Consider the following 57,671-nt stretch of genomic DNA (forward strand, 5'->3'; position numbering starts at 1 on the left):
TCTTTGTCCATTTTTCATCTGCGGCACTCGTTCCGTCACTCTCGTTACAAATCAGGAATATGCCTTCGCTTTTTAGCACACGGTTGATCTCGGAAAAGCATTTTACTAATCCTGGCCAAAAGTAAACTGTTTCGAAGGCAGAAACATAATCAAAAGTCGCGTCAGAAAAGGGTATAGCAGATACATCTCCTTGAACTACATTACATTTCCCTTGTTTAATGGCGAGGGCGTTCAATTTTTGAGATTCTGCCACACTAACCTCAGAATAATCCATTCCTGTCACGTGGCCATTTCCACATCTATCAAGCCAGACCGCAATATTTGCTCCGCCGCCACAGCCGACGTCCAGAACTTCAGCATCAGACTTCGCGGAGATATTTGAGAATCCCCATTGCGATAATTTGGCGTGACCGCTGTTCATCATCTTCGTCATCAATTTTCCGCCGAAGCCTTGTGGCTTACGGGTATTTTCAAAAAATTTCATTACAGAATTCCTCTTCCACAAATACCGGTTTTCTTAATTCGACAAACCGGTATTGCTCAATCGTTTTTCTCCGTTAGGAGAATATACAATCCATAAATAAAAAGAACAAGGAATAAAACCGTAGGAATCAATAATCCATTTTCTAAAATACTTACAATCATTCTTCCAGGTGGCGTTACCCATTCAGTTGCTGGATTTTGCATTGCCACTATTATCATTCCCACAATACCAACAACACCACTTAATGTTAAAAAACCACCTTTTATATTTCTACTCATAATCATTACCTCCTCGTTAAATACCGATTAGTATAACAGTAGTCTAACACATGTTGTTTAAAAATACTACAGCCAAGCTAATGTCTGTAATTTGCCCTAAAATTTCATTTTATGGAATTTGGACTACTTGATTTTCTAATCGCATACGCAATTTGTGAAATGTATCATTATACTGTTGATACATCAGACACACAAATGTAAATTGGGACTTTTATTTTTATAACAAATCATATTCTTTCATTTTCCCTCAAACCGTCTCATACACTGTACTAAACGAATTCCGGGGATTTTTTATGAGCTCAAAAACAAAAATTGTCGTACTCCGCATGAAAGAGATTATTTATACTGCTATCTTTATCGGACTGGGGCTTCTTCTCATCGCACTTCTCCTCATCATGTTCCGACCGGGCAGGAAGACGCAGAGTGCCTCCGCTCCCGCTGCGGCCGGCATTTCCTATCTGCCTGGTATGTACAGTTCTACCCTGACACTCGGCAGCCAGGCAGTCAACGTCGAAGTCACGGTTGATTCCACCCAGATCACCTCTGTTACCTGCCGTCCTTTAAGTGATTCCATCGAAACTATGTACCCGCTGCTCTCCTCTTCCGCTTCGCATCTCTCGGAGCAGATCGTGAGCACGCAGTCGCTTGAAAATCTCTCCTTTGAAAGTGGCAGCCAGTATACCTCACAGGCATTATTAAATGTGATACATACTGCATTAGCAAAAGCAATCCTTTAAATTTCGTATAGCATAACATCAAAAATTTCAAAGAACACCTTCATCGGATGCTTTAGAAAAGCACCTTATCTTTTAACCAAAAAAATCCGGCTGAACCATCTTTTCAAACGGTTCAACCGGACTTTTTATTTCCGTATTCTTTTACGTTATTTACTGAATAACCTTAACCGGGCACTTCGCTGCACAAGCTCCGCAGTTTACGCACTTCTCATAATCGATAACAGCTACGTTGTTATCCATATGGATTGCGTCAAACTTACACTGCTTGGTACACAGCGTACAGCCGATACAGCCAACCTGGCAGGCTGCCTTGACAGCCGGTCCACGATCGTGGGAGCTGCACTGTACCAGATGTTTTGCCTTGTACGGTACCAGGTCGATCAGGTGTTTCGGGCAGGCTGCCACGCAGGCACCACACGCTACACACTTCTCTTTGTCTACAACCGCTACGCCGTCTACCACGTGGATTGCATCGAATTTACATGCCTTCACACAGGTTCCGAAACCGGTACAGCCGTAAGAACATGCCTTTGCACCGCCACCCGGTACAACGGATGCCTTCGCACAGTCCTCGATACCATGGTACTCGTACTGTACTTTTGTCTTGTCGCAGGTACCTTTACATTTAACGAAAGCTACCTTCTTCTCAGAGGAACCAGCCTCTACGCCCATGATAGCAGCGATCTTCTCGCCAACCGGAGCACCGCCGACCGGGCAGGCATTAACCGGAGCTTTGCCCTCTGCGATGGCCTTTGCAAGACCATCACAGCCCGGGTAACCACAGCCACCGCAGTTGTTGCCTGGCAGCTCTTCACGAACAGCTGCCTCTTTTTCATCTACTTCAACTTTAAATTTCGCGCCGAACAGACCCAGACCGACACCAACGATGATGCCGACTGCCGCGATCACGACAGCAGCGATAATGATTGAATTCATATCCATTTTCGTCTCCTCCTTCTACAGTAATCCGGAAAATCCGAGAAATGCAATCGCCATCAGACCAGCCGTTACAAGTACGATAGGAGATCCCTGGAAGTTATACGGGATATCATTTCCCTCGATGTGCTCACGGATACCTGCCAGAAGCACGATGGAGATGGTATAACCAACGGCTGTACCAACACCATTTACCACGCTCTGTAAAAATCCATATCCGTTCTGGACGTTTGTCAGGGCAACACCAAGAACGGCACAGTTTGTTGTAATCAGCGGAAGGAATACACCCAGCGCGTTATACAGGGAAACCATGCACTTCTTTAAGAACATCTCAACGATCTGAACCAGTGCTGCGATAACGAGAATGAAAACGATGGTTTTCAGGTAATCGATACCAAGCGGTGCCAGAACGAACTGATAAATCAGGTTTGCAACGATGGATGCGATGGTAATAACGAAGATAACCGCACCACCCATACCAGCTGCTGTTTCAACTTTTTTGGATACGCCGACGAAGGAGCAGATACCGAGGAACTGGCTCAGTACGACGTTGCTGACCAGCGCCGAGCTTATCGCAATAATAAGTAATTCTTTCATCACTTCTCCTCCTGTTCCTTCTTAACTTCTGCATCATGACCAGCACAGCTTAAGCAGTCGCCGCTGCAGCAGCCACCCTTCTTCTTCTCTTTTACGGAACCGTTTGTTGCACACGGCATCTTCAGACGATTCTGAAGAGCAGTCAGGCAAGCCAGTACGAAGAATGCACCCGGCGCCAGGATGAAGATTGAGATCGGCTGATAGGAAGCCGGCATAATCTGGATACCAAAGATAGTACCTGCACCCAGAAGCTCACGGAAAGAACCGATGAGTGCCAGAGCAACTGTAAATCCAAGTCCCATACCGATACCGTCAAATGCAGACAGGATCGGACCGTTCTTCATAGCATATGCCTCGGCACGGCCAAGGATGATACAGTTAACTACGATCAGCGGAATGTAAAGTCCCAGGGAAGCATATAAGCTTGGAACGAAACCTTCCATCAACATATCTACGATGGTTACGAAGGATGCTACGACTACGATCTCTGCCGGCAGACGTACGCCGTCCGGAATGATCTTACGAAGCAATGCAATCAGAAAGTTCGCCGCAATCAGTACGGCGGTTGTCGAAAGTCCCATGCCGACACCGTTGATGGCGGAAGTGGTTACCGCCAGGGTCGGACACAGACCCAGCATCTGAACGAAAATCGGGTTTTCTTTCCAGATACCGTTATATAAGCGCTCTACATATTTATTCATAATCTTTCCACCTCCTACTGTGCCAGGCAGTTAGCCACGAAATAGATAGCTGCATCTGTCGCGTTGGTGACTGCCTTGGAAGTGATCGTTGCACCACTGATGGCTTCAATCTGATTATCTGCAGACGCGCCTGTCTTTGTAACTTCCAGGTTCTCAGCTTTCTTGCCGATAAACTGATCCTTGAAATCCGGTTCTTTGGCTCTCATACCAAGACCTGGCGTATCGCTGATGCTTAAGAAACCGATACCGGTCAGCTCGCCCTCGTTGCTGATACCAACTGCGATCTGCACGTTGCCGCCGTAGCTCTCTGCGGAGGTAGAGGTAATCAGGTAACCGATCTGGTTGCCGCTTGCATCCAGCGCTTCTTTTGCATCATTGATGGTAACTTTTCCAAATCCCCACTCAGAGATGCTGTCCGCTGCAGCAGTTACTGCGTCAGCCAGCTCCTGCGGTTCATCAAAGCTTGCCGCATCCGGGTAAACTTCCTGATAAGTTTTAGTAGCTGCTGCCTCCTGTGCCTGTGCAATCGGATCCAGCGTAATATCATGTACTGTTCCCAGACAGATACCAGCTACCAGAGTAATAACGAAAAGGATGATTGTATTTTTGATAATCTGGTTCATTATTTCTTCTGACCTCCTTTTCCAAATGCTGTCGGAAGCGTATAGCGCTCAATCAGCGGTACCAGCAGGTTGCTGAAGATGATCGCATAGGAAACGCCCTCCGGAGAAGCACCCCAGAGACGGAAGATTCCGGTTACGATTCCGAGGATCAGTCCGTATACGATCTGTCCCTTCGGAGTCAGAGGACTCGTTACATAATCGGTTGCCATAAAGAATGCACCGAAGATAAGACCACCTGCACAGATCTCACTGAGAGAATAGGTCAGGTTGAATCCACCAAACAGGAATGTAAATACAAATACGGTTCCAATGTAAATCAGCGGGATAACCGGGCTGATAACTTTGCGGACTACCATGTAAATAGCACCAATCAGCAGGGCAATTACAGATACCTCACCGATAGTTCCCGGGATACGTCCGATTACCAGGGATGCCAGATCCACTGTCTCACCGGCTCTTAACTGTGCCAGCGGAGTTGCACCTGTCAGACTGTCAAATCCAAGCTTTGCGGATGAGAAGTTATTCATAAACAGAGCGAAGGAAGTCAGAAGGAAACATCTGGCTGCCAGTGCCGGGTTCATGAAGTTCTGTCCCAGACCACCGTAAAGCTGTTTTACAACGATGATTGCAAAGAATGCACCAAGAACCGGGATCCAAACCGGGATTTCCGGCGGCATATTCAGTGCAAGAATCATGCCGGTAACAACTGCACTGCCGTCCGAAATCGTAATCGGCTTGTGCATTAATTTCTCATAAAGATACTCGGCTGCCACACTGGCGATCACGGTAGCGATCAGAACCAGAAGTGCATTCATGCCGAACTGCCATACACCATAAACACTGGCAGGAATCATGGCGATCACAACGTCAAACATCAGGCGCTGTGTCGTAACTCCGTCACGAACGTGAGGTGATGACGATACTTTTAATAATTTTTCCATTTCTTCCCACCTCCTACTTTCTGCGGCTGGCTGCTACTGCCTTACGCATCTCTTTGAATGCCTGGGTCAGCGGCCGTCTTGCCGGACAAGCATATGCACAGCATCCGCACTCAACGCATTCCATGCCGTTTAAGCTCTGGAATTTCTCAAGGTCGTGAGCCGTAGATGCCTTCATCATCAGCGGAGGTACAAGATGCTCCGGACAAACGCCTACGCAGCGTCCGCAGCGGATACATGCTGACGGCTCCATCGCTGCTACCTGATCCTTGGTAAAGGTGGTCAGAGCAGATGAAGTCTTCGCTACCGGGAAGTCAAGGCTGAAAAGAGCCTGTCCCATCATAGGACCACCGGAAATCATCTTCTCCGGTTCCTGTTTAAAGCCGCCTGCTGCCTCTACCAGTCTCTGATAGTTGGTACCAAGGCGTACCTCAAAGTTCTGCGGCTCTGCAATGGCATCACCGGTTACCGTAATGATCTTGCGGATCAGCGGAGTTGTCTTGCATACTGCATTATAAATAGAAGCAACGGTATCAATATTGTCTACGATACAGCCTGCATCTGCCGGCAGCATGGAAGAATTGATCTCACGTCCTGTCACTGCATAGATAAGTGTACGCTCACCACCCTGCGGGTACTTGGTAAGCAGCGGACATACTTCGATTCTCGGCTCGTCCTTTACCATCTCCGTCAGCTTCTTGATAGCCTCCGGCTTGTTGTTCTCGATACCGATAACACCCTTCGCATTGTCAAACAGCTGAAGCATAACCTTCAGGCCGCCGATAATCTGCTCCGGACGCTCCATCATGGTACGATAGTCACTGGTTAAGTACGGCTCGCACTCTGCACCGTTGACGATAACGTAATCAATTGCGTTCTCATCTTTCGGAGTAAGCTTTACATGTGTCGGGAAACCAGCGCCGCCCAGGCCGACGATACCGGCATCCTTAACGATCTTACGGATCTCTTCTTTCGACAGCTTTGTTGCATCTCTGTCTGTTCCGAAGCCCTCAATCGCCTCTTCTTCACCGTCATTCTCCACCAGGATTGACTGAACCATTGCACCATTGGCAACCAGCTTGGACTCGATTCCCTTTACCGTACCGGAAACAGAACTGAGTACGTTTGCGGAAATAAATCCGCCTGCCTCTGCAATGATCTGGCCTTTCAGCACGTGATCGCCCTTCGCTACCAGTGGTTTCGCAGGTGCGCCAATGTGCTGGGACAGCGGATAAACCATGATCTCGCCCTGTAACGGTTCGAGAACCTTGATCGGCTTATCCTCAGACAGTTCTTTACCCTCATATGGATGAATGCCGCCTATAAATGTAGCCAAACCCATCAATTAAACCCTCTTTCTCTTACTAAATTTTCCTTCATCCTCCACCCATTCACCTCCCGTCAGATGCCTTTTCTGCCGAAATTGTGAAAATATTATCGGGCGTAGGAGCTAGAATCTACCGCGTATAGTATAACACAGGTAAAAAAAATTCACAATTGAAAAATGAATCTTCTGCCCCCTTCACTCTGTATAAAAATTAATACAAATGGTTATAATATAGCTTTTGTTTATACAGAATCAACAAAACTGTGTAAAAATCCCGTAAAACTTTCCCTTAAATACTATGTCAATAGCCTTGGCGAAAAAAGGAAAGTCCGGCGGAGTTTGCCTCTGCCGGACTTTCCTTTTTTCTCGTTACCTAAAGAGCTGCACAGTCTACTGGAAAAACTTACTCCAGTACCCCTGCACAAAAATAAACAGCACAATCAGCGGAATGACATATGTCACATACGCTCGCACCTGGCGCGGGAACTTCACGCCTTTTCCCTCATTTGCCTCCTTGAGAAAATTCTCAAATCCCCATCCATACCGGCTGGTACAGAACATCAGGTAAACGAGACTTCCGAGTGGAAGCAGGTTGTTGCTGACGATGAAATCCTCGAGATCCAACACGTTGCTGCCCTCTCCGAACGGCATGAAACCACTCCAGAGATTGAAACCCAGCACGCACGGAAGCGACAGGACCGCAATCACCACCAGATTGACGCAGACTGCCTTTTTGATCGAACAGCCAGTCAGATCCGTTGCAAAGGATACGATATTCTGGAATACCGCTGTGACCGTTGATGCCGCCGCAAAGGTCATAAAGACAAAGAACAGCGTGCCCCAGAAACGTCCGCCTGCCATGTGGTTAAATACATTCGGCAGCGTGATGAAGATCAGGCTTGGTCCCTGTCCTGCCTCGATGCCGTAAGCCGCACATGCCGGAAAAATGATAAGTCCTGCCATAAACGCTACCAGCGTGTCAAGGACCAGTACATTGATTGCCTCGCCGGTCAGGCTGCGCTCTTTATCGATATAACTTCCAAAAATCGCCATCGCACCGATACCGATACTCAACGTGAAGAACGACTGTCCCAGCGCCGCAAATACGACTTTGCCGACACCAACCTCCTGAATCTTGCCAAAATCCGGCTTTAAGTAAAATTCAAGTCCCGGACGTCCGCCTTCCATCCGCACCGAATTGATTGCCAGCACAACCATCAGGAATAATAGGCAGACCATCATCATCTTTGTGATCTTCTCAACGCCGTTCTGGAGTCCCATCGCACAGATGGAAAAACAGAATACGACACAGAGCAGCATAAATACCGTCATCAGTCCCGGATTTGCCAGTACAGAGCCAAATTCCCCTGCTACACCGTCCGCATCCAGACCCACGAAATCGCCTTTCGCCATCTTGAACACATACAGCAGAAGCCATCCGGCTACCGTCGTATAAAACATCATCAGGACATAGTTGCCCGCCATCGCGAACCATTTTTCAAAATGCCACTTAGTACCCTTTGGCTCCAGCACATCAAATGAAAGCGCCGCACTCTTCTGGCTCGCTCTGCCGACCGAGTATTCCATAACGATGATCGGAAGACCTAAAAGCACCAGAAATGCCGCATAAATCAGTACAAACGCCGCGCCGCCATACTGACCGACGATGTACGGGAATCTCCACACATTTCCCAGACCGATCGCACAACCCGCGGAAATCAGGATAAATCCCAGCCGAGAGGAAAAACGTTCTCTTCCCATTTCTACTTACCTTCTCCTTTTTTATTTCTACAGGCCCACACTGACAAGAGTCAGACGGGCGCAAAAAAGAGGCGCCTCCGCAAATCCCGGTACCAGCCCGAATTTCGGAAACGCCACCAAATGGTATTTTACTATATTCTGTTTTAAAAGACAAGTTTTCAGGTGCTTTTTATCCTTCAAACGTCTCGACTTCCTCCCGGTTCGGCACCGACGGAGCTGCTCCTGGGCGGGAAACGGCGATCGCTGCCGCTTTTGCCGCATGTTCCAGCGCCGTCTTCGGGTCTTCACCGAGCTGTAAGCCGCCGATAAAATAACCGGTAAATGTATCGCCTGCCGCCGTCGTGTCCACAACCGGCACTTTATAGATTCCCTGACGAAGGACTGTGTCACCATCGCGGTACACGGAACCATCGCCGCCGAGTGTCAGGACAATCTTCGCCTCCGGGAACTGTTTTACCAGTCCGTTCATCAGCGCCTGCGGATCTTTGGTTGCCTCAATGCCGCAGATATCCGACGCCTCCACCTCATTTAATAAGAAGTAATCCACATATTCCAGCGGATAGGACAGGATCTTCGCATTCATCGGGGACGGATTCAGAACGATCTTCATGCCTTTTTCATGGGCTTTCTCCATGATATAGCCGATCTCGCTGATCTCATTCTGTAAAATCAGGAAATCGTCCGCCTCAAACTGTGTCAGGACGCGATCCACCATTTCCCTCGTGATCCGCTGGTTGGCACCGCCATACAGCAGAATGCAGTTCTGCCCTGCCGGATCTTTCTGGATGATCGCGTGTCCTGTCTGCCCGTCGAGATGCTCGATCAACTCCGTGTGGACGCCCGCCTTCTTCATCTGCTCGATAAGGAAATCTCCATCCCCGGCTCCGACAGCTCCGGCGTGCCATACGTCTGCGCCCGCCTTGCTCAGCGCGATCGACTGATTCAGCCCTTTGCCGCCGCTGAATACCTGCAGCGACTCGGAGGACATCGTCTCTCCCGCTCTTACAAAATGATCCACCTGATACGTATAATCAATATTCAGTGAACCAAAATTCAATACCTTCACTCTGCTCCCCTCCTTGACCAATTCCTTCAAAATCTGCCGCCGGCATCTTTGATGTATCGCTTAAGACGGCTGTATTCGCGCCGTACTCTCCCGTACTACCAGTTCCGGCGCAAAGATCACCTTGCTCTCCGGTCTTTTATGTTCCCGTATCTGTTTCAGAAGCAGCCTTACCGCCTCTCTTCCCATCTCCCGTACCTGCTGCCGTATCGTTGTCAGCGGCACCTCCAGCATCCGGGCATAGAAAACGTCATCGTATCCGACGACCGAAACATCTTCCGGCACTTTCTTTCTATATTCCTTGAGTTTTCTGCATACGCCATACGCTGAAGCGTCGTTGCAGGCGAAAATCGCCGTAAAATCCTGTGAAATGAGCTTTTCGACCGCCGCCGCGCCGCCCTCCTGCGTATACTCGCCGGCACAGACGAGACGTTCATCCACTGGAATTCCCGCCTCCTCCATCGCCCGGCAGTAGCCATGGTAACGGGCCTCCGAATCCATCTGGGTCGCATGCGGTCCCACAACGCAGGCAATCCGCCGGTGTCCAAGGCTTAACAGATGGCGCGCCGCCAGATAACCGCCGATCTCATGGTCGGTACCGACCGCCGGACAGTTCCGAAGCTCCGGGATCCGGTCAACTACCACATAGGGTATGTGGATCGATTCCAGATAATCAATCTCCTCCGCCGCCATCTCCCGCGTATTATCTTTAGCCATGATAAACACAATGCCGTCCGCGCCTTTATCCGCCAGAAGATCGATATACTCGCGATCCCGGTCATAATTATCATTCGTGTTGCAGAGAATCACACTCCAACCATTTTCGCGGCACGCCTCATCGATCGCGCGCGCCATATTGGCAAAATATACATTGGAAATATCCGGGACGATAAATCCTATGGTCTTGCTCTGCCGCTTTACCAGACTGACCGCGAGCTGGTTCGGACGATAATTCAGTTCCCGCGCCTTCGCTAGGATCTGATTCTTTGTCTCATCCGAGATCTTATATCCTTTCCCATTGAGAACCAGTGAGATTGTCGTCACGGAAAAACCAGTCTCAGCGGCAATATCCTTGATGGTTGCCCTCACTCATCCACCTCCGATGCGATCAGATCCATGAGAACCTGAATGGATTTCTGATATTTTTCTATCTCGACCCGCTCATTTGGCTTATGCGCCATACCTGCCTCGCCCGGACCAAATAAGAGAACGGCTGCATCCAGCTTGTGTTCCACCAGGATCGAAGCATCTGTAAAGAAATTAATCCCAGTCGTCTCCACCGGAAGCCCTTTTTTCTCCAGTTCCTTCGAGAGCTGTTTCACAAGCGGATGGGATTCTCCAATCTCGATCGCCCGCCGGTCATTGACAATCCGGCAGCTGACGCGGAATTTTTCTTCCGATGTAACGGAACGCGCCGCCGCAAACGCCTCCGCCTGACCGACTACCATCTGGCTTGTCAGTCCTGGTGTCATACGGATATCCATGAGAATCCGGCAGGTGTCCGGCGTCATATTTGGCGCCACGCCGCCGGAAATCTGCGTTACCTGCGCGGTCGATGCGCCGAGAACCGGGTGTGTGAAGCTTTTCACATATGTTTCAATCTCACCTGTCAGCGCCATCGCCTGTTCCACGGCATTGCAGCCCTCATGCGGGTATGCCCCGTGGCTCGTCTTTCCGTGTGCTTCTATCTCCAGCCACAGGCAGCCTTTCTGCGCCACGCCCAGCCTGCATCCCGTCGGTTCTCCTATCAGAAGCGTTCCAATCGACGTCTCCGGGACTTCCTTTAAGATCTCCCTGGCGCCGATGCCGCCCTTTTCCTCATCACAGGTTCCGAGGAAATGGATCGTACGCGGCACCGGACGACCGGATTTTTTATATTCACAGAGCGCGTACACCATCGCGGCAAGCCCACTCTTCATATCGCTGGCACCGCGGCCATAGAGAAAACCGTCCCGTTCCACCGGAACCGCCGGGTCAGTCTTCCATTCTCCGGTATCTCCGTAAGGAACCGTGTCCAGATGCCCGTTCCAGAAGATCGGAGCGTCATCCGACTCCCCCTCAAGCTCCGCCAGCACATTGGCATGTGTCGCGTCAATCCGCTGTATATGTGCAGAAATTCCCGATTGTTCGAAATACTTGCACAAATATTCTGCCACTGCTCCCTCGTCATCCCGTCCATTGACACTCCGAATGGTCAGAAGCTCTTTTAAAAGTTTCACCGCTCCGTCCATACGCGCTCTCCTTTTTCCTGCTATCTTATTTCTGAATCAGCCAGTCTGCGATATTCTGCCACAATTTATTGTAGTATTCCCACTCGCAGAATTCCGGCGGTGCCCAGTGCGGTGCACAGTCGGTTGTGACAACACCACTGCGCCCTTTTCCATAAGAAGCAAATGCGATAAACGGATCGCCCTCTACAGTAACCGGAACCTCTGCCTCCGGTTTTGCGATTACCTTATTGTAACCGAGAACCTCCGGCCAGTCGGTCGGAATGCCCTTTAAAGCTTCATGCTCGCCCACGGTTACCGGTTTTACACCCTCGCAGTGTTCCATACGGTCATCGACCGTCAGAACCTCGACTGGAAGAACCTCCTGTACGGCTGTGTCATGCCATTTGCCCTTTGCATCCACGCCGGAGAAGGTCAGATAACCGCCGACCATCAGAAGAGCGCCGCCATCGTTGACATAGTCGCGGATCAGATTGCAGCGGTTCGGCATTTTTTCACTGCGGTTAAACGTAGCGCCCGGCAGAAGCAGGGTGTTTGCTCCGATATCGGACAGAATTACCAGATCATACTGTTTCAGTTCTTCCATTGTAAATGGAAATTCCTCATTTGCCAGATGGTTCGGAAGGAAGGTTACTTCGTAGCCGCCTGCCTCCAATGCAGCTTTCAGCCATTTCTCTCCTGTCTCATAGGTAGAGGTATAAAACGCGTCAAAGCCCTTTACATGGGTGGTATAGCTCATCCAGGACTCGCCTGCCAGTAAAACTTTCTTGCTCATATTTTTATCTCCTTATATATTTATCAATTCCTTATTTCTTCTCTCCCCAGGAAAGAATCAGTTTCGCATACACCAGAATCGCTTCCAGATAGGAATCGAGCTTCAGCCACTCATCCACGGTATGGCACTGTGCGCCCTCGCCCGGTCCGTACTGGATCGTCGGGCATCCGGCAATGTTGCGCCACAGGCGGGAATCACAGCCAAAATGGGATCCTTCCACCTTCACGCTGCGCGAAAGTGCCTCACTGTACGCCTCCTTAAAGGTGTCTACCAGCGGATGATCCTCCTCCATCTCAAACCCATGTCCGGTCTGGTAAATGGAAATCTTCGGCGGGTGTGCCTCCATCCACGCGTCGGAACGGCTGATCCGCTCAACGACCTCTGTAAATTCCTTTACAACCATATCCTGATTCATCAGGGTAGGAACATAGTGGACGCAGGTAGAAAAACTGCACTCGCCCGGCACGGTAGAACCGGCGGTTCCACCCTCGATCACGCCGATATTTAAGCTCGGCGGCGGAAGCAGGCGGTGGCGGATCGTCAGAAGCCAGCGGTGCTCCATCTCATTTAACCCCTGAATTACTTTGATCGCCTTCTCGATCGCGCTGACGCCCTCGGCTTTTGCACCGGAATGGCACGCTTTTCCTTCAAAATCAACCTTAAAGAATACCCAGCCCATATGCGCCAGAATCAGGGTATCGTCGGTCGGCTCGCAGTTGACAACGCCGTCGGCTTTCAGACCGCGCATTACCGCCTGGATCGAGCCATTGCCTCCGCCTTCCTCGTCACACACGGAGGTAATTGTCACATCGCCCGGCAGCTCATACCCGGCATCCTGCAAAAGCTTTACCGCCATCACCGATGCCATCAGACCGCCCTTCATATCCGTGCAGCCGCGTCCGTACATCTTGCCATCCCGAATTACCGGCTCAAACGGCGGGTTCGTCCAGCCGTCTTCCATATCCGCCGGCATAACGTCAATATGACCGTTAAATAACAGGCTTTTTCCGCCCTGTTTTCCTTTAAATGTCGCATAGACATTGGCACGGTCGGTCTGGTTGTGCCCCAGGTTTCCTTCCTGGTGCTTTTTGTAGCTTTCCTGAATCACAGCCTCATCCATCGGATCCACCGTGATCTCGTCGGCTCCCATCGATTCAAACAGGTTTACCATATACTCCTGTCCCTGTTTCTCCAGACCACCATCGATTCCGTGCCCTAAGTCATGGGTATCAATTCCCACCAGATTCTTGAGTTCTTCGATATATTTCTCTTTGTTCTGCTCTAAAACTTCTTTCAGGTCTCTCATCTATATCTGCCTCCGAACACAAGTATTATAAACTATGCCTCGCTGTATCTTCTCAGCCCTGCCTCAACGATATCCCAGAACTTCGCCGCATCGATATCGATCGCTACGTTTGCAGTCGGCTCCTGTCCGCCGTAACCGAAGAAATCGCAGTTAGTACGTCCGTAGGACTGGACGCTGCGGATGTCAATGTCCACATGCATCGGTTTCAGGGTCACAACGCTCGGATCAATCAGCCATGCGATCGTAACCGGATCGTGCAGAGGTCCGCCTTCCCAGCCAAATACCTCTTTCTGGGTCTTGCAGAAGAAGCGCATCAGATCCGCAAAGAGCTTGGATGCCTTATTGCCTATCTTCTCCATCCGGTCAACGATCTCCGGATAGCACAGTACCTTGCGGGTAACATCCAGACCCATCATCGTGATTGGGCGTCCGCTGGTAAAGCATACATACGCTGCATCCGCATCGGCGATGATATTGAACTCTGCCGCCGGAGTTACGTTACCATTGGTATACGCGCCTCCCATCAGGACGATCTGTTTGATCTTCGGAATAATCGCCGGTTCCATCCGCATCGCCATCGCCAGATTGGTCATCGGACCGGTTGTCACCATCGTGATATCGCCATCGGACTCCATCAGGGTTTTAACGATGAAATCGACTGCATGCTCTTTCTCTAATTCTTTTGTCAGCGGCGGGAAAACCGGACCATCCAGCCCTGTTTCACCGTGGATATCGCCCGCTATCATTTTTTCACGCACCATCGGCTGTCCGCAGCCCGCATACACTGGCACATCCACACCGAGCCACTGGCACACATTTCTCGCATTAATCTGCGTTTTCTCCAGCGTCTGGTTGCCTGCTACGACTGTAATACCTAACAGATCGATCTTGTCACTGTTCGCCGCCAGCGTGATCGCGACCGCGTCATCATGTCCCGGATCGCAGTCAAGAATAATTTTTGTCTTTTCCATCTGATTATGTCCTCCTTATAGTGTTTTATCTTTCTTCATCATCAGCTTCCCACATGCAGGGATGATTCTCTCTTCTTGTTGGCTGAAATCTTCGCAATCATGGAAATTGCCAGTACCGCGATGGTCACGATATACGGCATCATCAGAACGAACTGGGATGGAATGCCATATGCCTGGAGACGGGCACCGACGGAATCTGAAAATCCAAACAGCAGACAGCCCAGTGTGGTCAGAACCGGGTTGGCACCGCCGAAATACATGGCTGCAACGCCCATAAAACCACGGTTGTTGGTCATGTTCTCGATAAACTGGGTACTGTAACCCAGGGAAAGATGAGCACCTGCCAGACCTCCGATGAGACCGGAAAGCAGCATTGCCTGATATTTCACAGCATTTACTTTGATACCTGCCGTCTTCGCCGCTTCCGGAAACTGACCTACTGCACGCAGACGCAGTCCCCATACAGTTTTATAGAAGAAAAACTGAAGCAGGATAATCAGAACGATGGCAAACCACTCGGTCACGCACCAGTTGTTAAACAGAGCCCCCACTACCGGAAGATTGTCTAAAAATGCAACGTTCACACGGGGAATCGCCTTGATATCCGGGCTTGAAAAACTTCCGGTACTGTGGAAAATCGCATTTACCATGAATTTAGTAATAGCCAGTGCCAGCATATTAATACCCATACCGATGGCGCAGATCTCCGAATTGTACCGGATATGTCCCACTGCCATGATCATAGCAATGACAGCACCGGCGATCATCGCTGCCAGAATGCCTAATAACCAGCTTCCGGTAAAGAAGCTGACTGCAACTGCAGTAAAAGCACCTACCAGCATGATACCCTCTGTACCGATATTTAAGATATTGGCCTGCTGAGTGATAGCCGCACAAAGAGCGGCAAAGATGATCGGAGTCGCTGAACGAAACGTTGCATAAATCAGCGACGCATTAAAGATTTTATCAAAATTCTGCATTATCGCATTCATGCCTTATCCTCCTTCTTCTCCTCCGTTTTCTTTTTACGTTTCTTTGCAAACTGGAACGCAGTCTCCATGGTCGCTATGATAATGAACACAGCTGTAATGGTATCAACCAGTGATTTCGGCACACCGGTTGACTGCTGCATTCCCATAGCGCCCGATTTTAAAACTGCCAGGAAAAATGCCATAAATGGAGTCGAAACCATGTTGTTCTTTACAATCAGAGCTGCCAGCATACCATTGCTTCCAAGTCCGGTTGCAAAGTTGTTCAGGAAATATCCATGAACACCCAGAACCTCGATGCATCCTGCCATGCCGCCCAACATACCAGAAAGCATCATGGCACCGATAAACACCTTCTTAGAATCAATTCCCACATAATCCGCATGGGTCGGATTCAGGCCAACGGTACGAATCTTATAGCCCCAGCTGCTCTTCTGAAGCATAAAAATAATCACAATCACGGTGATGGCCGCGATGAAAATACCTACATTGACACTGCTGGGTTTCATAAACTGATACAGCCTTACCGTAACCGGCAGGGACTGAGCATTGGCAGTACCTGCGCTCATTGGTCCGCTGACCAGATAGGATGTAATATAAAGTGCTACCGTGTTCATCAAAATGGTGGTACATACTTCATTTACATTATAATAGGCACGCAGAACCGCCGGAATAAAGGCCCAGGCAGCTGCTACCACCATAGCACCTACGAAACAGGCCACATACAGAGCCGGCTTCGGAAGGAAGGTCCAGTTAATGCCAATATAAGCAGCTGTGATACCGCCCAAGAAAACCTCGCCCTCAACACCTACGTTAAAAGCACCTGCTTTTGCTGCAACTGCAAAGGCAATGGATGTCAGCAGCAGCGGAGTAAATCCTGCCAAGGTTGTACCAAGACGAAGCTCTCCGTCAAAAGCACCTCGGAACAGCGCCGCATATGCATCAATCGGATTCTCCCCGATCGCTACGATAAACAGCGCACCGACACCCATCGCAACGAGTATCGTAATAAGAATCCTTCGAATACCATTTAATGTCTGATTCATACTGCTGCTTCACCGTCCTTCCCTGTGTCTGTACCGCCCATCATAAGCAGACCCAGATTGTTCTCATTCGCCTCATCCGCACGCATCTCGCCGGTGATCTTGCCCTCATGGATAACAACGATACGATCCGAAAGGGAGATAATCTCCTCCAGCTCTGCCGATACCAGCAGGACACCGGCGCCTGCCTTTTTCGCCTTTTCCAGGGTATTTCGAATCAGCTCGATGGCACCGATATCTACACCTCTGGTAGGCTGGGATGCTACCAGAAGCTTATTGCCAAGAGATACCTCCCGGGCTACTACGACCTTCTGTGCATTGCCGCCGGATAAGGAAGATGTAGGAAGATTATAATCCGCCGGGCGGATATCAAACTGTTCTACCATTTCTTTTGCATAGGTATCCTGTCCTGATTTATTCATCATGATGCCCCTGGTAAATGGAGGCTGATCCAGGCGGACTGCGATCAGATTTTCCTCGATGGTCATGGCACGGTTCAGACCTCTTGTATTTCGATCCTCCGGAATATGGGAAAGACCGCTCTCTCTCACTTTTCTCGGACTCTGATTCGTAATATCCTTGCCGCAAAGAAGGATCTTGCCTTTCTCTACCTTGCGAAGTCCGGTGATCGCCTCAACCAGCTCACTCTGTCCATTTCCATCGATACCTGCCACGCCGACAATCTCGCCGGTCTTGACATGCAGGGACATACCCCGGATCTTCGATGTCTCCTTCTGACTGGGAATCCACACGTCCTGAACCTCCAGAATCGTATCTCCCGCCTCAGAATAAGCCTTATCAATGTTTAAGAATACTTCACGTCCGATCATTCGTTTGGTCAGATCCAGCGGAGAGGTTTCCTCTTTATTAACAGTGCCCATATATTGTCCCTGACGCATCACAGAGATGCGGTCTGATATTGCCATAACCTCATTCAGCTTATGAGAAATAAAGACAAGGGATTTTCCATCCTGTTTCAGATTATTCAGGATTTCAAACAGACGTTCCGCCTCCTGAGGGGTCAGAACCGCTGTAGGCTCATCCAGAATGATGATATCAGCACCTCGCATCAATGTCTTGATAATCTCCACACGCTGCGCCTCGCCTACTGAAATCTGGCTTACCTTCTTATCCAGCTGCACGTCCATATGATACTGTTCAATATACTTTTTAACTTCTTTTCTTGCCTTGTCAAAGTCAATTGTCAATCCCTTTTTCGGTTCAAATCCCAGAATAATATTCTCCAGAACCGTCAGCTCATTCACCAGCATAAATTCCTGATGGACCATGCCGACACCGTGCTCAATTGCAAGCTTCGGTGTGATGGTTCCCATCGGTTCACCTTTGACGATAATCTCGCCCTCGTCAATGGGATACATGCCGTACAGAAGCTTCATCATGGTGGATTTACCAGCTCCATTTTCACCAATCAGAGAATGAATCTCGCCCTTTTTCAGAGTAAATTCACCATGCTTTACCGCCTGAACCTGCCCGAAATTTTTGACAATTCCTTTCATCTCCACTACGTATTCGTTCATTCGATCACCCTCTCGTCCGGAAATGCCTGACGGCTCTTTCCAAGAAAAAACATTTTGTTGAAAATGAAGGGGAACCTGAAAGAATTCAGATCCCCCTTCGCCGCCAGGTTTCACTCGCTCCCGGCCTTGTCTTTATCAATTATGCCTGTGGGCCAAATCCTTCATAGTTTTCAACTACGATCTCGCCGGATTTGATCTTCTCGGCAAGCTCATCACACTTATCAACGATATCCTGCGGGAATTTGTCGCCCAGAGATTCTTTGATAACAGAGAAATCGGTCAGGCTGACACCGCCGTCCTTCAATGCCAGATATTTGGTTGTGCCGCCCTCAAAAGTTCCCTCTACTGCAGACTGGATAACCAGATAGCAAGCATTATCAACTCTCTTAACCATGGAAGTAAGAACATGTCCAGGCTGATCGGAATCCTGGTTTAAGTCAACGCCGATTGCGTATTTGTCAGCTTCTTTTGCACCTTCCAGAATACCAACACCGGTACCGGATGCTACGTTCATGACAATATCAGCACCCTGCTCATACTGTGCTAACGTCAGCTCTTTACCCTTTAACGGATCCGTCCAGCTTCCTGCAAAAGCCTGAAGAATCTTGATATCCGGATCGATATACTTCGCGCCCTGCTCATAACCTGTATAGAAGTCATGAAGTACCGGAATATCCATACCGCCTACCCAGCCGATGATATGATCTTCATTGACATTCGGGATATCGGTCTTGGTGGTGAACATAGCTGCTGCCGCACCTGCCAGGAAGGAGCCCTCATTCTGAGCAAAGCTGATGGACTCAACGTTCGGCAGATCAACGGTTGTATCGATAACTGCAAACTTGGTATCCGGATAACTGGATGCATTCTCAGTGATATAATCTGCGATGTTGGAAGAAGCACCGATGATTAAATCGTAGCCGTCATCACAAGCCTGAAGTAGGTTTGCTTTCCACTCTTCAGCAGTGGTACCCTCAAGGCTCTTAAGCTCGATGCCGAAATCCTCAACTGCTTTCTGTGCACCCATGTTGCAGGAGTCATTGTAGCTCTTATCACCTAAGTTGCCGGTGTAGACAACACACACACGAAGCGGTTTGTCAGATTTCTCTGAAGCGTCGGCTGCCTTTGTCTCGGTATTGCTGCTGTCAGCTGCCGTTGTCTCAGCGGTACTTCCGCCACCGCCGCAGGCTGTTAAGCTGGCACACATTGCTGCTGCAAGTACAATGCTTAATGTTCTCTTTCTCATTCTTTCATCCTCCTTTTTATGTGAAATACGTTATCCGCCGGACCATTCCTTTAGTAAAACGTTTTTCCATTCGTTCAAAAAAAATAAATCCTTTTTTCATATTTGCTTTACAGTTATTTTACAATCATTCCCACTGTTTTGTCAATAAATTTCGTATAAAAACGATTATTTTTTAAAATATTGTCAAACTTTTAGCAATATTCCTTTTTTCGGTCTTATGCAAAACAAAAAGGAATACGTTTCTCTCCGTCCTGGTTGTACGGTAAAACGCATTCCTTTTCAAAGTTGTATTCTATTTTCCTTTGTTTCGACGCCATCCGGCATTTCCCCAGATGATTTTGGTCTGTTTCTGAGGAAATGCATTCGTTTTCGGAACAATTCACACATTTCATGCAATGTAACAGATTGCTTGTCTGCACGATATCTCGCAAAAAAGACAACTTAATTTTTATTAAATGCCGCCTTCCCCGGATACTGTGCGCCGGTTCCCAGCTCTTCCTCAATCCGCAGAAGCTGGTTGTATTTTGCCACGCGCTCACTCCGGCTCGGTGCGCCCGTCTTGATCTGGCAGGTATTCAATGCGACCGCCAGATCTGCGATCGTCGTATCCTCGGTTTCGCCGGAACGGTGGGATACAATCGCCGTGTAACCTGCCTTATGTGCCATCTTGATTGCCTCCAGTGTCTCGGAGACGGATCCAATCTGGTTCAGCTTAATCAGGATCGAATTGCCGCAGCCGAGACGGATACCTTTTTCCAGGCGTTCGGTATTTGTTACAAACAGATCGTCGCCGACCAGCTGCACCTGTCCGCCGAGTTCTGCGGTCATCTTCTGCCAGCCTTCCCAATCCTCCTCGTCCAGACCATCCTCGATCGAGGCGATCGGGTATTTCCCGCAGAGCTGTTTCCAGTGTGCGATCAGCTCCTCGGAGGTGAAGTGTTTGCCACTCTTCGGAAGCAGATATTCGCCCTTCCTGCCGCTCTTCCACTCACTGGATGCCGCATCCATCGCCAGGACAAAACTCTCGCCCGGCTTATATCCGGCTCTCTCCACTGCCTCTAAGATGCACTGGATTGCTTCTTCGTCACTTCCCAGATCCGGTGCAAAACCGCCCTCATCACCGACAGAGGTTGCCAGTCCGCGCTCTTTAAGCAATGCTGCCAGTGCATGGAACACCTCGGTACACCAGCGGAGTCCCTCACAAAAGCTCTCTGCTCCAACCGACATAATCATGAACTCCTGTACATCGATGGTGTTTGCCGCATGCGCGCCGCCGTTTAAAATGTTCATCATCGGAACCGGGAGACGGTTTCCAGACACACCGCCGAGGAAACGGTACAGCGGGAGACCATACGCATTGGCTGCTGCCCGTGCGTTCGCGATCGAAACCGCCAGGATCGCATTCGCGCCCAGCTTGGATTTATCCTTGGTTCCGTCCGCCTCGATCATCGCTTTATCAACCGCATAGACGTCCGCCGGATCCATGCCCCTTAACACCTCTGCAATCACGGTATTCACATTCTGGACTGCTTTCTGTACGCCCTTTCCGCCGAAACGCGACTTGTCGCCGTCTCGCAGCTCCAGAGCCTCAAATTCACCTGTCGATGCACCGCTCGGTGCCGCGCCGCGTCCTATGCTTCCGTCTGATAGATAAACCTCCGCCTCCACGGTTGGATTTCCTCTCGAATCAACAATCTCCCGTCCAATCACCTTTTCAATTTCCAGATGTTTCATAGCTTGTCCCTTTCCGCCGCGTGGGCTTATGTGATTTCTATTTTTGTCTAACCCGAAATCAGGAAACTTTCTGCTTTTTATTATCGGCGTTTTTCTGTTTTCTATTCATAGTCTCCACGGGGCTTCTCTGCCCCACGTCCGGCAGGGCAACCGTGTCCACGCTTCTTTCTTTCACATTCATAATCAGCATCTGCAGGCGGTTTTCCAGATTGGCAAAGCTCACATCCGGATCGTAGTCAAGCGGCAGGATCTGGGCGTCCGGGTACATTTCCCGCATTTTTTTTACGATGCCGCGTCCTACCACATGGTTTGGCAGACAGCCAAATGGCTGTAAAATCACAAATGCCCGGCAGCCGTGCGCCGCATGGTGCAGGATCTCACCCGGAATCAGCACGCCCTCGCCCGCATCAAAGGTGTGCGGGATGATCGGGTCACTTTCCTTTACCAGTTCCGGCAGGCGGCAGACAGGCGTATAGAGCGGATGCTGTTTCGCTATCCGATCCGCTGCCGCGTGCGCAGCGTCAAATACCCGGTTCGCCACATGGTACCAGTTTTTCTTGACAAACGGCTTTTTCAGATGATACGTCCGAATCTGCTCATCCTGGCAGAAATACGTTTTCCGGATAACATCCGTCATCCGCGCCTCAATAATCTCAAATCCATTTTTCTCCAGGTAGCGCTCAATCTCATGATTCGCGCCCGGATGGAAATTGAGGAGATACTCGCCGATGATCAGGACGCGCGGGCGCGGCTGGCTCCGGTCATATTCGATCGCATTCATCCGCTGGATCGCCTTTTTAAAGCCTCGCAGAGCGCCTGAAAGCCCATGCTGCTCCAGACCATCCACGACGAAATCCATCGCCTCGCCAAATGCCTGATCACTGCTTCCGGAAACTTTCTCATACGGGCGGATCTTGCGAAGCAGCTCTTCCAGAATATCGATCATCGGAAGCGCTCCCGCCAGACGGATCGCCGACACAAGGTTCATCCGGAAGCCCGGATGCAGATCATGATAATCGACGTCATCGTTCGTCAGAATCGCCACCTCCGGGTAGCCGGCGTCGTCAAGCGCCTTGCGAAGCAGCGCACTGTAATGGGTCAGGCGGCAGTCACCGATGTATTTTCCCATACCGATCGCCGTCTCAGATGGCACATACTGACCACTCCGAAGTGCTGCCAGCGCCTCGCCGATGACAATCTGCGCCGGGAAACAGATATCGTTGTGGACATACTGCTTTCCGAGGCGGATCGCCTCTTCCCTGCCGACCGCCAGCGGAACTGCCCGGATTCCCTGTGTCTTCAACGCCGCCGACATAATCCGGCAGAACGCGTGGGAGGTGTTCGGGACCAGAACCGTGCGCTTCTTGCGGTCTTCCACCTCAAATTTAACCGGATATGGATCCGAAAGTTCGTGAACCTGCCAGGATTTTTGAATGTCTGGTCCCAGCGCAGCCGTCCCGCATTCATTTCCGCCGCCCGCATTCTCCTGTCGGCTTGTTCCAGGCTGGTTTTGCAGCCTCTCCGCCATCTCCCGCTTCTTCCGCCGCATGTTGATCGTCTCCAGGAAGGAACGCACCCTGATCCGCAGCGGTCCCTGTACCTCGCTCTCGTCAAGTTTCAGGATCAGCGGTGATTTTCCGGAGATTCCCCGCATCATACGCTGGATCTCATCCGACAAATATGCATCATGCCCGCATCCAAAGCTTACAAACTGGACATATTCCAGATTCTGGCTCTGTGCCGCCAGAACCGCGGACGCCAGTATCCGCGCGTGGTAATTGTTTACGACATCCAGACGGCTGTGGCTTAAATCCACATTTTCAATGCCCGGAACAGAATCTGCCGTCAGAACCGGAACGCCAAACTCGGTCAAAAGCTCCGGCAGGCTGTGGTTGACAAGCGCATCATTCTGATACGGTCTTGACGCCAGCACCACCGCATAGCGCCCCTCTTTTTCCACCTCTTCCAGAACCTTCGCTCCCGCCTCTTTCAGGCGGCTCCCAAACTGCCGCATCGCATCATTTCCTGCAAGAACCGCCTTTTTCGTTTCCGACGGCTGGATGGAAAATGTCTGTTCCATATATGTAATAAGCTGACGTTCTTTATCTTCCTCCCTGTACCAGTAAAATAACGGTGCATCAAACGGAATGCCCCACTGTTTCTCCGGAGAATCCGAGTTGCGGATCACAAGCGGATATCCCTTCACGACTGCACACATGGACTCGCTCGTTGATTCCGTATTTTCCGATCCGATCGCCGCAATCGACGGCATAAAAATACGATCCACTTTCTTCTTTACCAGATCGCGGATATGCCCGTGCACCAGTTTTGCCGGAAAGCAGACGGTATCTGAAGTTACCGCGCTTAAGCCTTCCTCAAACATCTTGTGCGTGCTCGGGGATGAAATCTGAATCTCAAAGCCCAGCGAACGCCAGAACGTCGTCCAGAACGGCATCGTATCCCAGAAAGCAAGGACGCACGGCAGACCGATGGTTATATTTCGCCGCACAGTATCAGACACAGCATTCGGCACAAAACCAGTCTTAGCGGATGCCCGCTCTGAATGACTTTTTGCAGACGATGCATCCCCCTCTTCCGCTTGATCCAGATAATCTGCAAACAGGAGTTCTTCCCGCAATTTATAGAGATTTGGCACTTTATTCCGGTTTTCGGACGCTATTTTCAGTCGCTCGCGCACTTTCACATCCTTCGGATCGCCAAGAATCTCGCCCCGCTCACAACGGTTGTTCGTGATCCATGAGGTTCCATTCGAAAACCGCACCACCGCACGCTGACAATGGTTCATACAGAACGGACACGGCACGTTCGCCTCCTGCTGCCAGGTCAGGGACTCCATTTGATCCAAACTGGTAAAATGCGGCTGTTTCCGGCTCCTTGCCTCTTCCTTCGCTAAAAGCGCCGCACCGATCGCCCCCATAATGCCCGGATACGGCGCCCGGATCACCGGGCGGCCGACATACTGTTCCAGCGCACAGAGAACCGCATCATTTTCAAACGTTCCGCCCTGTACCACAATCCTCTTTCCCAGGGAATCCAGATTCGACACACGGATAACCTTTGTAAATACATTTTCAATGATCGAACGGCACAGCCCCGCCATGATGTCCTCCGGCAGCTTTCCATTTCTCTGCTCCGTCACGATACTGCTCGTCATAAAGACGGTACAGCGGCTTCCGAGCGCAGCCGGATGCTGCGAAGAAAATGCCTTTTCAGCAATCTCCCGCGCCGGAATATGCAGGGAGGATGCAAAATTTTCCAAAAAAGACCCACAGCCGGATGAGCAGGCTTCATTCACGACAATATTTGTGATAACGCCATTATCCAGCCAGATTGCCTTCATATCTTGACCGCCGATGTCCAGAAGAAACGTCGCATCCGGCGTGTATTTTGCCGCCGCACGCGCATGTGCCACCGTCTCAACCGCGTGTGTCTCGGCCGAAAATGCGCGTGAAAACAGCATTTCTCCATAACCGGTCGTCCCGGCTGCCAAAATCTCCAGCCGCACGCCGTGGGACGCATACTTTTCCCGCATCGCAATCAGTGCTTTTTTTGCCACCGTCAGCGGATCGCCTTGATTCGGCGCATAAAAGGAATCCAGAAGTTCCTCATTCTCATCTAACAGGACAAATTTTGTCGTCGTACTGCCCGAATCAATACCCAGATATGCCCGCAGCGTACTGCCTGGCTGCGGATATACTGTTTTTCGTTCCGGGCGTCTGTGTCTCTCCTGAAATTCCGTCTGCGCCGCCTGGTCGGCAAAAAATGGACGGGAACGGAACGTGCCCTCCGCCATCTCATCGCCATTTCCGGCTTCACTTTGTTTCTTTGCTTCCTCGCGCGCCGCACGCACCTTCTCGATCCGATCTAACAGTCCGTCTGCCGTGGCGAGCGCCTCTTCCTTCGAAAAAAGCTTCACTGCCGCACGCGCCGCACCGCAGGCAATCAGAAGTTCCGGCCGGTCCGGACTTAAAATTTCCTCCGGCCGAAGGTCCAGACGTTCAGCAAACACGCGCACCAGCGTCCGGTTAAAGGTCAGCGGACCGCCCTCAAAGACGACCGGCTTCTCGATCGAAAGTCCCTGTGCCAGACCGCCGATCGTCTGTTTGGCAATCGCATGGAAGGAGGAAAGCGCCAAATCTGATTTTTTAACCCCCTGATTTAAAAGAGGCTGGATGTCGGTCTTGGCGTACACGCCGCACCGTCCGGATATATCATATACGGTTGTTCCCTGTGCCGCCAGCGCGTCAAATTCCTCAACCGGTGTCTTAAGAAGAGAAGCAATCTCATCCACAAACGCACCTGTACCGCCAGCACAGCTTCCGTTCATCCGCATATCTGCGACCTGCAGCTCGCCCGTCCGTTTATCCCTCTGGAAAAAGATAATCTTCGCATCCTGTCCACCCAGCTCGATCGCCGTTCCGATTTCCTCGTACATGGCTTTCAAGGCGATCGAGTTCGCCACTACCTCCTGTACATAAGGGATCCCCAGCTCTTCCGAGAGGTGCTTTGCGCCCGAACCGGTCATCGCCGTCAGAAATGACCGCCCCGCAAGCGTCTCTTTCACCAATTTTACAGCTCTCGACACACTCTGAAGCTGATCCGAGTGATGGCGTGTATAGTCCGAAAACAGGACTTTCCCCGTTGCCACCTCCATCACTGCCACCTTCGTCGTCGTTGAGCCAACGTCAATTCCGACGAGAATCTGTTCCTGTCTGTTTTGTCCCTTCTGTTCCATTCTGTATATTCTAACTCCTTTATCCCAGATGTCTGCAAACTTGTGCGGTCATTCTATCCGACACAAGCAGCCTGCGCCCTGTCATCTCTTTTCTCTTCATCTTAACAACTTCTTAGCATCCGCCAAAACATGAAGAAGAGGCATACGGTTTTTCCCCGCACACCTCTTTACCGTATGGATCTGTACGCATCTGCCTTCCAGCATTCTGTACAGCCATAAATATGCTACATTCTAACAAATTTAAAATAAAAAGTCAATTCCCGGGAATTTCAAAGGTGCCGTAAGAAAACGTGGTGGCAGCAGGAATTTGCCGTATTTAAATGCGAAGCCACGGCAAATTCCGTTACTGGGCACGTATACGTGAACCGTAACACGGTAACCTATCATCTGCCTGTTAGCGCATCAGCCCTGCGTAGAGCTCCGTCGGCACATACGCCTCCACGTAAATGCCATCCTCCCGGTACTCTTCTTTTAAAAGCTGACCGTATTTGCGGATCGTCTGGATGCGTCCGGCTTCCTGGTAGGAAAATACCTTTTCCAGATAAATCTTGCGGTTTCGCAGAATCATTTCCAGAATATCCTTCAGCTCATCCAGCCCCGCGCCCGTCTTCGCAGAAATCTGCACCTGATAATCAGAATGCAGATCTTTCAGCGTCTCCGGATGCTCCACCTGATCCATCTTGTTAAAGACTGTTACCACCGTCTTATCGCCGATCTCCAGCTGACGCAACGTATCATATACGACATACATCTGCGTGTCCATCTGCGGATTCGACGCATCGACCACATGGAGGACAATATCGCTATAACGTGCCTCCTCCAGCGTACTCTTGAACGCCTCGATCAGATGGTGCGGCAGTTTGCGGATGAATCCGACCGTATCTGTCAGCAGGATCTCCTGTCCGCTCGCCAGCTTTAATCCACGCGTCGTCGGATCCAGCGTCGCAAACAGTTTATCCTGTGCCAGGATTCCTGCACCCGTCAGGGTGTTTAAAAGCGTTGACTTACCGGCATTCGTGTAGCCGACGATCGCCGCCGACAGCGTATATTTCCGGTCGCGCTGTTTTCTCGTCACCTCGCGGTGGCGTTTGACATCTTCCAGTTCCGACTTTAGCTGCCCGATCCGCTCATGAATCAGACGGCGGTCCATCTCCAGCTTCTTTTCACCCGGTCCTCTCGTACCGATACCGCCGCCCAAACGGGACAGGGAACTGCGCAGACCGACCAGGCGCGCTGCGCGGTAACGCAGCTGTGCCAGCTCAACCTGGATTTTTCCCTCGCTCGTCGTCGCATGCGCCGCGAAAATATCGAGAATGACCATCGTCCGGTCCATTACCTTCGTATCCAGCGCCGATTCCAGATTGCGAAGCTGTGCCGGGGACAGTTCATCGTCGCAGATCACGCCGGTTGCGCCCATTTCCCAGACCATCTCCCGCAGTTCCCCGATCTTTCCACTGCCCAGATAGGTGCCTGGATGAATCTTCTCCCGGTTCTGCACCAGACGCCCGATCGCCGTCGCTCCGGCGGTATCCGCCAGCTCCTCCAGCTCATCCAAGGACGCCTCCGTATCATCTTCATCAGAGGTGCTGACCGCCACCAGAATGACGCGCTCCTCCAGTTCTTTCATATCGAACAATTCTGCCATATTACCTCCAATATTTACCGGCTTTCCAGAAAACGGATTTCCCTCTGCACCTCCGGTGTGTCCGCACCGGCTGCCTGGCACTCCTTAAACTGTTCCAGCGCCTTCGCAAAATCGCCCTCTTTCTCATAGAGAACCGCAATATTCTGCCGGATTACCAGCGCCGTCTCACTGTCCGCCAGCGAAAGCGCCTCCTCATAATGGGACATCGCGCTCTCATAATCGCCAGCCTCCATTTCACTGATCGCAAGCTGATTATAAATCTCCGGCCCCGACACGCCGCGCTCGATCGCCTGATTGCAGTACTGGGCTGCGAGCTCACTATCCCCGGCATCCCGCGCCGCCGACGCAAGCGCCGTAAACGCCAGACTCACACCCGGAGCCGCGGCGCTGCTCTTTTTGCTGTTCTTCGCCTTTTCCTCCGCTGCCGCAAAATCCTTTTCGGCATCCTCCGCCTGTCCGGCTGCTGCCTCCGATGCCGCTTTATAATAGAGGTATTCCGCTTTTCCGCCGTCTACCTCCGCCAGAATTCCATAGGTCTGCGTTGCCGCCTTATAATCCGCCAGTTTGTATTCTGCCTCGCCGCGGTATTTTAAAACATCCAGCTCAAAAGAATTGACGATCCCATCGCTCTCATCCAGCGCTTTTCCAAACGAATCAATCGCATCCTGATAATTACCTGCATTTAACTGCTCGATTCCGGTCATACGCGCCTCTTTCGCTTCCTTCGATTCAGCGCCGCAGCCGGAAAGGATGCCCAGTGAAAGCACCGCTGCTGTCAGAAAAAGACTTGTTTTTTTTCGTTTTAACCTCTTTATCTGCTTCATTTTTACCAAACCTTTTTATTAATTCTTTCCCGTACTTCCGATGCCGCCGCGATCTTCATTGTCAAGCTTCTCCGTCTCCTCAAATATGATCTTCGGCTGATGCTCCATGATGCGGAACTGACAGATGCGGTCATTGACATGGATCACTGTATCACGCAGCGCATATGCCGGAAAATGCCACTGATCGTTGTCTCCACAGTAACTCTCATCGATCACACCCATATGATTGGTCTGGATGATGCCGAAATTTTTAAAGGTACTGCTACGCGGAACTACATGCGCCTCATAGCCCTTCGGCAGCTCCATCGCCACGCCAAGCGGAATCAGGGCAAAATCACCCTTTTTCAGCACCACCTCACGCGCCGCACGCAGGTCGATCCAGTCAGATTTGCCGTCAATGTAGGCGAGGCGGTCAATGGCGTCTGTGAAATATTTGATCTTTATGTTCATGCTGTTCATATCTGTATGAAATCCTTTCTTATGTCACATTTTATCCGGTAATGGCTGCCTTGCAAGTTTGTTTTTCACAAAGCACCTCCCCGAAAAATATTTTTCAACTTTCCAGTTTCTCTATAATACCACACGCGCGCGTTTTCCGAAAGTATTAATTCGTGCAGGCACGGACTTTCGCTCGTTGCACGCGAAAAATCCCGGCGGCCTGGAAATCCAGAACCGCCGGGAAGGAAATAGGTTGGAGCTACTTCAATATCAGAATATTTTAAATGGATACTTTGCTGAACCAGCCGTCAAATTATAAGAGGTTCATGAAAGTAGTCAGTACCATGGAGTTAAAGAAGTCTACGAATAAGCTTCCTACTAACGGTACGATGAAGAATGCACGCGGAGCCGGACCATAGCGCTCTACCAGTGCTCTCATGTTTGCCATTGCGTTCGGGGTTGCGCCCATACCGAAACCACAGAATGCGGTGGTCATTGCAGCTGCCTCGTAATCACGGCCCATGATGTTGAATACAAGGAAGTTTGCATACAGGAACATAACAACCGTCTGAACTAACAGGATAACAATCATCGGAAGCGCCAGAGCTGCTAACTGCCACAGCTTCAGGCTCATCATTGCCATCGCTAAGAACAGGTTCAAGGACAGACCGCCCAGTGCGTCAACTTCTTCCATCGGAAGATCTTTGTGCTGTACATCCCAGATGTTACGGATAGCGGCTGCTGCCAGCATCGCACCGATGTAAGTCGGGAATGTAAGACCAATGCTCTTAAAGAACGCGAAAATGAAGGTACCAACACCGATTGCAACTGCAAGGAATACAGCCGCGGTGGTGAATTTCTGACCGTCGATCGGCGATGCTACTTCGTCAACTGCATTGCCTTCCTCGGCTGCGGTTGATTTCAGATGGTGTTTCTCAACACGGGCACGGGCGATAGGACCACCCATCATACTGCCGGATACCAGACCATATGTAGCGGATGCCAAGGCAACTGTAGTTGCGCCTACAACTGCGTATTCCTGCTCCAGAAGCGGTCCGAAGGAACCACTCGTTCCGTGACCTCCAACTAACGGCATAGAACCCATACATAAGCCGAGAAGCGGATTCAGACCAAACGCTGCTGCCAGACCGCTGCCGACTGCATCCTGCACGATACAGATACCAACTGCCAGCGCCAGGAACATAAATACCTGAACGCCGCCCTTCTTTAACAGACGGAAGCAGGCGGTAAAACCGACGCTGCAGAAGAAGATCGTCATAAATACGCTCTGTAAGGTTGTATCAAAGGAAAGCTCCAGAACTCCTGTTGCATACAACGCCAGATGAGCGAATGCAAATACGACACCGCCCGCAACCGGAGCCGGTATACAATACTTGCTCAGGAAGGGCAGCTTTTGTACAAGCAATCTTCCCAGACAGTAGACCAGTGCGCCAAGAGCACACGCCTGATACATATCAAGCTCAAGTGTCAACATAAACAATTCCCCCTTTTGTTTTGCTGGCTTCTTTCATTTATGTAGCGATTTGAAAGAGCTGCTTGTTTGTTTGTGTTGACCTCATTTTCCACGTTGGCTACAAAAAGTTACAAGAAAATACAGAAATATGATGTTAAGAATCTGTTAATGTCAGAATTGAATGAATATTGTTAAGAAAACGTTAATATTTCATTTCCTTCTCTGCCTCTTCCGGCAGTTTCCCCTCAAACTTCAGCTCTTCCTCCGCCTCCATGCGGAACTCGTCGATTCGTCCCGGTGCCGGTTCCGGCAGTTCTTTCGTCGATCCGACTCCAAACCGGCGCAAAAATTCCTCCGTCGTCGCAAACAATGCCGGACGTCCCGGCACATCCAAACGCCCTACCTCGTAAACGAGATTGTACTCAATCAGTTTATTGACCGCGTGATCCGATTTAACCCCGCGGATCTTTTCAATCTCAAGCTTCGTGATCGGCTGTTTATAAGCAATGATCGAGAGTGTCTCAAGCACAACATCCGTTAAAATCTGCTTCTTCGGCGTCGCTGCCACCCGGATCAGATTCTCATAATATTCCGCGCGGGTCGCCATCTGCCAACTGTCCTCCAGCTGCGTGATCTGCATGCCCCGCTTTTCTGCCTCATAACGGCTCTGTAATCGTCTGACCGCCGCTTCCGCGCGCTCTGTATCCGTCCCGAGCGCCGCCGCAAGCTGGCGCAGCTCAACCGATTTTCCCATTGTAAAGAGAACCGATTCCACGATGGCTTCCTCGCGTTTTTCATCTAATTCTGGCATACTCTTCTCCTTCCTCCGTCGAAAGTTCCAGCTCTGCCTCGCCTTCCGTTTCATCCACATCCACCGTATCGAGCTGCATCTCATCAAACAATTTTTCCTGCACCAGATGAATCCGTCCCATCTTCATCAGCTCCAGCACTGCCAGAAACGCCACGACTATCTCCAGGCGATCGGATTCCCTCTCCAGCACATCGCTGAATTTAAAATGACGGTGTTCCCGCGCATAAGAAAGCACCGACCTTACCTTCTGCTCCAGGCTGATCGGTTCCCTGCGGATCGTACTGAACCGGCTTCGCACCGGGTCAAGCTTATTGGCATTCCGCTTCATGACCGCGTCAAACACTTTCTGCAGCTTTGCCAGCGTCAGACCATCCAGAAGCTTGTCCAGATCCAGCGGTTCTTCATATTTCGCCACCTCCCGGGGAATCGTCGGTTCCTTAAAAAAGAGAAGCTCTGCCTCCTGCTCCCGCTCTTCCAGCTCCTGCGCCATATATTTATACATCTTATATTCCAACAGCCGGCGCACCAGCTCGGCGCGCGGATCTTCCTCGTCTTCTTCCTCTTCTTTTTCCACCTTCGGAAGGAGCATCCGCGATTTGATGTCCAGAAGCGTCGCCGCCATCACCAGAAAATCGCTGACCACATCCAGATCCTCATGATCCATCTGATTAACATATTCCAGATACTGCTCCGTAATCAGGACGATCGGAATATCGTAGATACTTACTTTATTCTTTTCAATCAGATGAAGCAACAGGTCCAACGGTCCTTCAAAATTATCTAATTTATAGGAAATTTCCATTCTTTCCAAACTCCTTCTTTTAGCCAGCTTTTTCTACAATCATATACCAAATTCCGTATACATCCACCTGTGCCGAAGAGTTATTCCTGCTGCCACCACGTTTTCTTACGGCACTTTCGGTTCCAAAAGTGCCTACCCGTGTACAATAACCAGAATCTCTCTATTGTTTTCCCCGCAACGTCACACAAACCAGCTCTGGCCGGTCATTCAGCCGCACATTGATCGAATGCGTCCCAAGCCCCCGGCTGACGATCATCGTCTTTCCGTCCGCATCAAACCGTCCGGCGCACCATGGCAGGAAAAACTGGTACTGCGGCGTCATCACGCCTCCCAGCCCCGGGATCCGGATGGTTCCGCCGTGGAAATGTCCGCAAAGCGTCAGATCCGCGCCCCATTTCCGGCAGGTCTCAAAAAAGAGGGGAGAATGAAATAATAATATCTCATACATTTCATGTCCGGCTTCCCGCTCCTTTTCCGCCAAGTCAGGAAAAAACGATTCTTTCATCTGTTGAAAACACGTCTTCTCTGCCGCAGTTCCAACCCGCTCTGAAAGCTCTTCCATCGGCAGTTCCGGCACCGTGAAATGATGCTTATAATATATCTCCCGCAAATTGCACCCAGTCACCCGGATCCACGGATTGATCTCCTCGCTCCGATCCGACAAATAATGAACCCCCAGACGTTTTAATTCCATCTGGAACCGATCATACAAATCTCCGTACACATCCCGCTCCCGATTCATCCGCTCCTCATGATTTCCGTTCGCATAGTAAACCGGCACAAAGGAGGTCAATTTTTCCAGAAGCGATACCGTGACGGTTAAATCACCTTTTCCCTTACAGACCATCATATCGCCGCCGATCAGCACCGCATCCGGCTTGAATGTGCGGATCGCCGCCACCAGCGGCTCATTGTCCGTTCCATACACATTATCATGCAGATCCGACAAAAATACGCAGCGGAACGCAGCGCCATCCGGCAGCTTCGGACTCTCTATCTCATACTGGTCGGTCACAAAATGTTTTTTTTCATATTCCGAGCGGAGCAAAAGCCCCACTGTCACGGCTGCCAGTGCCGCCGCACATGCTGTGATTGCGATCATTTTGTTTCCTCCCATGTCCCATTTTCCAATTGGCTGCCGGCTGATTTTTGCTGCTGTCCGCATCACTGCCATCCTTATGCCCTGCAGACCCGAATCATTTCTATCCTGTTATCATACGGGAAACCGGTGTTTTCGTCAAGACAGGCAAATCCGTTGCTATTTTTTCGACCTCATGATAATATACTTTTAACAACACTGAAATGGCATTCACCTATCGTCAGCCATTTTTCAAAGGGAAATGAGCCAGTTACGGATATTTTCTTAATAACATAAATCAAGCGAGGTTTTTCATGCTTTCTTTTCTCCTGAACTGTAAACGGATTTACAACGATTTCATCAAAGACGAAGTCACGGTGTACGCCGCCCAGGCTTCTTTTTTTATCGTTCTCTCTGCCGCACCTTTTATCATGATTCTGCTGACGCTGATCCAGCTCATCCCCGCCGTCAGCCCGGAGGATCTGATGCACGTGATGACACAGCTTCTTCCCTCCAGCATCCACCCGCTGATTGAATCGGTAATCCAGGACATCCAGACTGTATCCCCGGCCGCCCTGCTCTCGGTTACCACCGTGGCAACCATCTGGTCGGCTGCCCGCGGCATGCTTGGGATCGAGCGCGGCTTAAACCGGATCATCGGCTGCCGCAAGCGCAGAAATTACCTTTTAGGACGTATCATCAACTCTGGCTATACCATCGTTTTTCTCCTGATGTGCATTTTCTCCCTGGTTCTGATGGTGTTCGGTTCCTCCCTGCAGCGCCTGCTATTCCGTTACTTTCCGATGCTGGACAGATTCGTTTCCTGCCTGATTAGTCTCCGGACGTTTCTTGCGCTGGCGCTGCTGACGCTCTTTTTCGTCGCGCTGTACACCTGGCTGCCCTATGAACGGCAGGATATCCGTCTCCAGCTTCCCGGTGCGCTGATTTCCACCGTCGGATGGATCGGATGTTCCTACGGATTTTCCATCTACTTCAACCATTTCAGTAATTATTCTTATATGTACGGCAGCTTGACCGCCGTCGTGATCCTGATGCTGTGGCTGTACGCCTGCATCTGCATCCTGTTTTTCGGTGCGGAAATCAACCAGCACTGGCGCAGATAATCCCCAGCCTCAGGAACACCGGATACAGATAGCTTGCCCCAAACACTCCCAGCTGCTTTGGTCCGGTCACGCAGCCAAGCTCCTGCGCTTTTTTATACGCCACCAGGATGCTTGCACGCGTGACCGACTTTTCTTTCCGGCTGACAAACATCTCGTTGCCCCGGATCGTGTACGAATATTCCAGCCCTTTCGCCGTGTAAAATATTGCCCCTTCAAATGCAAGAATCGCTTCCCACAGGGCATCCGGCGTCTGCTCGCGCAGTAAAGTCTCCCTCTTCCGGCGCTGCACAGCTGTCTCCTGTACCTGACAATCTGCTGTATCTGGTTTTATTTCATTCTCTTTTGTTTCATCCATTTTTCCCACATCCATTTTGGGATCTTATTTCTTCCGCGTCAATGAAACCACCGTCTCACAATTGGCAGTATGCGGGAACATATCCACGCAGCACACCTTATCCACCTGATATCCTGCCGCCTGGATCGGTTCCAGATCCCTCGCAAGGCTGGTTGGTTTGCAGGACACATAAACCATGTGGCTGACGCCAAAATTCAAAATCTTTCCGATCGCCTTCGGATGGATTCCGTCGCGCGGCGGATCCAGAACGATCAGATCCGGCTTTTCTTCCAACTCGTCCACCACCTTGAGGACATCCCCCGCCAGAAATTCGCAGTTGCCAAGTCCGTTGCGCGCCGCATTCTCACGGGCTGCCTCGACTGCTTCCCCGACAATCTCCACGCCGACTACTTTCTCCGCCACCGGTGCGAGGATCTGCGCGATCGTGCCGGTGCCGCTGTAAAGGTCAAATACGACTTTTCCCTTCGTCTCACCCACATACTCACGCGTTTTCTCGTACAGCACCTCCGCGCCCAATGAGTTCGTCTGGAAAAAAGAAAACGGCGAGATCTGGAACCGCAGCCCTAAAAGCTCTTCGTAAAAATGCTCGCGTCCGAACAGAATGTCCGTCCCCTCATCTTTTACGGCATCCGCCAATGTATCATTTTTGGTATGCAGAATGCCCGCAAAGCTTCCCTCCATAGGAAGTGCCTGAAGGCGCTCCGTCCATCCCCGTAAAAGTGCTTCCTCGGTTCCCTCAAAGGTATCCGTCTGTGTCGTCGTGATCAGATCGACCAGAATCTCCCCTGTCTTGATCGCACGGCGCACCAGAAGATGGCGCAAATAGCCAGTATGCTGCATTTTTTTATAAAATCCAACTTTCTTTTCCTCAAAATATTCTTTTGTACAGACAAGAATCTTGCAAAAATCCGGATGCACGATATGGCATTCGTCGGTTGTAACCACATCATAAAAACTGCCGCGCTTGTGCATTCCCAGCGACATAGGACCATCCTTGACCTCATCACCGAAAGAAAACTCCATCTTATTCCGGTAGCCCTGCACCAGCGGGCTGCCTAAGATGCCCTCAAACTCATATTCCGGACATACCGCATCCAGAAGGGAACGAACCTGTTTTTCCTTGATCGCAAGCTGTTTCTCATACGGAATCGGCTGATAAAGACATCCGCCGCAGATACCAAAATGCGGGCATATATCCTCTGCCGTCTCTAACTTTGAGTGCTCGACAACCTCCAAAAGCATACCCTCGCATCGGCCGCCGCGCTTTTTATTGATACGGAACCGGATCTTCTGTCCCGGAAGCGCATTTTTGACGATCGCTTTCTCTCCATCTATCACAACTACGCCCTTATTTGGAAACTCAATCCGTTCTACAGTTCCTTCGTAAATCTCACCTTTTTTCATTGATAACTATATAGCTCCTTCTCTCAGTGGCTTTTACCGCACTATAATCACCAACTGCAAATGATTTTTCAACTCACAGCTAATTTTCATCTGCGGTTCTAATTCATATCTTTATAGTATACAGGAATTTTTTTCTTTTTCCAAGATATAAAAAATACAAACTTATCTACAAACTTTCCTATGGCATAAAAAATACTGCGTGAAACCGATTTTCCGGTTCCGCGCAGTATTTTTTATGATTCATTGACTAAATTATCACAATCAGTCTTTCTTCTCTTTCTCGTCGCTCTCATCCTCGAAGAAATCATCGTCGAAATCATCATCGAAGTCGTCCTCGAAATCTTCCAGATAATCTGGAGTAAAGAAACGATATACGCCGTATGCAATCGCTGCAACTGCTGCTACAATACCGATAATGGCTAAAATCCAGAGAATACAGTTTTTCTGTTTCTCCTCTTCTTCTTTTCTGTGAAGGAATTCATTCAGTTTGGTTGCATTCATGATCTCTTCTACTCTGGAGAGCGCATCTTTGCTCATCATATCAAATTTATTCATACACTCCACATCCTTTCCCGCGTTTTGATCCGCAATTCTTGATTTTATTATACCATCTCTCAGCCGATTTTACTATATTTTTTATTGGATCTGGCGAAAATGTTTTAATACGGCATTACTGTTTTCGCATACGTGTACCGTAACAATACGGCAAACACGGTCTAACATTTCACCAGTTTTGCAAATGAAGCGAACATTTTTTTCACGCCCACGCGGTCAAAATTAACCGTCACCTCAAAATCCTTGCCGCCGTCCGCGATCTTCTGCACCGTTCCCTCGCCAAATTTGAGGTGGCGGACTCGGTCGCCCTCACCGTAGGAAAGATGGTCGGCCTTCTGGACCGTAAATGCCTTGCCAAATGACGGTGCCGGGCTGGCTGGACGGCTGCTGGAACTATAAGCGCTCTTATATGGATCCAGCGTGCGGCCAGAACCAGCACTTCCGGAACCATTCACACCGCCCCAGCCGCTCATCCGGGCTGCGCCGCGCTCCCAGGCGGCATCGTTCTCTGAAAGAGGGTGTTTTCCAGACATTCCGCCAATCCGCACCCGATCGCCGTCTCCCGCGCCAGATACACCAAAGCTGCCCGTTGTCCAGCCAGAAGTCCCCGAATCTTCAAATCCGCGTCTGCCCCGGCTCATACCAGCAGCCCGTTCAAAGACGGTCGGCTGCTCTTCCTCGTCCAGAAGCTGCGGCGGAATCTCCTCGATGAAGCGGCTGACCTTCGCAAACCGCGTTTCTCCATTGACCATGCGCTGTCTCGCCGCCGTCAGCGTCAGTTCTTTCTCCGCACGGGTGATTCCGACATAGCAGAGACGCCGTTCTTCTTCGATGGCGTCCTTATCATCCGAAAAGATGGACATGCTGCTCGGAAACAGCCCGTCCTCCATGCCGCTTAAATAGACATACGGAAATTCCAGACCTTTTGCGCCGTGCAAAGTCATCAGGACAATCCTGTTTTCGGATTCGTCCAGGCTATCTACATCCGCTACCAGCGCAACCTCCTCCAAAAATCCGTCCAGCGTCGGTTCCTCCGCTGTGCTCATATAGCCGGTCGCCTTATTAACCAGCTCTTCCACGTTCTGCAGACGTGTTTCTCCCTCGATCTCGCCTTCCGCCTCCAGATCCTTCTTATATCCCGTCTCTTCCAGAATCGCCTCGATAAGTTCCGGGATCGAAAGGGCCGAAAGCCGCGACCGGAAGTTTTCGATCTGCTCCGTAAACTTCTCGATCTTATCCGCCGCCTTGCCGATCGTCGGCACGCCGCGCACGCGCAGCAGCGCATCATAAAAGCTCATGCCATTGGCAGACGCATAGATCGTCACTTTTCCGATCGAGGTCGCACCGATGCCGCGCTTCGGCACATTGATAACACGCTGAACCGCCAGATCATCGCGCCCATTCGCAATCGTCTTTAAATAGCAGAGAATATCCTTGATTTCCTTGCGCTGATAGAAATTGACGCCACCGACCAGCCGGTACGGAATGCTGTAATAAATACATTTTTCCTCCAGAAGACGCGACTGTGCATTGGTACGGTACAGCACGGCAAAATCCGAATATTCCGCATTTTTCTCTTCTTTCTCACGCTCAATATCACAGATAATGGCGTCTGCCTCCTCGTATGCCGTGTCATACTGACGGAAGCGCACCTTCGGTCCCTCGTCATTCGCCGTCCACAGCGTCTTGTCCTTTCTGCCGCGGTTGTGGCGGATCACCTCATTTGCCGCGTTCAGGATGCTCTGGGTGGAACGGTAGTTCTGCTCCAGCTTGATAACGCGTGCGCCCGGAAATGCTTTCTCAAAACTTAAAATATTTTCGATATTTGCCCCGCGGAATTTGTAGATCGACTGGTCATCATCACCGACCACACAGATATTTCTGTACTTCTTTGCCAGCAGATCGACCAGCTTAAACTGTACAAGGTTCGTGTCCTGGTACTCGTCCACCATGATATACCGGAATTTATCCTGATAATATTCCAGCACATCCGCGTTTGCCTCGAAAAGCTCTACCGTTTTCACCAGCAGATCGTCGAAATCCAGGGCATTATTCTTCTTGAGTTCTTTCTGGTATTCCCGGTAAATCTGAGCAATCTTTTTCTCCCGGAAGTCCGCTCCCGCCTGCTGCTCAAACTCATCCGCCGTGATCCGGTCATTTTTCGCCGCAGAAATCCGTGACAGCACCGCCCGCTCCTTAAACTGCTTCGGATCCGCCTGCATTTTCTTGAGCACCTGCTTCATCAGCGTTTTCTGGTCGTCGCCGTCATAGATAGTAAAATTCGAGTCATATCCCAGACGGTCGATAAACCGGCGCAGAATCCGAACACAGCTCGAATGGAACGTGCTGACCCAGATCGCCTCCGCGCCTTCCCCCACAATCTTATCCACACGCTCGCGCATCTCCGCCGCCGCTTTATTGGTAAATGTGATCGCCATGATATTCCACGGCGCCACCCGTTTTTCCTCGATTAAATACGCAATCCGGTGTGTCAGGACGCGCGTCTTTCCTGAACCGGCGCCTGCCAGAACCAGGAGTGGTCCCTCCGTGTGAAAAACCGCCTCCCGCTGCATCGGGTTAAGTGTGTCGTATTTGCTCATATATGTTTCGTTCCCTTCTATCCTCTTATATAATCTATTTTTAATGACAAAAAGTATGTTCGAATACGCTCTAGTATAATCTATTTTCTCTTGGATGTCACGGAATTTTCATTGATTTTAAATTTCTCCTTGCTATCTGGTTTTCAAAACTATATAATATCACATAGAGAGTTCATGACAGCGGAAGCGCCAAAATCGCCTCCCTGTTTCGCAGCTTTCGAATTTCAACGCAGCGAGGTACATACATGAAATCGAACGAAGAACGCCTGCAGGATCTGCTGGCTTATGTTGATAGTCTGACCCGGGTGCATCCGTCGGAGATTCCCGGTATTGATTTATATATGGATCAGGTCACGACCTTCATGGACAGCCACCTGAACACTTCCAAATGGCTGGGCGAGGATAAGATCCTGACCAAAACCATGATCAATAACTATGCCAAAAATAACCTGCTGCCGCCGCCCGTCAAAAAACGCTACTCCAAGAATCATCTGCTGATGCTGATTCTGATTTATTATTTTAAAAATGTGATATCCTTTCGAGATATTGAGCAGCTCTTCTCGCCCATCAGCGAGCACCACTTTTCCCATGGTTCCAGCCCGGAATTAGAAGAGCTTTACAACGAAATCTTTTCGCTGGAAAAAGGGCAGCGCAAGCGCTTGCAGGAAGACGTCATGGCAAAATTTGACGCCGCCAGCCAGACATTCAAGGACTATGACTGTGAAGACCGCGAGTATTTACAGCTGTTCGCCTTTATCAGTGAGCTGGCGTTTGATGTCTATCTGAAAAAACAGATGATTGAAATCCTGGCGGAACAGCTCCGGCAGGAGACGCCGGTGAATCCGAAGAAGAAGAAATAGGCAGCACTTCCGCTGTACCGCCACACTCAAAAACAGGCTAAACAACAAAAATTTCAACCCATTGCATCATACACGATAAAAAAGACACTGGAATCACTTCCCCTTGTGGAAATTCTTTCAATGTCTTTTTTCTTTCATTTCTTTTTATCTTTCATTCAACCAGCTGCCAGCTCCTGGGACAATTCCACCCCAAGCCAAATTTGTCCATCTTTGGCAGGTTGGTTTGCTACACCTATGAAAGTACGCGCTTTATCTATCGTGCGTATATTCCTACTTCGTCTTACGCTTCCGTTTTCTCCGCCTCTTCCTGCTCTTTCACACGCGCAAATACCATATCATATCCGTCGCTTCCGTAATTTAAAGAACGGTTGACACGGCTGATCGTCGCTGTCGATGCGCCGGTCTTGTCCGCGATCTCCAGATATGTCTTCTTCTCACGCAGCATCTTCGCTACTTCATATCTCTGGGAAAATGATAAAAGTTCATTAACTGTGCATACATCCTCGAAAAAGCTATAGCATTCGTCGGTATTTTTCAGTGTCAGAATCGCCTGGAACAGATGATCCACAGCTTCGGTTTTCAGTTTTTTATTCATAATGCAAGGCACCCCTTTTTAATATGTACTCCGAAAATATATTCATTTTTCCGTTTTTCTTATATTAACATATTAAAGTTTTAAAGTCTAGTATCTTGCCTATTTTTATGAATATTTTATTTTTCATCTGTTCACGCAATATACATTTATGCGAATCTGCCAAATCTTCTACAGCATAAACTTCTCCACCACATGAGCCACACCGTCGTCGTTGTTGGAATAGGTAATAAAGTCTGCAGCTTTCCGCACCGGAAGCACCGCATTCTCCATCGCTACACCTAATCCGGCATACTGAATCATCGTGAGGTCGTTGTAGCCGTCCCCACAGGCAATCATCTGCTCACGCGAAAGCCCGATGTGAGAAAGAAGACGCTCTAACGACTGTGCTTTATCGATGCCCCTCGGAAGCACCTCCAGGAAAAACGGCTCCGAACGGTAAACGCTGAAATTCTTCCCCATCGCCGCCTTGACGCGCGGCTCGACCATCGCCAGGTAGTCTCCATCCTCCATCATCAGGTATTTCGGTACCGGATACGTGATCGCAGCTTCCATGTCGTCCACCTGTACTAACTCCATGCCGTTGATCCGCGCTTCCAACTTCGCATAGGGACTGTCACTCTGGTTCGTCAGAAGCTTTGCCCCCGCCTCATCGTAACTCAAAAGCCCCACCTGTTCCTCCTCGGCCAAGCGTATAATCTTCTGATTTGCCTCCTGCGGCAGGGAACGGCTGAATATGATCTCGCCGGTTTTGCAGTTCGTGATCCTGCCTCCATTAAACGACAGAATATAACTGCCGTATTTTGCCAGCTCCAGCTCTCTCGCAAGCGGCAGCACTCCCGGCGTCGGACGCCCGGACGCCAGTACAATCTTCTTTCCGCGCTCCTGAAGCTCCATCAGACGCTGCTTCGTCTTTGGCGTAATCACCTTATCTCTGTTTGTTAAGGTTCCGTCCAGATCCAGGACGATAATCTCATAACTATGTTTTTCGGTCATATTTACTCCACATTCAAATCATACGTACTATTGTACACGTATATACGATACTTAGAAAAGATGAATTTGTCAATTAGCAACATGCCACATTACTTAATGCAATCCCTTCTTAACTTCTCAAATGGTTAACTCATATACTTCCGTTACTTTTGCCATTGCTTCCTGTATCCCCTCTATGAAAGATTTTTTTGCAATGCATCAATTAATTCCTCTACAACAATTGGCTTGGATAGAAATCCATTCATACCGTATTCCAGCGCTTCCTTCCTGTCTTCATCAAAAGCATTGGCAGTCATGGCAAGAATAGTGATTCCCGCCTGTGCCGGATCATCCAGGGCACGAATCCGCTTTGTGGCCTCATACCCGTTCATGACAGGCATCTGCACATCCATCAACACAAGATCATAACCGCCCGGTTTCGATTTTTCTACCTTCTCCACTGCCTCTGCTCCATTTTCGGCAGTGTCAACCAGAAAGCCATATTCATTCAGGATCTCCACCGCAATTTCACGGTTCAGTTCATTGTCTTCCACAAGCAATATACATCTGCCCTTGAAATCTGAACCTGCTGCCGGGAGAATATTATCCTCTTGCTCAGCCTGCCTCTGACCGATAGCTGTCATCAAGGTCTCTCTGATATCTGACATAAACATAGGTTTCGAACAGAATGCTGTAACCCCTGCCGCTCTGGCCTCCACTTCGATATCTGACCAGTCATAAGCCGTCAGGATAATGATTGGCGTATGGTCACCCAGACTGCGGATCTGACGGGTAACTTCAATGCCATTCATATCCGGCAGACACCAGTCAATGATATACGCATGGAATGCATCCCCCAGTTCCATAGACTGCCGCGCCCGGAGAACAGCCTCCTTACCGGAAAGAGTCCATTCTGAACGCATTCCAACCTTGACAAGCATCTTTGTCACACTGTCACAGGTATTAAAATCGTCATCTACAACCAGTGCCTTAAGACCTTCCAGCTCTGCGATCTTCTCTACATGGTGATGCTCAGGCTGAATCCGGAATGGCAGGCGGACAATAAATTCAGTTCCCTTGCCATATTCTGTCTGAACCTCGATAGTTCCGCCCATCATATTCACAATGTTCTTGGTAATAGCCATGCCAAGTCCGGTACCCTGAGTCCTGGTGACCGTGGAAGTCCGCTCCCTCTCAAAAGGAGAAAAGAGCTTCTGTACAAATTCCTGGCTCATACCGATTCCGTTATCCTTTACCCGGATCTCGTACAGCGCACTGCCGCTTTGCGTCCCCGGACACTGTTTGAGCCGGACTGAAACGGTTCCACCAGCAGGTGTAAACTTAACCGCATTGGACAAAAGATTCAACAGTACCTGGTTCAGACGCGTCTTATCACAATAGATATCCTCATTAGTCACATCCATTGCATCCATATAAAGCTCCAGCTGCTTCGCATGGATCTGCCCACCAATGATCGTCTTCAGGTCATGAAGCACATCCGACAGGCTGACCTCTGTTTCTTCCAGATGGATTTTTCCACTCTCAATCCGGCTCATATCCAGTATATCGTTGATCAGTGAGAGCAGGTGGTTGCTGGATGAAAGAATCTTACCCAGATAATCCCGGACTCTTTCCTTATCATCAATATTACTTACAGCCAGTGTGGTAAAACCGATGATCGCATTCATGGGTGTCCGGATATCGTGAGACATATTGGAAAGAAACGTACTCTTGGCCCGGTTTGCTGTCTCCGCAGCACGGACTGCCTCAGAAAGTGCCTGATTCATTTTCCTGTCAGAGGTACGATCCGACATAACCAAGATATATTTTCTTTTTCCGTTTACCTCGCTGCACATTGCAACATTATGAAACCAGCGCTGCTCTCCTGATTTATAATGAACGTATTCAAACTCCCATTCTTTCTGTTCATGAACCCGGATTCTCTCCAGATAATTTTTATCCGGTTCTTTCGGATTTTCAGAATGCAATTTTCCCAAAACATGAATATCCTTACGGATCTCTTCTACCGTAATCCCCAACAATTTTTCCGCATTCGGGCTGACGTAATCTGCCTGATATGTTCTAGCATCCAGCATCAGAAAAACATCATCTACATTCATTGACAGCTTCTGAAACAATTCGTCTCTATACAGGATCTCCGTATCCTTTTTCCTGAGGTTTGTTCTGCCTTTTTGAACAATAAAACTGATAAGTAAAGCGGCAATACAGAGCACGACTCCTCCCACGAGAAGCATTGTATTAAACTGCAGGCTATTCATACTGGCATTCACGATATCCGCCGGGACAAGTCCCAGAAACATCCAATCCTTGATATCTGATTTTTCATAGACCAGATAATAGCTCCTTCCATCAAGCTTTACCAGCTTCGCATCGGTACGTCCTTCTTTAAACTTCTCCGAAAGCTCATTGATCTCTCTTTCAGACATATCAGAATGCTCTCTCAGAACACCGAAGAAATTATACACTCTCCCCCATGACCCAGAAGAATGCTCCACCACAACACGACCATCCGGATGAATCACATAGTTCTGGGCATTTCCGTCGAAAGCAGAGATATCCAGTACATTTACGATATCAGAATTCTCATAGGCAATGGCAATCGCATCATATTCAAATCCCTGATAACTTCCATAGGCCTTGGGAGTTGCAAAAACAAGCAGCTGGGCTTTTCCAGGAACTGCTGCATTTGTTATCACATCACTTCCCTGTCGGAGCTCCTCTTCCATATTTCCCTGTAATCCAAGATACCCTGTTTCACCTGTTACCTTCTTATAGTTTCCGTCAGCTGACAGAAAAAAGAATTCTAAAAAGCCGGCATCTTCCTGTGCTTTCTCTATATAATCACGAATTTCGTCTTCATTGGAGGTGTTCTGCAGATTCTCTCCCCACATATGAAGATAGGTCAGATTCTTGTCTGTCAGTTCCCGCAGCATATTATCAGACTGATGAAAAATCTCTGTCAGATGAGACACACTTTCCTCATATACCGTTTTCGACACAAATTTAAAATATCGGGAAACCGTCAATACGATTCCAAGAAAAACAGCTATAACGACAGCTGCCTTGAATTGTTTTCTATTGACAAGTTTCTTTTTGTCTGTATTATGATTCTTAATATCCATTTTTCTCACCTCAGAGCCACATAGTCTTCAGGCTCTGCAAGAACGGCATCACCATCTGAAATATATCCTATCCAGGTATCCTTCACAGAAGTATCTCCCCTATCAAACACAATATTATCCTCTACCGGATAATTCTCCATGTGTTTAGGTATCGTCAGGCAGGTTACCGTGAACATATCATTGTCTTGAACTTTCTTTCCATCCTTCATAACTTTGCTCAATGTATAACCATCATCCGTTTCCCTGATCTCCACAGAAATACCGCTGACTACAGGTAGAGAACCGCTGTTAAAGGGAATAAAGCCTCCCTCATAGCCTTCCACAAAATTTCTGACAGTCTCTTTCAGCTCTGCCCCACTCATCTTACTGCTGTAAGCCAAAAGACCATTTGGCATGATCATGCTGCCCGCCATTTTTTTCGTATACCCGGCTTTCAGCACGTTTCCGGTAAAGCTGTTTCCGGTGGCGATCAGCACATCCGTCCCGTAGACACCGCGCAGCGTATTTGCCATAACCGAATAGGCTGCATTACCTCCACTGGCATGGAAACGATTGGAATAGAATTTCTGTGAATCCAGCAGGATATCCTCGGAGATAGTCTGCTGATTCAGAAGCTGGGTGTTAAAGGACTGATAAGCCTGCCCTGCATCGTATTCTCCTGCGATCATCTTAGATACTACATCCTTGGAAATAGAGAAGAAGTCATTTGACGCAATACGGATATACATGTGATTTTCTTCGATCACAGGTTTCACATCTTTCAGATATTCTGTAAGATGGATATCCACATCCTGGCTGTAGCTTAAGAGATCCTGACCATCATAAAGGATCTGGTTCTGAGCATCCTCTGAAAGCATTGTATCCAATACCTTCATGGCTTTCTTCCGTCGTGTTTCATCCTGTGCCAGATCACGGTTTAAAGCCACTTGAAAATAGGGTGTCGTCATCAGCCATTTTTCTCCATTCTCTTGAAAGAATGGCAGAAATGTTGTGTGAATGCCCTGATCCTGAAACATTTTAACACCGGAAGAGCTTCCAAAGTACATGGCAAGCTTACCACTTTTGAACAACTCAACCACATTATCATAGTTCAAATCCAAATCATCCCGGTTCAATCCTGTATCCCGGATAAACCGCTCCATCCGTTCAAAAGCCGCCGGCCAGACGGTATTGTCCAGACCTTCTTTCACTGTATGATCCGGGTCACTGTAGGTGGTGCGCCATCTGCGTCCGTCGGCAGAAGAAAGTTCTGACGCCGACAGGCCCTGCAGTGTCTCCATACAGGTATAGTCATAATAATAGTCTGCGGTAAACCCTCGGATTCCCACCTTATCAAATGCCTCGCAGGCAGAGACAAAGCTTTCATAGTCTGTTGGCAACGGGATATCATATTTTTCAAAAAGATCTTTGTTCACTACAAAGCCATGGGCATCCGCACACACCGGAAGCCAGTTTATGCTGCCATCCTCGTTCCTAAAATTGTTTAGATATGTATCATAGACAGCACCTGCCGCATTGGTTGTGGAAAGATCCATCAGGCTGTCTTTCAGCGAACTTGCATCATGCAGTGAAAAACGACAACAGGTTATAATATCCGGCAATCCTCCATTTTCATCAAGAAACTTATAAAAATCCAGATCATTATTTCCTACTACAAATTCAATGTTAATATCCGGAAGCTGTTCCTGAATATAGGGTGCATATTTTTCATACAGGTTTGTGCTCCATAAATACACCGTGATGGTTTCTGCATCTTCTTTTTCCGCTCTTTTCCCGCCGCAGCCTGATAAAAGTAATATGGCCATTACCATCACCAGGAATACAGCAAGTAACTTATTTCTTTTTTCCTTTTTCATTACGAATCCCCCTAAAACTGTGTTCCGCTAGTTCATAAATTACCTTTACCAGTAATTTTGCATCAACAGGCTTAGAAATATGTTCATCCATTCCCGCTTCTTTTGCTCTTATTCTGTCCTCCGTGAACGCATTTGCTGTCATTGCAATGATCGGTATCGTCTTAGCATCCTCTCTCTCCAGAGACCGGATCCTCTTCGTTGCTTCATAACCATTCATGACCGGCATCATGATATCCATGAGGATCGCATCAAATTCACCTAACTCACTTTTTTTGAATTGATCCACAGCTTCCTGCCCATTCCATGCCTTGGTCACGACAGCACCTTCATTCTGAAGCATAAATTCAGCAATTTCTATGTTCAGCTCATTATCTTCTGCCATAAGAATATGCAGTCCCTTTATAGATTTTCCATCTGATACATCTTTCTGTTCTTCCCATTTATCCGAATTCAGATCTATTTTAAATGGAACCTGGATCACAAAGGTAGTCCCTACACCATCTTCACTTTCAAAGGTAATGGTTCCACCCATTTTCTCAACCAGCTTCTTTGCAATCGACATTCCCAGACCCGTTCCCGCAAATTTTGTGCGGCTTCCTGCGTGTTCCTGTACAAACGGTTCAAAAATATGTTTCTGAAACTCTTCTGCCATTCCGATTCCGGTATCCCGGCAGACAAATTCTATCGTCGTCATCTCTGGCTGTTCGGATGGAATCTCACGGCAGCTAATATAGATATATCCGTTTTTTCTGTTATATTTCACCGCATTCGACAGAATATTCATCATCACACGTTTCACATGTCCTGGACTTCCAATAAGCTTTCGATGTGTGATTTCTTTCTTCTCCCACACAATCCGGATATTCTGGTCTGCAGCCATCTGCTCGATCACAACAAGTACTTCCCGGGAAATACGGCTTAGATCAAATGGAATTTCTTCCAGAATCACTTCACCCGCCTCCAGCTTACTCATATCCAGGACATCGTTTACCAGCTCCAGCAACAGATTGGATGCCTCTTTCACCTTTGTTCTGTATTCTGTCTGTTTCTCCATATCATCTGCACAATGATCTGCCATATTGAGTAAACCGCAGATTCCATTAATCGGAGTCCGGATATCATGGCTCATCCTTTGGAGAAATTCCGTCTTCGCCCTATTGGCGTCTTCCGCCTTTTTGGCAGCTATCAGAAGTTCTGATTTATATTTTTCATCCTTTTCCCGCTCTTGTTTCTCATGTTCCAGATTGGTTCTGAAGATACAGGACCAAAATATACCAACTATCAAAGAATATAGAAAAATGACACCAGCCACACTTAATGGAAGGTTATGAAACACTTCCTCATCCAGAAGATATGCATAAATATAATAATCCCGCTGCTTCAGCATGATTCCGTAGCATCCGGTTCCTTCATTCTTCAAATGAAAAATATGCTGGCTGTCTGTGTGCTTTTTCATTGCCTGAATAACCTCATTGTCGGTCGTATTCTGCCCCAACAGGCTCTCATCGTTACTGGCAACAACGAGCCCATCGTCTGCAACAATAATTGTTCCATCTTTTTGGACACTATATCCATTTAAAAGCCCTTGTATCGTCAAAGTATAGTTTCTGGTAAATTCAGGAGATGTGTAATAGTAAATTGCCACAATACCCGGTGCGTCTTTTCTGGCGCAGGCTGCAATGTCGATCCGGGACCCGTCTTCCCTGGCAAGCCGTTCCGAATAGCTTCTTTCTTCATATCCTGTAAAATCCATGATAATTTCTTTTTGCAGATACTCCGTAATCTCATCCGTCAGAGACTCTTTTGTGCTATACTCACAGACCGTCTTTCCCTCTGCATCCAGTACAAGGATGCCATCCACCCAGAGAGTCTGCAGATTATCTTTCAGAAACTCCCGGCTTAACTGACCACCGTTTTCTGTTTCCATGTTAATATTGGTACTCATCTGTCTGGCACTTTCAATGGCACGGAGAAGGCTTTTGGATTCCGAAGATTCATTATAATGAGTATAGGTGGAACACTGCACTTTCACATAGTTTACAATCTCTACCATTCTTTCTTCTGCTTCCGCTTTTTCCGCATGAAAGAAATAAGTCAGGGAAACTACCGCCACACAGATTCCAAGCAAAACACCAACTATTTCTATCTGCTTTTTCTTTGTCCTTCCCTTAATATCCAAGTTCATCCACCTCCAGATACCTTCCCGGATCATCCAGATATTTTTCAATGATTTTCAGGGATGTTCCATCCCGACGCATTTCCTCCAGGGTCTGATCCATCTGCTCACAGATTCCCCGGTCATCCTCTTTTGCAAAGGCAACCCCTATACCGGTGATCATCAGCGGCTCTTCCAGAATACGAAAGCTTGTGTCATAATCCTTCATATACTGGACAATCGATTCCTCATGTGCGGCAACTGCATCTACGTATCCTTTTCCCAGAAATGTATAGATCAGCTCCCTGTGTCCCAAACTGATCAGATTACCCAGCTTTGGGATTCTCTCATCCGTCCGGTTCAGAAAAATACCTTCCGGTTTGGTTGTGGACTGAACAGCCAGATTCTTTCCCTCCAGGTCACTCAGTTTATAGATATCACTGCTCTCATTTACAGCAACCACCTGACGGCTTGCTATATACGGTCCGGCCCAGCGGTACTCGTCAAGGCGCCCTTCCATGGAAAAACAGCCCATGATGCAATCGATCTCCCCGCTCTCCAACAGTTCTTTTTTCTTCTCCCAGTTAATCTGGACAGGCTCCACCTGATAGCCCATTCTTCTGAACGCTTCTGTAGCCAGTTCTACATCAATTCCTGTCGGCACACCATCCTCATTCAGATAAGTGTATGGTGGATAGCTGTCGCTTCCCAGGGTGATGACGGGTTTTTCCGTTTCTTTTTTATTCTCACCTGTGTTTTTGCACCCTGCCAGGGTAACTGCTAAGATTCCAACAAGCAGAATACCTGCGATCACTCTTTTTCCTTTCATTTTCATTCCATCCCTGTTATTCTTTTCTATTTCTTCACATCTGATTTCCGGCCATTTATTACGATTCAGTGGCCCGCGCTTAGGTGTCCCCGTATATAAGACTTAATTTCCTATATGATCAAAAAAAGCTCCATGTAAAAAATTTACAGGAACTTTATCCATAATGCCCTCTTAACTCTTACCTTATATTCTTACACTTTTTATTATAGCATTCAAAATATACCATGTCCACAAAAAGTTGCCATCATCCATTTTGTTACTGTTCACACATGCGTGAACAGTAACTCCATTTTTTCATAAACAGCCACAGATTATTTATACAAAAGGACCCCCTTACTTTCGTAAGGGAGTCCTTATCTACTCATTTATTTTATTCAAGGTTTTCCTTAAATGATTATTTCTCAGCGATTGCAGCCTGAGCAGCAGCCAGACGAGCGATCGGCACACGGAACGGTGAGCAGGATACATAGTCAAGACCAATCTTGTGGCAGAACTCTACGGAAGACGGGTCGCCGCCGTGCTCGCCGCAGATACCTACATGAAGGGTCGGGCGCTCTGCTTTACCTAACTTGATCGCCATCTCCATGAGCTTACCTACGCCAGTCTGATCCAGTTTTGCAAATGGATCGCTCTCGAAGATCTTCTTGTCATAGTAAGCATTCAGGAACTTGCCTGCATCATCACGGGAGAAGCCGTAGGTCATCTGAGTTAAGTCGTTTGTACCGAAGCAGAAGAATTCAGCCTCTTTTGCGATGTCGTCAGCGGTCAGAGCTGCACGCGGGATCTCGATCATGGTACCTACTTCGTACTTCAGATCAACGCCTGCTGCTGCGATCTCCTCGTCAGCGGTCTTCACAACGATATCTTTTACATATTTTAACTCTTTCGCATCGCAAGCGAGCGGAATCATGATCTCCGGTTTTACGGACCAGTCAGCGTGAGCTTTCTGTACGTTGATAGCTGCACGGATAACTGCCTTGGTCTGCATAACAGCGATCTCCGGATAGGTAACTGCCAGACGAAGTCCACGGTGACCCATCATCGGGTTAAACTCATGCAGGGAAGCAATCAGGTTCTTGATGAACTCTACAGATTTGCCCTGAGCGTCAGCCAGTTTCTTGATGTCCTCTTCCTCAGTCGGAACGAACTCATGCAGCGGCGGATCCAGGAAACGGATAGTTACCGGGTTGCCCTCCAGAGCCTCGAACAGACCTTCGAAGTCGCCCTGCTGATACGGAAGGATCTTATCCAGAGCTGCTTCTCTCTCTTCTACAGTGTCAGCACAGATCATCTCACGGAAAGCAGCGATTCTGTCTTCCTCGAAGAACATATGCTCGGTACGGCAAAGACCGATACCCTCAGCGCCAAGCTCTCTAGCCTTCTTAGCATCTGCCGGTGTATCTGCGTTTGTACGAACTTTCAGTCTTCTGAACTTGTCAGCCCATGCCATAACGCGACCGAATGTACCAGCGATAGTAGCATCTACGGTCTTGATCTCACCTTCGTAAATATTACCGGTTGTACCATCGATGGAGATGAAGTCTCCCTCGTTGAATACTTTACCAGCTAAAGTGAATTTCTTATTCTCTTCATCCATAGCGATGTCGCCGCATCCGGATACACAGCAGGTACCCATACCACGAGCAACTACAGCTGCGTGAGAGGTCATACCACCACGAACGGTTAAGATACCCTGAGCAACCTTCATACCGGTTATATCTTCCGGAGAAGTCTCAAGACGAACTAAGATAACTTTCTCGCCCTTCTCAGCCCATTTCTCAGCATCTTCTGCGGTGAATACAACTTTACCGCAAGCAGCACCCGGAGAAGCACCTAAGCCTTTTCCAAGCGGAGTAGCTGCCTTTAATGCAGCAGCGTCAAACTGCGGATGCAGCAGTGTATCGAGGTTACGCGGGTCGATCATAGCGACTGCTTCTTCCTCTGTCTTATGACCTTCATCTACCAGGTCGCAAGCGATCTGCAGCGCAGCCTGAGCAGTTCTCTTACCGTTACGGCACTGTAACATGTAGAGTTTCTTGTTCTCTACGGTGAACTCCATATCCTGCATATCATGGTAGTGGTTCTCAAGCACATCACAAACCTTGATGAAATCTGCATATGCCTCCGGGAACTCCTGCTCCATCTGTGCGATCGGCATCGGAGTACGAACACCAGCAACAACGTCCTCGCCCTGTGCGTTCTTTAAGAACTCGCCCATCAGCTTCTTCTCGCCGGTTGCCGGGTCACGGGTAAATGCAACACCTGTACCAGACTCATCGTTTAAGTTACCGAATACCATCGGCATTACGTTTACTGCAGTACCCCAGGAATACGGAATATCATTATCTCTTCTGTATACGTTCGCACGTGGGTTGTCCCAGGAACGGAATACAGCTTCGATCGCTAATTTTAACTGAACAACCGGATCAGACGGGAAGTCCTCACCTAACTGTTTCTTATACTCAGCCTTAAACTGCTCTGCCAGAGTCTTTAAGTCAGCTGCGGTCAGCTCTATGTCGTAGTGAACGCCTTTTTCTGCTTTCATCTTGTCGATGAGCTGCTCGAAGTATTTCTTACCAACCTCCATAACGACATCTGAGAACATCTGGATGAAACGTCTGTAGGAGTCATATACAAATCGCTCAAATTTCGGGTCCGGGTTGCCTGCGATCATCGCTGCAACTACCTCGTCATTTAAACCAAGGTTTAAGATGGTATCCATCATACCTGGCATGGATGCTCTCGCACCGGAACGAACCGATACTAACAGTGGGTTCTTCAGATCGCCAAATTTCTTTCCATTGAGCTCTTCCATCTTCTTAACGCCTTCCATGGTCTGTGCCATGATCTCGTCGTTAATCTTGCGACCATCTTCGTAATACTGGGTACAAGCCTCAGTTGTGATTGTAAATCCCTGTGGAACCGGCAGACCGATGCTTGTCATCTCCGCCAGGTTCGCTCCCTTTCCTCCCAGCAGGTTACGCATGGTCATGTCGCCCTCGCTAAACATATAAACCCATTTTGCCATAAGTATTTTCCTCCTATACTCGTTTATGTTTTACATTCACATATTTGTATTTATGTGAAAGATAAAAGCCATCGTGAATATTATAACATAAACTGCGGTCTAGTAAAGAGTTTTTTTGAATTCTTTCCAACTTTTTTTCGATCAATATATATTTTTTTGTAATTTTCGTGAATATTAAATGAGATGACTATCCAGAACAGTGCCTAATCTGGCCCAAAATAAATTTCGTTCTTTGCAAAATGCCAAAAATGTCACAAGCCCTCTCTAACACAAAAAGCAGAAACCATCTCCTATTTTCTGGAATATGGTTTCTGCTTTTTTGTTTATTTAAAGATTAGAAACGGAACTTATCCTCAAAGTAGTTCTTTAACTCGGCGATCGGCACACGTACCTGTTCCATGGTATCACGGTCACGGACGGTAACAGCCTGGTCGGTCTCCGACTCGAAGTCGTAAGTGATGCAGAACGGAGTACCGATCTCATCCTGACGGCGGTAACGCTTACCAATGTTTCCTCTGTCGTCGAACTCGCAGTTGTAGTACTTGGAAAGCTCTGCGTAGATCTTCTCTGCTCCCTCGTTAAGCTTCTTGGACAGCGGAAGCACACCGATCTTAACCGGTGCGATAGCCGGATGGAAGTGAAGAACGGTTCTTACATCGCCCTCTCCGATCTCTTCCTCATCGTATGCAGCACACAGGAATGCCAGGGTTACACGGTCAGCACCCAGTGACGGCTCAATCACATACGGGATATATTTCTCCTTCTTCTCATCATCGAAGTAGGTCATATCCTGACCGGAGGTGTTCTGATGCTGGGTCAGATCGTAATCGGTACGGTCTGCGATACCCCACAGCTCGCCCCATCCGAACGGGAACAGAAATTCCAGATCGGTCGTCGCCTTGCTGTAGAAGCACAACTCTTCCGGAGAATGGTCGCGCGCGCGCATCTCATCCGGCTTGATGCCAAGTGTCTGCAGCCAGTCGATGCAGTGCTGTTTCCAGTATGCAAACCACTCAAGGTCGGTTCCCGGTTCACAGAAGAACTCCAGCTCCATCTGCTCGAACTCTCTGGTACGGAAAGTAAAGTTACCCGGTGTGATCTCGTTACGGAAAGATTTACCGATCTGACCGATACCAAACGGGATCTTCTTGCGGGAGGTTCTCTGTACGTTCTTGAAGTTTACAAAGATACCCTGTGCAGTCTCCGGACGCAGATATACGGTGTTTTTTGCATCCTCGGTAACTCCCTGGAAAGTCTTGAACATCAGGTTAAACTGACGAATGTCGGTGAAATCATGCTTGCCGCAGCTCGGACAGCAGATGTTATTGTCATCAATGTACTGTTTCATCTGCTCCTGGGACCAGCCGTCTACGGAACCCTCGATCTCGATGTTGTGCTCTGCCATATAGTCCTCGATGAGCTTATCTGCACGGAAACGCTCTTTACAGCTCTTGCAGTCCATCAGCGGGTCAGAGAAGCCGCCCAGATGTCCAGATGCCACCCATGTCTGGGAGTTCATGAGAATCGCACAGTCTACACCTACGTTGTACGGGCTTTCCTGAATAAATTTCTGCCACCATGCACGTTTTACATTGTTTTTCAGTTCTACGCCCAGATTGCCGTAGTCCCATGTATTGGCAAGGCCGCCGTAAATCTCAGAACCCGGATATACAAATCCTCTTGATTTTGCGAGCGCCACGATTTTGTCCATCGTCTTTTCCATTTGTCTTGTCCTCCTGATTCATTTATCATTGTACCCGTCCCCGCCTCTTCTTTCGATATCTGGCAGATGGACGAATTTAACAATCATTCTGTTTTTTATCTTTTAAAAATCACATAAGCCGTGCCTGTTTCCGGCAGACTGACGGTTGAATCGTCTTTTAACTCGGTATTCGAACTGCGGTAAAGCACTTTTCCGCCGACCATCAGCGTCGCACCGCCCTCGCTCCGGACTGCCATGCCGCTCTTTTCATTTTGAACCGTATCCGTTCCGGCTTCGCTTCCATCTGCCTTTACCAGCTCACCCTCGGAAAACCATCCATCGGCAATCGCCTCCGAAAGCGGCTTTGCCTCCAGCGCCGTCAGGGAGTTGCTGGTGTCCTCGTTGTCATTCGTCTCTCCGAATGCTTTCAGATCTTCAAAGGAAGCATAATCAAAGATCGCAGTCACCGTGTCTTTTCCCGCCTTCACACTTTTCAATGCTGCCGGCAATCTCTCGGCATTTTTCTGGTTCTGTGCCAGCGCCCCGGCGCCTTTTTCTTCATTAAAATGAATCACTGCCGTCTCTAAATACTGCTTTAATTCATTCTCATCGACCGAAATACCGCCGGTCTGCTCCACCAGAGCACTCGACAGCGCTCCGTCTTTTGCCACATATACGCAGCTCTCCGAAGGGGAAAAGGCGGTTTCCCGTGAGCCACAGCCGGACAGCATCACACCCACGGTACACGCTGCCAGAAGAAATCCTCTTTTTTTCATTGCTCTTCCTCCCAAGCGCAAAAATGCTCCTACAACCAAGTTTTTATAGTATACCTGCTTTTCTATGTATTTTCAAGACTTGGACCTGAAAAAACGCATACTCGCACTTCCGTTTCCAGAGATACCTGCCTTTCAACCGTAAATCCTGCTTTTTGTCAACGTCCCCCATTCAGGGTCTTCCAGATGTCCGGACGGTACCTCCGCAACACGCGCGCCGCCTGATAACAGAGTGTCACTGCAAGTAGCGGCATGCACACATACATAAACATCGAAACCAGCTGGCTGCCCGGAAATAGCAGCGCCGCCGCCTTATTGAGGAAACGGACCACCACAAAGTGCGTCGCATAGATAAAAAAGGTGCAGGTCATAAACGGTCTGACTTCTCCCAGCCAGCGCTCGTTTACCATCATCCAGATACCGATGACTGCCAGAAGCTGGTAGAGAACGATTCCCGGCACAAAATAGTGGGTATAATAGCTCCTGCTGAGCACGATTCCCACTGCCAGCAGGCACACCCCCAGTGCCGCCCGCTTCCACGACCATACCGCCTCCGCCCATTTTCTCCCGTGCAGCGCCGCATAGGCGGCAAAGGAATAATAAATCAGGGCGTCCAGATTCAGCTCCGGCAGCGCCACCCCCTTGAAAAGTGCCACAAGCAGCACCAGCAGAAATGCCGCGCCGGTCCAGATATTTTTCAGAAACAGATACAGCACCGGTGCCAGCAGCACCAGCAAAATGATCTGATACATGAACCAGAACACCGGATTGAAGGTATACTTGGTGATCGCCTGCCATGCCCCGGACGTCGTGATCACCAGATCCGTCCGGTTGGCGATCGTCTGCAGTCCCGGAATCCGGCTCGCCGCCACATACGCCACGTAGTAGATAGTATTCCAGAGCAGGTACGGAACCAGAAGCGAATGCAGACGTTTATTTAATTTTTCTCCCAGCCGCTTCATCGTGAAGTTCCGGTAGAACAGGTAGGCAGACAGCATGATAAAGCATGGGATGTCCACCCGCAGAATTTCCTGCATGACCGGGTACTGGAAATGCCACCACGGTGCGTCCTGCCCCAGTTCCGGGAAAAACAGATCCGCGTTGCCGGAATGCGTCCAGATGACCATGAGGCAGCAGATGAAATTGAACCAGGCGATTTTCTGGTGGAATTTGGCTTCTGGCATATAAACAGCTCCTCCCTGGATAGTTGTATGTTATGTAATCGTCTGCAATATCTCCAATGAGTGAAAACTTTTATCTACATACGCCCTCTTATTCCGCTCCACATTCGCCGCAAATTGTGCAAATGCATCTTCTTTCAGAAGAAATGTATACAACTTCTCGATCGGCGCGTAGATGACGTACTGCCAGGCGTAGCGTGCGGAGTCTCCGGCGCGCAGGGGTGGATCTTCGGTGTATTCGCCGTTGATGACCATGATTTTTAACTCGAAGATACGCTGTACAAGTTTGTTGGGGAGTGCGGGTTTTAGGAGGGCGCGGAAGGACTGGTAGAGTAATCGCAGCATTTCTCTTGCCTCCAGACCTTCTCTTCCGAAGTATTCGGCGAATTCAGCAAAATAGGAGGCGTAGCAGGCGCACTCAACGTCCTGTTCAAGTCCTTCGAAATAGTTTTCGATCTCCGCGCCATAAAGATTGTAGGCATCCCGCGTCTCAGAAAGTGTGAAGGTTCCAAATGCGAAAGGCCGGCTTGCCGCACGCAGCAAACTTCCAGTGCGCTTCGCCCCGCGGGCAAATGCCGTGATTTTTCCGCGGTCTCCCGTCAGGAGAATCAGACGTTTATCAAATTCACCGACCGGGGCTGCATAAAGCACCATTCCGGTTGTCTGTATCAAATCTCGCATGCAGCCCTTCCTTCCCTCACTTAAATTTCTTTCGGGTTATATCCGTAATTCTTCATATACATATCGCTGTCTCTCCACTCCCGGCGCACTTTAACCCAGAGTTTCAGGTTGACCTTCGTGTCCATCAGATTTTCAATTTCCATCCGGGCAGCGGTTCCGATACGTTTTAACATCGATCCGCCTTTTCCGATGATGATGCCCTTGTGGGAATCGCGCTCGCACACGATCGTTGCATCCACGTCGATGATGCCGTTTGGGCGCTCTTTCATCTGGTCGATGACAACTGCAATGCCGTGCGGGATCTCGTCGTCCAGCATCCGAAGCGCTTTCTCGCGGATCAGCTCCGCTGCGATCTGGCGCATCGGCTGGTCGGTGACGGTATCCTCATCGTAAAACTGCGGACCTGCCGGGAGATATTTAAAAATACTGCTCTTGACATCCTCGATATTCATCTCTTTGAGAGCCGAAACCGGGATAATCTCCGCAAAATTCAAAATATCCTTATATGCCGCGATAAAGGTCAGAATCTCTTCCTTCGATTTGACCGTATCAATTTTATTAATAACCAGAATGACCGGCGTCTTGATCTTCGAAAGCTGCTCTGCAATGTGACGCTCGCCTGCCCCGATGAAGGTGGTCGGCTCTACCAGCCAGAGAATCACGTCAACCTCTTTTAACGTATTCTCTGCGACATTGACCATGTACTCGCCCAGCTTGTTTTTCGCCTTGTGGATACCCGGTGTGTCCAGAAAAAT

47 protein-coding genes (2 of these 47 cut by a window edge) are annotated in these 57,671 nt (G+C 49.1%); 3 read left to right on the forward strand and 44 right to left on the reverse strand.

Going from position 1 to position 57,671, the window contains the following annotated elements; translation table 11 throughout:
• Together C7U56_RS12870 and C7U56_RS12875 are read right to left on the reverse strand one after the other, a co-directional pair.
• Nucleotides 1-484 carry the 5' portion of a class I SAM-dependent methyltransferase gene (locus tag C7U56_RS12870; RefSeq protein WP_107001554.1) on the reverse strand. Its footprint begins 128 nt before the window's first position, so the window shows 484 of its 612 coding nt (coding positions 1-484); its start codon is at nt 482-484; its stop codon lies beyond the left edge, outside the window.
• A gap of 56 nt (nt 485-540) precedes the next feature.
• The gene (locus tag C7U56_RS12875) at nt 541-762 is read right to left on the reverse strand and encodes a peptidase M50 (RefSeq protein ID WP_107001555.1); all 222 of its coding nucleotides are present in this window, start codon (nt 760-762) and stop codon (nt 541-543) included.
• A gap of 293 nt (nt 763-1,055) precedes the next feature.
• Between C7U56_RS12875 and C7U56_RS12880 the strand changes: the two genes are divergently transcribed.
• The gene (locus C7U56_RS12880) at nt 1,056-1,499 is read left to right on the forward strand and encodes a hypothetical protein (protein ID WP_022359781.1); all 444 of its coding nucleotides are present in this window, start codon (nt 1,056-1,058) and stop codon (nt 1,497-1,499) included.
• 150 nt (nt 1,500-1,649) lie between these two features.
• Here C7U56_RS12880 and C7U56_RS12885 read toward each other — a convergent pair whose 3' ends face one another.
• From C7U56_RS12885 to C7U56_RS13010, 26 genes are all read right to left on the reverse strand, one after another.
• On the reverse strand, nt 1,650-2,441 hold the full coding sequence (locus C7U56_RS12885; protein ID WP_022359780.1) for an RnfABCDGE type electron transport complex subunit B: 792 nt from the start codon (nt 2,439-2,441) through the stop codon (nt 1,650-1,652).
• Nucleotides 2,442-2,456: 15 nt separating this feature from the next.
• Entirely contained in the window at nt 2,457-3,032 is a 576-nt protein-coding gene (locus C7U56_RS12890) for an electron transport complex protein RnfA (protein WP_107001556.1), read from the reverse strand.
• The gene (gene rsxE / locus C7U56_RS12895; protein ID WP_022359778.1) at nt 3,032-3,733 is read right to left on the reverse strand and encodes an electron transport complex subunit RsxE; all 702 of its coding nucleotides are present in this window, start codon (nt 3,731-3,733) and stop codon (nt 3,032-3,034) included. Before rsxE ends, C7U56_RS12890 begins: the two co-directional genes overlap by 1 nt.
• Before the next feature lie 14 nt (nt 3,734-3,747).
• Nucleotides 3,748-4,356 carry an RnfABCDGE type electron transport complex subunit G gene (locus tag C7U56_RS12900; protein WP_107001557.1) on the reverse strand — a complete coding sequence of 203 codons (609 nt, stop codon included), beginning with the start codon at nt 4,354-4,356 and terminating at the stop codon, nt 3,748-3,750.
• Entirely contained in the window at nt 4,356-5,297 is a 942-nt protein-coding gene (locus tag C7U56_RS12905) for an RnfABCDGE type electron transport complex subunit D (protein WP_107001558.1), read from the reverse strand. Before C7U56_RS12905 ends, C7U56_RS12900 begins: the two co-directional genes overlap by 1 nt.
• A 13-nt stretch (nt 5,298-5,310) precedes the next feature.
• Nucleotides 5,311-6,636 carry an electron transport complex subunit RsxC gene (rsxC, locus tag C7U56_RS12910; RefSeq protein WP_107001559.1) on the reverse strand — a complete coding sequence of 442 codons (1,326 nt, stop codon included), beginning with the start codon at nt 6,634-6,636 and terminating at the stop codon, nt 5,311-5,313.
• A gap of 375 nt (nt 6,637-7,011) precedes the next feature.
• The gene (locus C7U56_RS12915; RefSeq protein WP_107001560.1) at nt 7,012-8,382 is read right to left on the reverse strand and encodes a sodium-dependent transporter; all 1,371 of its coding nucleotides are present in this window, start codon (nt 8,380-8,382) and stop codon (nt 7,012-7,014) included.
• A 169-nt stretch (nt 8,383-8,551) separates the two neighbouring features.
• A complete protein-coding gene (locus C7U56_RS12920; RefSeq protein WP_107001561.1) occupies nt 8,552-9,448 on the reverse strand; it encodes a ribokinase in 897 nt (298 codons plus the stop codon).
• 60 nt (nt 9,449-9,508) lie between these two features.
• A complete protein-coding gene (locus C7U56_RS12925; RefSeq protein WP_107001562.1) occupies nt 9,509-10,534 on the reverse strand; it encodes a LacI family DNA-binding transcriptional regulator in 1,026 nt (341 codons plus the stop codon).
• A complete protein-coding gene (locus C7U56_RS12930) occupies nt 10,531-11,676 on the reverse strand; it encodes a M20 family metallopeptidase (RefSeq protein ID WP_107001563.1) in 1,146 nt (381 codons plus the stop codon). Before C7U56_RS12930 ends, C7U56_RS12925 begins: the two co-directional genes overlap by 4 nt.
• A gap of 25 nt (nt 11,677-11,701) precedes the next feature.
• The gene (locus tag C7U56_RS12935) at nt 11,702-12,448 is read right to left on the reverse strand and encodes a glutamine amidotransferase (protein ID WP_107001564.1); all 747 of its coding nucleotides are present in this window, start codon (nt 12,446-12,448) and stop codon (nt 11,702-11,704) included.
• A 31-nt stretch (nt 12,449-12,479) separates the two neighbouring features.
• Nucleotides 12,480-13,754, reverse strand: coding sequence for a M20 family metallopeptidase (locus C7U56_RS12940; protein WP_107001565.1), 1,275 nt, complete (start codon nt 13,752-13,754; stop codon nt 12,480-12,482).
• Between the two features lie 32 nt (nt 13,755-13,786).
• On the reverse strand, nt 13,787-14,725 hold the full coding sequence (locus C7U56_RS12945; protein WP_107001566.1) for a nucleoside hydrolase: 939 nt from the start codon (nt 14,723-14,725) through the stop codon (nt 13,787-13,789).
• A gap of 41 nt (nt 14,726-14,766) precedes the next feature.
• Complete coding sequence (locus C7U56_RS12950; protein WP_233430272.1) at nt 14,767-15,717, reverse strand: ABC transporter permease; 951 nt, start codon at nt 15,715-15,717, stop codon at nt 14,767-14,769.
• Nucleotides 15,714-16,760, reverse strand: coding sequence for an ABC transporter permease (locus tag C7U56_RS12955; RefSeq protein ID WP_107001567.1), 1,047 nt, complete (start codon nt 16,758-16,760; stop codon nt 15,714-15,716). The genes C7U56_RS12950 and C7U56_RS12955 overlap by 4 nt, the downstream gene beginning before the upstream one ends.
• Nucleotides 16,757-18,295 (reverse strand): ABC transporter ATP-binding protein, encoded by a 1,539-nt coding sequence (locus tag C7U56_RS12960; RefSeq protein WP_107001568.1) that lies wholly within the window; start codon nt 18,293-18,295, stop codon nt 16,757-16,759. Before C7U56_RS12960 ends, C7U56_RS12955 begins: the two co-directional genes overlap by 4 nt.
• Nucleotides 18,296-18,434: 139 nt before the next feature.
• Complete coding sequence (locus C7U56_RS12965) at nt 18,435-19,541, reverse strand: BMP family lipoprotein (RefSeq protein WP_107001569.1); 1,107 nt, start codon at nt 19,539-19,541, stop codon at nt 18,435-18,437.
• 441 nt (nt 19,542-19,982) lie between these two features.
• A complete protein-coding gene (eno, locus tag C7U56_RS12970) occupies nt 19,983-21,275 on the reverse strand; it encodes a phosphopyruvate hydratase (protein ID WP_107001570.1) in 1,293 nt (430 codons plus the stop codon).
• A 58-nt stretch (nt 21,276-21,333) separates the two neighbouring features.
• On the reverse strand, nt 21,334-26,031 hold the full coding sequence (locus tag C7U56_RS12975) for an acyl-CoA dehydratase activase (protein WP_107001571.1): 4,698 nt from the start codon (nt 26,029-26,031) through the stop codon (nt 21,334-21,336).
• Nucleotides 26,032-26,425: 394 nt separating this feature from the next.
• Nucleotides 26,426-27,676 (reverse strand): GTPase HflX, encoded by a 1,251-nt coding sequence (hflX, locus tag C7U56_RS12980; protein WP_107001572.1) that lies wholly within the window; start codon nt 27,674-27,676, stop codon nt 26,426-26,428.
• Nucleotides 27,677-27,690: 14 nt separating this feature from the next.
• Entirely contained in the window at nt 27,691-28,500 is an 810-nt protein-coding gene (locus C7U56_RS12985; RefSeq protein WP_107001573.1) for a tetratricopeptide repeat protein, read from the reverse strand.
• Nucleotides 28,501-28,518: 18 nt separating this feature from the next.
• Nucleotides 28,519-28,950 (reverse strand): dUTP diphosphatase, encoded by a 432-nt coding sequence (locus C7U56_RS12990; protein WP_107001670.1) that lies wholly within the window; start codon nt 28,948-28,950, stop codon nt 28,519-28,521.
• Between the two features lie 301 nt (nt 28,951-29,251).
• Nucleotides 29,252-30,433, reverse strand: coding sequence for a sodium/glutamate symporter (gltS, locus tag C7U56_RS12995; RefSeq protein ID WP_107001574.1), 1,182 nt, complete (start codon nt 30,431-30,433; stop codon nt 29,252-29,254).
• A 181-nt stretch (nt 30,434-30,614) separates the two neighbouring features.
• Nucleotides 30,615-31,223 carry an SMC-Scp complex subunit ScpB gene (gene scpB, locus C7U56_RS13000; RefSeq protein ID WP_118467432.1) on the reverse strand — a complete coding sequence of 203 codons (609 nt, stop codon included), beginning with the start codon at nt 31,221-31,223 and terminating at the stop codon, nt 30,615-30,617.
• The gene (locus tag C7U56_RS13005; protein ID WP_107001576.1) at nt 31,207-32,025 is read right to left on the reverse strand and encodes a segregation and condensation protein A; all 819 of its coding nucleotides are present in this window, start codon (nt 32,023-32,025) and stop codon (nt 31,207-31,209) included. Before C7U56_RS13005 ends, scpB begins: the two co-directional genes overlap by 17 nt.
• A 160-nt stretch (nt 32,026-32,185) precedes the next feature.
• Nucleotides 32,186-33,127, reverse strand: coding sequence for a metallophosphoesterase (locus C7U56_RS13010; RefSeq protein WP_107001671.1), 942 nt, complete (start codon nt 33,125-33,127; stop codon nt 32,186-32,188).
• A 290-nt stretch (nt 33,128-33,417) separates the two neighbouring features.
• On the opposite strand from C7U56_RS13010, the gene C7U56_RS13015 reads away from it, so the two are divergent.
• Entirely contained in the window at nt 33,418-34,227 is an 810-nt protein-coding gene (locus C7U56_RS13015; RefSeq protein ID WP_107001577.1) for a YihY/virulence factor BrkB family protein, read from the forward strand.
• Here C7U56_RS13015 and C7U56_RS13020 read toward each other — a convergent pair.
• The 4 genes from C7U56_RS13020 to C7U56_RS13035 form a co-directional block, all read right to left on the reverse strand.
• Nucleotides 34,205-34,582, reverse strand: coding sequence for a hypothetical protein (locus tag C7U56_RS13020; RefSeq protein ID WP_107001672.1), 378 nt, complete (start codon nt 34,580-34,582; stop codon nt 34,205-34,207). The genes C7U56_RS13015 and C7U56_RS13020 overlap by 23 nt on opposite strands.
• A 24-nt stretch (nt 34,583-34,606) precedes the next feature.
• Nucleotides 34,607-35,986, reverse strand: a complete 1,380-nt coding sequence (gene rlmD, locus C7U56_RS13025; RefSeq protein WP_107001578.1) for a 23S rRNA (uracil(1939)-C(5))-methyltransferase RlmD — start codon at nt 35,984-35,986, stop codon at nt 34,607-34,609.
• A gap of 261 nt (nt 35,987-36,247) precedes the next feature.
• Nucleotides 36,248-36,541: a hypothetical protein gene (locus C7U56_RS13030; protein WP_022359751.1), complete on the reverse strand. Its 294-nt coding sequence runs from the start codon at nt 36,539-36,541 to the stop codon at nt 36,248-36,250.
• Nucleotides 36,542-36,702: 161 nt separating this feature from the next.
• Nucleotides 36,703-39,141 (reverse strand): ATP-dependent helicase, encoded by a 2,439-nt coding sequence (locus tag C7U56_RS13035; protein WP_107001579.1) that lies wholly within the window; start codon nt 39,139-39,141, stop codon nt 36,703-36,705.
• A 245-nt stretch (nt 39,142-39,386) separates the two neighbouring features.
• Here C7U56_RS13035 and C7U56_RS13040 point away from each other — a divergent pair, with 245 nt between their 5' ends.
• Nucleotides 39,387-40,001, forward strand: coding sequence for a DUF1836 domain-containing protein (locus C7U56_RS13040; RefSeq protein ID WP_022359749.1), 615 nt, complete (start codon nt 39,387-39,389; stop codon nt 39,999-40,001).
• A 280-nt stretch (nt 40,002-40,281) separates the two neighbouring features.
• On the opposite strand, the gene C7U56_RS13045 is transcribed toward C7U56_RS13040, so the two are convergent.
• The 12 genes from C7U56_RS13045 to era form a co-directional block, all read right to left on the reverse strand.
• Nucleotides 40,282-40,596 carry a YerC/YecD family TrpR-related protein gene (locus C7U56_RS13045; RefSeq protein WP_022359748.1) on the reverse strand — a complete coding sequence of 105 codons (315 nt, stop codon included), beginning with the start codon at nt 40,594-40,596 and terminating at the stop codon, nt 40,282-40,284.
• Nucleotides 40,597-40,764: 168 nt separating this feature from the next.
• Nucleotides 40,765-41,589 carry a Cof-type HAD-IIB family hydrolase gene (locus C7U56_RS13050; RefSeq protein ID WP_107001580.1) on the reverse strand — a complete coding sequence of 275 codons (825 nt, stop codon included), beginning with the start codon at nt 41,587-41,589 and terminating at the stop codon, nt 40,765-40,767.
• 173 nt (nt 41,590-41,762) lie between these two features.
• Nucleotides 41,763-44,711: a PAS domain-containing hybrid sensor histidine kinase/response regulator gene (locus C7U56_RS13055; protein ID WP_107001581.1), complete on the reverse strand. Its 2,949-nt coding sequence runs from the start codon at nt 44,709-44,711 to the stop codon at nt 41,763-41,765.
• A 5-nt stretch (nt 44,712-44,716) separates the two neighbouring features.
• The gene (locus C7U56_RS13060; protein WP_107001582.1) at nt 44,717-46,567 is read right to left on the reverse strand and encodes an ABC transporter substrate-binding protein; all 1,851 of its coding nucleotides are present in this window, start codon (nt 46,565-46,567) and stop codon (nt 44,717-44,719) included.
• Nucleotides 46,545-48,752, reverse strand: coding sequence for an ATP-binding protein (locus C7U56_RS13065; RefSeq protein WP_107001583.1), 2,208 nt, complete (start codon nt 48,750-48,752; stop codon nt 46,545-46,547). The genes C7U56_RS13060 and C7U56_RS13065 overlap by 23 nt, the downstream gene beginning before the upstream one ends.
• Nucleotides 48,736-49,551: a substrate-binding periplasmic protein gene (locus C7U56_RS13070; protein ID WP_107001673.1), complete on the reverse strand. Its 816-nt coding sequence runs from the start codon at nt 49,549-49,551 to the stop codon at nt 48,736-48,738. Before C7U56_RS13070 ends, C7U56_RS13065 begins: the two co-directional genes overlap by 17 nt.
• Nucleotides 49,552-49,945: 394 nt before the next feature.
• A complete protein-coding gene (gene ppdK, locus C7U56_RS13075) occupies nt 49,946-52,579 on the reverse strand; it encodes a pyruvate, phosphate dikinase (RefSeq protein ID WP_107001584.1) in 2,634 nt (877 codons plus the stop codon).
• 334 nt (nt 52,580-52,913) lie between these two features.
• Nucleotides 52,914-54,302, reverse strand: a complete 1,389-nt coding sequence (locus C7U56_RS13080) for a glycine--tRNA ligase (protein ID WP_107001585.1) — start codon at nt 54,300-54,302, stop codon at nt 52,914-52,916.
• 95 nt (nt 54,303-54,397) lie between these two features.
• Nucleotides 54,398-55,057 (reverse strand): hypothetical protein, encoded by a 660-nt coding sequence (locus tag C7U56_RS13085; RefSeq protein ID WP_107001586.1) that lies wholly within the window; start codon nt 55,055-55,057, stop codon nt 54,398-54,400.
• Between the two features lie 155 nt (nt 55,058-55,212).
• Nucleotides 55,213-56,238: an acyltransferase family protein gene (locus C7U56_RS13090; RefSeq protein ID WP_107001587.1), complete on the reverse strand. Its 1,026-nt coding sequence runs from the start codon at nt 56,236-56,238 to the stop codon at nt 55,213-55,215.
• A 30-nt stretch (nt 56,239-56,268) separates the two neighbouring features.
• Nucleotides 56,269-56,916 carry a DNA repair protein RecO gene (gene recO, locus C7U56_RS13095; protein ID WP_022359740.1) on the reverse strand — a complete coding sequence of 216 codons (648 nt, stop codon included), beginning with the start codon at nt 56,914-56,916 and terminating at the stop codon, nt 56,269-56,271.
• A 20-nt stretch (nt 56,917-56,936) separates the two neighbouring features.
• Nucleotides 56,937-57,671, reverse strand: partial view of a GTPase Era gene (era, locus tag C7U56_RS13100; protein WP_022359739.1) — the 3' portion only. The gene runs 183 nt beyond the window's last position; only the last 735 of its 918 coding nucleotides appear in the window; the start codon falls outside the window, past its right edge — the gene reads right to left on this strand; its stop codon occupies nt 56,937-56,939.

Source organism: Clostridium fessum (genome assembly GCF_003024715.1).
Classification (GTDB): domain Bacteria; phylum Bacillota; class Clostridia; order Lachnospirales; family Lachnospiraceae; genus Otoolea; species Otoolea fessa.

Coding starts and splice junctions, on each gene's coding strand:
- C7U56_RS12875 (WP_107001555.1), bottom strand. CDS start 762: ATGAGTAGAAATATAAAAGGTGGTTTTTTAACATTAAGTGGTGTTGTT.
- C7U56_RS12880 (WP_022359781.1), top strand. CDS start 1,056: ATGAGCTCAAAAACAAAAATTGTCGTACTCCGCATGAAAGAGATTATT.
- C7U56_RS12885 (WP_022359780.1), bottom strand. CDS start 2,441: ATGGATATGAATTCAATCATTATCGCTGCTGTCGTGATCGCGGCAGTC.
- C7U56_RS12890 (WP_107001556.1), bottom strand. CDS start 3,032: ATGAAAGAATTACTTATTATTGCGATAAGCTCGGCGCTGGTCAGCAAC.
- rsxE (WP_022359778.1), bottom strand. CDS start 3,733: ATGAATAAATATGTAGAGCGCTTATATAACGGTATCTGGAAAGAAAAC.
- C7U56_RS12900 (WP_107001557.1), bottom strand. CDS start 4,356: ATGAACCAGATTATCAAAAATACAATCATCCTTTTCGTTATTACTCTG.
- C7U56_RS12905 (WP_107001558.1), bottom strand. CDS start 5,297: ATGGAAAAATTATTAAAAGTATCGTCATCACCTCACGTTCGTGACGGA.
- rsxC (WP_107001559.1), bottom strand. CDS start 6,636: ATGGGTTTGGCTACATTTATAGGCGGCATTCATCCATATGAGGGTAAA.
- C7U56_RS12915 (WP_107001560.1), bottom strand. CDS start 8,382: ATGGGAAGAGAACGTTTTTCCTCTCGGCTGGGATTTATCCTGATTTCC.
- C7U56_RS12930 (WP_107001563.1), bottom strand. CDS start 11,676: ATGGACGGAGCGGTGAAACTTTTAAAAGAGCTTCTGACCATTCGGAGT.
- C7U56_RS12935 (WP_107001564.1), bottom strand. CDS start 12,448: ATGAGCAAGAAAGTTTTACTGGCAGGCGAGTCCTGGATGAGCTATACC.
- C7U56_RS12940 (WP_107001565.1), bottom strand. CDS start 13,754: ATGAGAGACCTGAAAGAAGTTTTAGAGCAGAACAAAGAGAAATATATC.
- C7U56_RS12945 (WP_107001566.1), bottom strand. CDS start 14,725: ATGGAAAAGACAAAAATTATTCTTGACTGCGATCCGGGACATGATGAC.
- C7U56_RS12950 (WP_233430272.1), bottom strand. CDS start 15,717: ATGAATGCGATAATGCAGAATTTTGATAAAATCTTTAATGCGTCGCTG.
- C7U56_RS12955 (WP_107001567.1), bottom strand. CDS start 16,760: ATGAATCAGACATTAAATGGTATTCGAAGGATTCTTATTACGATACTC.
- C7U56_RS12960 (WP_107001568.1), bottom strand. CDS start 18,295: ATGAACGAATACGTAGTGGAGATGAAAGGAATTGTCAAAAATTTCGGG.
- C7U56_RS12965 (WP_107001569.1), bottom strand. CDS start 19,541: ATGAGAAAGAGAACATTAAGCATTGTACTTGCAGCAGCAATGTGTGCC.
- eno (WP_107001570.1), bottom strand. CDS start 21,275: ATGAAACATCTGGAAATTGAAAAGGTGATTGGACGGGAGATTGTTGAT.
- C7U56_RS12975 (WP_107001571.1), bottom strand. CDS start 26,031: ATGGAACAGAAGGGACAAAACAGACAGGAACAGATTCTCGTCGGAATT.
- hflX (WP_107001572.1), bottom strand. CDS start 27,676: ATGGCAGAATTGTTCGATATGAAAGAACTGGAGGAGCGCGTCATTCTG.
- C7U56_RS12985 (WP_107001573.1), bottom strand. CDS start 28,500: ATGAAGCAGATAAAGAGGTTAAAACGAAAAAAAACAAGTCTTTTTCTG.
- C7U56_RS12990 (WP_107001670.1), bottom strand. CDS start 28,950: ATGAACATAAAGATCAAATATTTCACAGACGCCATTGACCGCCTCGCC.
- gltS (WP_107001574.1), bottom strand. CDS start 30,433: ATGTTGACACTTGAGCTTGATATGTATCAGGCGTGTGCTCTTGGCGCA.
- scpB (WP_118467432.1), bottom strand. CDS start 31,223: ATGCCAGAATTAGATGAAAAACGCGAGGAAGCCATCGTGGAATCGGTT.
- C7U56_RS13005 (WP_107001576.1), bottom strand. CDS start 32,025: ATGGAAATTTCCTATAAATTAGATAATTTTGAAGGACCGTTGGACCTG.
- C7U56_RS13010 (WP_107001671.1), bottom strand. CDS start 33,127: ATGATCGCAATCACAGCATGTGCGGCGGCACTGGCAGCCGTGACAGTG.
- C7U56_RS13015 (WP_107001577.1), top strand. CDS start 33,418: ATGCTTTCTTTTCTCCTGAACTGTAAACGGATTTACAACGATTTCATC.
- C7U56_RS13020 (WP_107001672.1), bottom strand. CDS start 34,582: ATGGATGAAACAAAAGAGAATGAAATAAAACCAGATACAGCAGATTGT.
- rlmD (WP_107001578.1), bottom strand. CDS start 35,986: ATGAAAAAAGGTGAGATTTACGAAGGAACTGTAGAACGGATTGAGTTT.
- C7U56_RS13030 (WP_022359751.1), bottom strand. CDS start 36,541: ATGAATAAATTTGATATGATGAGCAAAGATGCGCTCTCCAGAGTAGAA.
- C7U56_RS13035 (WP_107001579.1), bottom strand. CDS start 39,141: ATGAGCAAATACGACACACTTAACCCGATGCAGCGGGAGGCGGTTTTT.
- C7U56_RS13040 (WP_022359749.1), top strand. CDS start 39,387: ATGAAATCGAACGAAGAACGCCTGCAGGATCTGCTGGCTTATGTTGAT.
- C7U56_RS13045 (WP_022359748.1), bottom strand. CDS start 40,596: ATGAATAAAAAACTGAAAACCGAAGCTGTGGATCATCTGTTCCAGGCG.
- C7U56_RS13050 (WP_107001580.1), bottom strand. CDS start 41,589: ATGACCGAAAAACATAGTTATGAGATTATCGTCCTGGATCTGGACGGA.
- C7U56_RS13055 (WP_107001581.1), bottom strand. CDS start 44,711: ATGGATATTAAGAATCATAATACAGACAAAAAGAAACTTGTCAATAGA.
- C7U56_RS13060 (WP_107001582.1), bottom strand. CDS start 46,567: ATGAAAAAGGAAAAAAGAAATAAGTTACTTGCTGTATTCCTGGTGATG.
- C7U56_RS13065 (WP_107001583.1), bottom strand. CDS start 48,752: ATGAACTTGGATATTAAGGGAAGGACAAAGAAAAAGCAGATAGAAATA.
- C7U56_RS13070 (WP_107001673.1), bottom strand. CDS start 49,551: ATGAAAGGAAAAAGAGTGATCGCAGGTATTCTGCTTGTTGGAATCTTA.
- ppdK (WP_107001584.1), bottom strand. CDS start 52,579: ATGGCAAAATGGGTTTATATGTTTAGCGAGGGCGACATGACCATGCGT.
- C7U56_RS13080 (WP_107001585.1), bottom strand. CDS start 54,302: ATGGAAAAGACGATGGACAAAATCGTGGCGCTCGCAAAATCAAGAGGA.
- C7U56_RS13085 (WP_107001586.1), bottom strand. CDS start 55,057: ATGAAAAAAAGAGGATTTCTTCTGGCAGCGTGTACCGTGGGTGTGATG.
- C7U56_RS13090 (WP_107001587.1), bottom strand. CDS start 56,238: ATGCCAGAAGCCAAATTCCACCAGAAAATCGCCTGGTTCAATTTCATC.
- recO (WP_022359740.1), bottom strand. CDS start 56,916: ATGCGAGATTTGATACAGACAACCGGAATGGTGCTTTATGCAGCCCCG.